Origin of the sequence: Ancylothrix sp. D3o, from assembly GCF_025370775.1 — a bacterium.
Lineage (GTDB): Bacteria > Cyanobacteriota > Cyanobacteriia > Cyanobacteriales > Oscillatoriaceae > Ancylothrix.
The window spans coordinates 1-57,671 of record NZ_JAMXEX010000002.1 but is presented as its reverse complement, the minus strand read 5'-3'; the positions used below and the strand labels follow the sequence as shown (position 1 = coordinate 57,671).

At 43.6% G+C, this 57,671-nt stretch carries 50 protein-coding genes, 1 other RNA gene and 1 pseudogene (1 of these 52 running past the window's edge); 29 read left to right on the top strand and 23 right to left on the bottom strand.

Going from position 1 to position 57,671, the window contains the following annotated elements:
- Together NG798_RS04435 and NG798_RS04430 are read left to right on the top strand one after the other, a co-directional pair.
- Positions 1-716, top strand: the 3' portion of a protein-coding gene (locus NG798_RS04435) for an AI-2E family transporter (protein ID WP_261220607.1). 322 nt of this gene lie to the left of the window's left edge; only the last 716 of its 1,038 coding nucleotides appear in the window; the start codon falls outside the window, past its left edge; it ends in the stop codon at positions 714-716.
- Between the two features lie 178 nt (positions 717-894).
- Positions 895-1,494, top strand: coding sequence for a DJ-1/PfpI family protein (locus tag NG798_RS04430; RefSeq protein WP_261220606.1), 600 nt, complete (start codon positions 895-897; stop codon positions 1,492-1,494).
- Positions 1,495-1,509: 15 nt separating this feature from the next.
- Here NG798_RS04430 and NG798_RS04425 read toward each other — a convergent pair whose 3' ends face one another.
- The 4 genes from NG798_RS04425 to NG798_RS04410 all read right to left on the bottom strand — a co-directional run bounded on the left by NG798_RS04425 (position 1,510) and on the right by NG798_RS04410 (position 6,093).
- Complete coding sequence (locus NG798_RS04425; protein WP_261220605.1) at positions 1,510-3,411, bottom strand: sodium:proton antiporter; 1,902 nt, start codon at positions 3,409-3,411, stop codon at positions 1,510-1,512.
- A 58-nt stretch (positions 3,412-3,469) separates the two neighbouring features.
- The gene (locus NG798_RS04420) at positions 3,470-4,660 is read right to left on the bottom strand and encodes a murein transglycosylase A (protein WP_261220604.1); all 1,191 of its coding nucleotides are present in this window, start codon (positions 4,658-4,660) and stop codon (positions 3,470-3,472) included.
- Positions 4,660-4,929, bottom strand: a complete 270-nt coding sequence (locus NG798_RS04415; protein WP_261220603.1) for a hypothetical protein — start codon at positions 4,927-4,929, stop codon at positions 4,660-4,662. Before NG798_RS04415 ends, NG798_RS04420 begins: the two co-directional genes overlap by 1 nt.
- Before the next feature lie 414 nt (positions 4,930-5,343).
- Entirely contained in the window at positions 5,344-6,093 is a 750-nt protein-coding gene (locus NG798_RS04410; RefSeq protein WP_261220602.1) for a Uma2 family endonuclease, read from the bottom strand.
- 212 nt (positions 6,094-6,305) lie between these two features.
- Between NG798_RS04410 and NG798_RS04405 the strand changes: the two genes are divergently transcribed.
- Entirely contained in the window at positions 6,306-6,608 is a 303-nt protein-coding gene (locus tag NG798_RS04405) for a hypothetical protein (protein WP_261220601.1), read from the top strand.
- A 751-nt stretch (positions 6,609-7,359) separates the two neighbouring features.
- Here NG798_RS04405 and NG798_RS04400 read toward each other — a convergent pair.
- Both NG798_RS04400 and NG798_RS04395 read right to left on the bottom strand, forming a co-directional pair.
- Complete coding sequence (locus NG798_RS04400) at positions 7,360-7,572, bottom strand: DUF2555 domain-containing protein (protein ID WP_261220600.1); 213 nt, start codon at positions 7,570-7,572, stop codon at positions 7,360-7,362.
- A 64-nt stretch (positions 7,573-7,636) separates the two neighbouring features.
- Entirely contained in the window at positions 7,637-8,260 is a 624-nt protein-coding gene (locus tag NG798_RS04395) for an alpha/beta hydrolase (RefSeq protein ID WP_261220599.1), read from the bottom strand.
- A gap of 360 nt (positions 8,261-8,620) precedes the next feature.
- Here NG798_RS04395 and NG798_RS04390 point away from each other — a divergent pair, with 360 nt between their 5' ends.
- On the top strand, positions 8,621-8,827 hold the full coding sequence (locus tag NG798_RS04390) for a hypothetical protein (RefSeq protein WP_261220598.1): 207 nt from the start codon (positions 8,621-8,623) through the stop codon (positions 8,825-8,827).
- Between the two features lie 93 nt (positions 8,828-8,920).
- Here the strand turns inward: NG798_RS04390 and NG798_RS04385 are convergent, their stop codons facing one another.
- Positions 8,921-9,613 (bottom strand): calcium-binding protein, encoded by a 693-nt coding sequence (locus tag NG798_RS04385; RefSeq protein ID WP_261220597.1) that lies wholly within the window; start codon positions 9,611-9,613, stop codon positions 8,921-8,923.
- 153 nt (positions 9,614-9,766) lie between these two features.
- On the opposite strand from NG798_RS04385, the gene purH reads away from it, so the two are divergent.
- The 6 genes from purH to NG798_RS04360 all read left to right on the top strand — a co-directional run bounded on the left by purH (position 9,767) and on the right by NG798_RS04360 (position 14,550).
- Positions 9,767-11,347: a bifunctional phosphoribosylaminoimidazolecarboxamide formyltransferase/IMP cyclohydrolase gene (gene purH / locus NG798_RS04380; RefSeq protein WP_261220596.1), complete on the top strand. Its 1,581-nt coding sequence runs from the start codon at positions 9,767-9,769 to the stop codon at positions 11,345-11,347.
- Between the two features lie 149 nt (positions 11,348-11,496).
- The gene (locus NG798_RS04375; RefSeq protein ID WP_261220595.1) at positions 11,497-12,390 is read left to right on the top strand and encodes a 2OG-Fe(II) oxygenase; all 894 of its coding nucleotides are present in this window, start codon (positions 11,497-11,499) and stop codon (positions 12,388-12,390) included.
- A gap of 91 nt (positions 12,391-12,481) precedes the next feature.
- Positions 12,482-12,739 carry a transposase family protein gene (locus NG798_RS04370; protein ID WP_261220594.1) on the top strand — a complete coding sequence of 86 codons (258 nt, stop codon included), beginning with the start codon at positions 12,482-12,484 and terminating at the stop codon, positions 12,737-12,739.
- 70 nt (positions 12,740-12,809) lie between these two features.
- Positions 12,810-13,007 (top strand): transposase family protein, encoded by a 198-nt coding sequence (locus NG798_RS28120; protein ID WP_375338944.1) that lies wholly within the window; start codon positions 12,810-12,812, stop codon positions 13,005-13,007.
- Positions 13,008-13,141: 134 nt separating this feature from the next.
- Complete coding sequence (locus NG798_RS04365) at positions 13,142-14,158, top strand: hypothetical protein (RefSeq protein WP_261220593.1); 1,017 nt, start codon at positions 13,142-13,144, stop codon at positions 14,156-14,158.
- On the top strand, positions 14,155-14,550 hold the full coding sequence (locus NG798_RS04360; RefSeq protein WP_261220592.1) for a mCpol domain-containing protein: 396 nt from the start codon (positions 14,155-14,157) through the stop codon (positions 14,548-14,550). The genes NG798_RS04365 and NG798_RS04360 overlap by 4 nt, the downstream gene beginning before the upstream one ends.
- A gap of 35 nt (positions 14,551-14,585) precedes the next feature.
- Here NG798_RS04360 and NG798_RS28115 read toward each other — a convergent pair.
- Positions 14,586-14,711, bottom strand: a pseudogene (locus tag NG798_RS28115) (IS5/IS1182 family transposase); the annotation flags it as partial.
- 208 nt (positions 14,712-14,919) lie between these two features.
- The gene (locus tag NG798_RS04350) at positions 14,920-16,374 is read right to left on the bottom strand and encodes an N-acetylmuramoyl-L-alanine amidase (RefSeq protein ID WP_261220590.1); all 1,455 of its coding nucleotides are present in this window, start codon (positions 16,372-16,374) and stop codon (positions 14,920-14,922) included.
- 394 nt (positions 16,375-16,768) lie between these two features.
- Between NG798_RS04350 and NG798_RS04345 the strand changes: the two genes are divergently transcribed.
- The 7 genes from NG798_RS04345 (at position 16,769) to NG798_RS04315 (ending at position 23,521) form a co-directional block, all read left to right on the top strand.
- Positions 16,769-16,924, top strand: a complete 156-nt coding sequence (locus tag NG798_RS04345) for a hypothetical protein (RefSeq protein ID WP_261220589.1) — start codon at positions 16,769-16,771, stop codon at positions 16,922-16,924.
- Positions 16,925-16,984: 60 nt separating this feature from the next.
- Positions 16,985-18,664 carry a chaperonin GroEL gene (groL, locus tag NG798_RS04340; RefSeq protein ID WP_261220588.1) on the top strand — a complete coding sequence of 560 codons (1,680 nt, stop codon included), beginning with the start codon at positions 16,985-16,987 and terminating at the stop codon, positions 18,662-18,664.
- A gap of 188 nt (positions 18,665-18,852) precedes the next feature.
- On the top strand, positions 18,853-20,025 hold the full coding sequence (gene corA, locus NG798_RS04335; protein WP_261220587.1) for a magnesium/cobalt transporter CorA: 1,173 nt from the start codon (positions 18,853-18,855) through the stop codon (positions 20,023-20,025).
- 286 nt (positions 20,026-20,311) lie between these two features.
- The gene (locus NG798_RS04330; RefSeq protein WP_261220586.1) at positions 20,312-20,968 is read left to right on the top strand and encodes a hypothetical protein; all 657 of its coding nucleotides are present in this window, start codon (positions 20,312-20,314) and stop codon (positions 20,966-20,968) included.
- An 83-nt stretch (positions 20,969-21,051) separates the two neighbouring features.
- Positions 21,052-21,483: RNase P RNA component class A (gene rnpB, locus NG798_RS04325), an RNA gene on the top strand.
- 109 nt (positions 21,484-21,592) lie between these two features.
- Positions 21,593-22,306 carry a ribonuclease III gene (gene rnc, locus NG798_RS04320; RefSeq protein ID WP_261221515.1) on the top strand — a complete coding sequence of 238 codons (714 nt, stop codon included), beginning with the start codon at positions 21,593-21,595 and terminating at the stop codon, positions 22,304-22,306.
- Between the two features lie 165 nt (positions 22,307-22,471).
- On the top strand, positions 22,472-23,521 hold the full coding sequence (locus tag NG798_RS04315; protein WP_261220585.1) for a Gfo/Idh/MocA family protein: 1,050 nt from the start codon (positions 22,472-22,474) through the stop codon (positions 23,519-23,521).
- A 34-nt stretch (positions 23,522-23,555) separates the two neighbouring features.
- Here the strand turns inward: NG798_RS04315 and NG798_RS04310 are convergent, their stop codons facing one another.
- Complete coding sequence (locus NG798_RS04310; RefSeq protein WP_261220584.1) at positions 23,556-25,655, bottom strand: ATP-binding protein; 2,100 nt, start codon at positions 25,653-25,655, stop codon at positions 23,556-23,558.
- A gap of 300 nt (positions 25,656-25,955) precedes the next feature.
- Here NG798_RS04310 and NG798_RS04305 point away from each other — a divergent pair, with 300 nt between their 5' ends.
- From NG798_RS04305 to NG798_RS04295, 3 genes are all read left to right on the top strand, one after another.
- The gene (locus NG798_RS04305) at positions 25,956-26,642 is read left to right on the top strand and encodes a RibD family protein (protein WP_261220583.1); all 687 of its coding nucleotides are present in this window, start codon (positions 25,956-25,958) and stop codon (positions 26,640-26,642) included.
- Positions 26,643-26,679: 37 nt separating this feature from the next.
- Positions 26,680-27,873, top strand: coding sequence for a GNAT family N-acetyltransferase (locus tag NG798_RS04300; protein ID WP_261220582.1), 1,194 nt, complete (start codon positions 26,680-26,682; stop codon positions 27,871-27,873).
- A gap of 621 nt (positions 27,874-28,494) precedes the next feature.
- The gene (locus tag NG798_RS04295; protein WP_261220581.1) at positions 28,495-31,761 is read left to right on the top strand and encodes a Calx-beta domain-containing protein; all 3,267 of its coding nucleotides are present in this window, start codon (positions 28,495-28,497) and stop codon (positions 31,759-31,761) included.
- Between the two features lie 85 nt (positions 31,762-31,846).
- Here NG798_RS04295 and NG798_RS04290 read toward each other — a convergent pair whose 3' ends face one another.
- Together NG798_RS04290 and NG798_RS04285 are read right to left on the bottom strand one after the other, a co-directional pair.
- The gene (locus NG798_RS04290) at positions 31,847-32,725 is read right to left on the bottom strand and encodes an Hpt domain-containing protein (RefSeq protein ID WP_261220580.1); all 879 of its coding nucleotides are present in this window, start codon (positions 32,723-32,725) and stop codon (positions 31,847-31,849) included.
- Positions 32,726-32,801: 76 nt separating this feature from the next.
- On the bottom strand, positions 32,802-33,335 hold the full coding sequence (locus tag NG798_RS04285) for a hypothetical protein (protein WP_261220579.1): 534 nt from the start codon (positions 33,333-33,335) through the stop codon (positions 32,802-32,804).
- 260 nt (positions 33,336-33,595) lie between these two features.
- On the opposite strand from NG798_RS04285, the gene rpsD reads away from it, so the two are divergent.
- A complete protein-coding gene (gene rpsD, locus NG798_RS04280) occupies positions 33,596-34,204 on the top strand; it encodes a 30S ribosomal protein S4 (RefSeq protein WP_261220578.1) in 609 nt (202 codons plus the stop codon).
- A gap of 187 nt (positions 34,205-34,391) precedes the next feature.
- Here rpsD and moaA read toward each other — a convergent pair whose 3' ends face one another.
- Positions 34,392-35,381: a GTP 3',8-cyclase MoaA gene (gene moaA, locus NG798_RS04275; RefSeq protein WP_261220577.1), complete on the bottom strand. Its 990-nt coding sequence runs from the start codon at positions 35,379-35,381 to the stop codon at positions 34,392-34,394.
- A gap of 674 nt (positions 35,382-36,055) precedes the next feature.
- Here moaA and NG798_RS04270 point away from each other — a divergent pair.
- The gene (locus NG798_RS04270; RefSeq protein ID WP_261220576.1) at positions 36,056-38,725 is read left to right on the top strand and encodes a bifunctional diguanylate cyclase/phosphodiesterase; all 2,670 of its coding nucleotides are present in this window, start codon (positions 36,056-36,058) and stop codon (positions 38,723-38,725) included.
- A gap of 201 nt (positions 38,726-38,926) precedes the next feature.
- Here the strand turns inward: NG798_RS04270 and atpC are convergent, their stop codons facing one another.
- From atpC to NG798_RS04245, 5 genes are all read right to left on the bottom strand, one after another.
- Complete coding sequence (atpC, locus tag NG798_RS04265; RefSeq protein WP_261220575.1) at positions 38,927-39,334, bottom strand: ATP synthase F1 subunit epsilon; 408 nt, start codon at positions 39,332-39,334, stop codon at positions 38,927-38,929.
- Positions 39,335-39,413: 79 nt separating this feature from the next.
- Positions 39,414-40,868 (bottom strand): F0F1 ATP synthase subunit beta, encoded by a 1,455-nt coding sequence (gene atpD, locus NG798_RS04260; protein WP_261220574.1) that lies wholly within the window; start codon positions 40,866-40,868, stop codon positions 39,414-39,416.
- A 241-nt stretch (positions 40,869-41,109) separates the two neighbouring features.
- Positions 41,110-42,048: an ADP-ribosylglycohydrolase family protein gene (locus NG798_RS04255; RefSeq protein ID WP_261220573.1), complete on the bottom strand. Its 939-nt coding sequence runs from the start codon at positions 42,046-42,048 to the stop codon at positions 41,110-41,112.
- A 20-nt stretch (positions 42,049-42,068) separates the two neighbouring features.
- Positions 42,069-43,688, bottom strand: coding sequence for a CHAT domain-containing protein (locus NG798_RS04250; protein ID WP_261220572.1), 1,620 nt, complete (start codon positions 43,686-43,688; stop codon positions 42,069-42,071).
- A 9-nt stretch (positions 43,689-43,697) separates the two neighbouring features.
- Complete coding sequence (locus NG798_RS04245) at positions 43,698-44,813, bottom strand: hypothetical protein (protein ID WP_261220571.1); 1,116 nt, start codon at positions 44,811-44,813, stop codon at positions 43,698-43,700.
- A 351-nt stretch (positions 44,814-45,164) separates the two neighbouring features.
- On the opposite strand from NG798_RS04245, the gene NG798_RS04240 reads away from it, so the two are divergent.
- Entirely contained in the window at positions 45,165-45,458 is a 294-nt protein-coding gene (locus NG798_RS04240) for a hypothetical protein (RefSeq protein WP_261220570.1), read from the top strand.
- Here NG798_RS04240 and NG798_RS04235 read toward each other — a convergent pair.
- Positions 45,410-46,159 (bottom strand): glycoside hydrolase family protein, encoded by a 750-nt coding sequence (locus NG798_RS04235; RefSeq protein ID WP_261220568.1) that lies wholly within the window; start codon positions 46,157-46,159, stop codon positions 45,410-45,412. The genes NG798_RS04240 and NG798_RS04235 overlap by 49 nt on opposite strands.
- Before the next feature lie 184 nt (positions 46,160-46,343).
- Positions 46,344-47,003 carry an SDR family oxidoreductase gene (locus NG798_RS04230; protein ID WP_261220567.1) on the bottom strand — a complete coding sequence of 220 codons (660 nt, stop codon included), beginning with the start codon at positions 47,001-47,003 and terminating at the stop codon, positions 46,344-46,346.
- 487 nt (positions 47,004-47,490) lie between these two features.
- Here NG798_RS04230 and NG798_RS04225 point away from each other — a divergent pair, with 487 nt between their 5' ends.
- The gene (locus tag NG798_RS04225) at positions 47,491-48,189 is read left to right on the top strand and encodes a DUF1997 domain-containing protein (protein ID WP_261220566.1); all 699 of its coding nucleotides are present in this window, start codon (positions 47,491-47,493) and stop codon (positions 48,187-48,189) included.
- Positions 48,190-48,359: 170 nt separating this feature from the next.
- On the opposite strand, the gene NG798_RS04220 is transcribed toward NG798_RS04225, so the two are convergent.
- Complete coding sequence (locus tag NG798_RS04220) at positions 48,360-48,833, bottom strand: DUF4079 domain-containing protein (protein ID WP_261220565.1); 474 nt, start codon at positions 48,831-48,833, stop codon at positions 48,360-48,362.
- A 211-nt stretch (positions 48,834-49,044) separates the two neighbouring features.
- On the opposite strand from NG798_RS04220, the gene NG798_RS04215 reads away from it, so the two are divergent.
- Together NG798_RS04215 and NG798_RS04210 are read left to right on the top strand one after the other, a co-directional pair.
- On the top strand, positions 49,045-50,442 hold the full coding sequence (locus NG798_RS04215) for an ankyrin repeat domain-containing protein (RefSeq protein WP_263012883.1): 1,398 nt from the start codon (positions 49,045-49,047) through the stop codon (positions 50,440-50,442).
- Positions 50,443-51,052: 610 nt separating this feature from the next.
- Positions 51,053-52,105 (top strand): agenet domain-containing protein, encoded by a 1,053-nt coding sequence (locus NG798_RS04210; RefSeq protein ID WP_261220564.1) that lies wholly within the window; start codon positions 51,053-51,055, stop codon positions 52,103-52,105.
- Between the two features lie 97 nt (positions 52,106-52,202).
- On the opposite strand, the gene NG798_RS04205 is transcribed toward NG798_RS04210, so the two are convergent.
- Positions 52,203-52,682, bottom strand: coding sequence for a tellurite resistance TerB family protein (locus NG798_RS04205; RefSeq protein ID WP_261220563.1), 480 nt, complete (start codon positions 52,680-52,682; stop codon positions 52,203-52,205).
- A 267-nt stretch (positions 52,683-52,949) separates the two neighbouring features.
- Between NG798_RS04205 and NG798_RS04200 the strand changes: the two genes are divergently transcribed.
- Positions 52,950-54,248: an O-acetylhomoserine aminocarboxypropyltransferase/cysteine synthase family protein gene (locus NG798_RS04200; protein WP_261220562.1), complete on the top strand. Its 1,299-nt coding sequence runs from the start codon at positions 52,950-52,952 to the stop codon at positions 54,246-54,248.
- Positions 54,249-54,427: 179 nt separating this feature from the next.
- Complete coding sequence (gene metX / locus NG798_RS04195; RefSeq protein WP_261220561.1) at positions 54,428-55,543, top strand: homoserine O-acetyltransferase; 1,116 nt, start codon at positions 54,428-54,430, stop codon at positions 55,541-55,543.
- Between the two features lie 414 nt (positions 55,544-55,957).
- Here the strand turns inward: metX and NG798_RS04190 are convergent, their stop codons facing one another.
- Complete coding sequence (locus NG798_RS04190; protein ID WP_261220560.1) at positions 55,958-56,770, bottom strand: hypothetical protein; 813 nt, start codon at positions 56,768-56,770, stop codon at positions 55,958-55,960.
- A gap of 253 nt (positions 56,771-57,023) precedes the next feature.
- On the opposite strand from NG798_RS04190, the gene NG798_RS04185 reads away from it, so the two are divergent.
- A complete protein-coding gene (locus tag NG798_RS04185; RefSeq protein WP_261220559.1) occupies positions 57,024-57,416 on the top strand; it encodes a hypothetical protein in 393 nt (130 codons plus the stop codon).
- Positions 57,417-57,671: the final 255 nt, after the last annotated feature.

Sequence of the window (57,671 nt, the reverse complement as noted above, 5' to 3'; positions counted from 1 at the left end):
TTATCAACGCCCTTACGCCCCTTTCCGAACGAGTAGAAACATTTTTGAAAGCAAGAAACCTGAATGTAAACTTACGAGCACTTGAAGGGCAACTCCGCAACCAAACTTTAAACGGCGTCGTTGCCAGCCTGGGAGTTTTGCAAATTTTCTTCGCCAACGTTCTCAACTTTATCTTAATTATGGTCGTGTCTTTTTTCATGTTAATGGATGGAAAAAGACTTTGGAAACTGCTTTTAAAAATCATTCCTCGCCACCTTCACCTCCGGCTTAATCGAATTGTTGAACAAAACTTTTTAGGCTTTTTCCAAGGCCAATTAATCCTAATGCTATTTCTAATTTGTTCAACTTTCATCGTCTTTCTATTACTCGATGTAAAATTTCCCTTAGCCTTAGCAGCAATTGTGGGAGTATTTGACTTAATTCCCGGCATTGGAGCCACTTTAGGCATTTTTTTAGTGGCATTTATTGTCTTGGCACAAAATGTCTGGCTGGCCTTAAAAGTTTTAGTAGCCTGTATCGTCTTACAGCAAATACAAGACAATATTATCTATCCCCGAATTATGCAAAATTCCCTTAATTTGCATCCTGTTATTGTCTTTTTAGCATTATTAATTGGGGCAAAAGCCGCCGGAGTTTTAGGAATTTTTATCGCAATTCCCCTGGCCGGTGTATTTGTAGATTGGTTTGACATAGACGAAATGAAAGGCGAAGCATAACTAAGGCAAACCCAACAAACCAACTTTCTTTAAGAAAACGGGTTTTTAATGTCCCATACCCTCAGACAAAACCTAAAATTTTTCCTAAAAAAAACAGCCTGTAGAGAGATGCCCTTAAAATAGAAAACACCGGCCAAAAGCCGTAGCCAATAAACAACTTAACTCTCCCGCAAAAAACATGACAGGCAAAAAAATCTTAATGCTCGCCGGCGACTTCGTAGAAGACTACGAAATCATGGTACCCTTCCAAGCATTACTAATGGTAGGACATCAAGTAGATGTTGTTTGCCCAAATAAAAAAGCCGGTGAAAAAATCCGCACCGCCGTCCACGACTTTGAAGGCGACCAAACCTACAGCGAAAAACCTGGTCACAACTTCACCCTTAACGCCACCTTTGAAGACATCAACCCCAACAACTATGACGCCTTAATCATCCCCGGAGGACGTGCCCCCGAATATATCCGACTCAACAATCAAGTATTAGAAATAACCCGACATTTTGCCCAGACAAATAAACCAATTGCCGCCATTTGTCACGGACTATTAGTATTATCCGCAGCCGGCGTATTAGAAGGAAAACGCTGTACAGCTTATCCCGCTTGCAGCCCAGACGTATTGATGGCAGGGGGAAAATATTGTGAAATTCCCCCCGATCAAGCCATCGTAGACGGTAACTTAGTCACAGCCCCCGCATGGCCGGCCCATCCCCGCTGGTTAGCAGAATTTCTTAACATTTTAGGGACAAAAATTCAACACGCCCAAATGGCAGTAGTCTAAAAAAAAATCATTGTTTTAATCACCTTCACCAACCCCCGCCGGCATAGGAATTTCCTCAACTGCCGGCAACTTTTCTAACGTCAGCCGCAAATAATTTGACCCCGACAAACGCTTCAATAACTTCGGCTTAGGATCATGCAGCAAATAAATAATCTTATCCCCCGCCAGCCATCCCTCACAAGCCGGCATCACCTGCAACATTCCCTCACGTTCTCGCAGCAAAGGCACCAACTCACCCGAACGAATCAACGCCTGTAAATGCGCCTCCTGAAACTCAAATCCTGCTTGTTTTAAAAGCGTTTCTCCTAACTTCACCTCCCCATCATTAATAAATTCATTCCAAACCTTACAAGACACATCAGGCATAAAAGCCTGTTGAATTTGACGCGAATTTCCTCCAGAATTTCCCCCACACTCCCCCGGAAAAACCGCCAACACTCGCGGCGGCTGAAACTCCTCCAAAACCCGCTGCGCCAACACAAAATTTACTTCGCCATTACTCGTCATCGCTAAAAAAGTTCCCATCGAAGCAATCCCCGCCTCTTCCAAAACTTTCGTATCCAAAGCACTACTTAAAAAAACCGGCAAATCTTCCGCCTCAGCCTCCTTACAAGCCTCTGGATTCGTATCAATTAAAACCACTCGTTCATCCCGTTCTTTAAACACTCGCGCAATCAACCGCGAAAGCGGATTTGACCCCACAATCACCGCCCCAGTTGCCTTTGTAGAAGTAACTCCCAGCAACTTTGCCACCAAACCCGCCGTTAAACCTTGCACAAACACCGTAATAATAATCGTCAAAAACACCAAAGCCTTAATCGAATCTCCACCATTAATTCCTTTTTGCGTTAACAAAATTGCAAACAAAGAAGCCACCGAAGCCGAAACAATACCCCTCGGTGCAATCCAACAAACAAACAACTTTTGTCGCCAATTTAACTCACTATTAATCGTGCAACTCCAAACATTAATCGGACGCACTACAAACATCAAAGCCAAAACCGTTAGGACACTTCCCCAACCCAACGCCACCAAACTTGCCAGCGATAAATCAGCCGCCAACAAAATAAATAAAACCGACACCGCTAAAATCGTCAATTGCCCCTTAAACCTGAGCAATAATCTTTCTTGTGGCAGCGATGCAGAACGCAACACTAAACCCGCCACCACCGTTGCCATTAAACCGGCCTCACTGCGGATTTCTTGCGCCAAACCAAACAAACCCCACAACCCGGCTAAAACCACTAAATTTTTTAATTCTTCCGAAAGAAACTGCGCTTTTTTGAGGAAGAAACCCAATCCCCAACCACCGGCAGCCCCAATCAATCCCCCTACGCCTAATCGCAGCGTCAAACCCGTAATTAATTTCAGCGGATCGGCATCACCATTTAAAATAATATCCAACACCAAAACCGCTAAAATTGCCCCCACCGGATCAATTAAAACGCCTTCCCCTTCGAGTAAAGTTGCAACTTGTTTTTCAACCTGAACTTGCTTTAATAAAGGGCCGATCACAGTTGGGCCGGTGACTACAACAAGTGAGGCATATAAAAAAGCAATTGGCCAGGGAAATTCACTCAGCCAATGGGCAGCCATTCCCCCACCAATCAGCGTAATTAACGTGCCAATGGTAACTAAATTGCGTAAGCTACTGGAAACTTCCCCCAAGTCTCGCCATTCTAAATTCAGCCCCCCTTCAAATAAAATTAAAGCTACAGAAAGGGAAACCATGACTTCTAAACCATTACCCAACAATTGCGGGTGAAGAATTCCTAAGCCATCTGAACCAAAAACTATCCCAAACAGCAGCAAAAAAACAATGCTGGGAACTTTGAGATAACTGGCGATTACTTGCGCTGCAATTCCTGCCAAAACAGTCAGCACCATTAACAGCGTGATATCAAACGTTGTATCCATAAGCCTTGAGTAGAGTGGGCAATGCCCACCGGCATCTTTTGGGGGGCCAAAACCCACCCTACTTTAATAGGAGGTAGTATAACCGGCCCCTTGAACCGGTCACACCTGCTCTAGCAGATGCCTGTGGGCCAATTCCTTGATAGTAATCTACTCGATCTGGCCCTTTAATCGCACTTCCAGCATCCTGATCGAGTACATAGCGTGTCACTAAACGTTGCTCAACTTGTCCATATTCGTTGATAATTGGCAATTTTGTATGAATTAATGCCAACCCCCCCGCCGGCATTAAAGCTTTATCGGTGGCGATGCTTCGTTCGCTTGTCACCGGCAATTGTAACGCGCCAGTCGGTCTTGGGCTTGCCTTTTCGCTAAAAAAAATAAACCGATTATTACGCGGTAAATAATTACTTAATTCCCCTGGATTGGAGCGAAAATAATTTGTTAAAACCGGAATATTTAAGCCATCAAGGCGTAATTTTCCATCTTTTGCCAATTCCCGGCTAATACTCGTAAACGGGTAATCTGTTGCACCGGCAAACCCCACCGCCATTCTGGTGCCATCAGTTAATTGCAAATAAGCAGACCCTTGAATGTGGACAAAAAACGCCTCCAAACGATCCCGCAGCCATACCAATTCTAAACCGCTTAACCGGCCTCCTGTCCCGTCTGTTCCTTCGAGGGCAGCGCGTGTGGGGTGAGGTTTTGGCCAGTTGCCGAAGTCGGGAGGCCGGCGGTAAAGCGGATAGCGGTATAAATCATTCGGAGTCCGGCTGGCAGCAAAAAACGGAGTGTAATAGCCGGTAACGAAAACTGTGTTATTTCCTGCCGGTTGATATAAGGTAAATTCTCTTTGGACAGCGGCTTGCAGTTCTTGGGGCGAATTTAACTCCTGCAACAATTCACGAAATCGTAGCAAACTTTGCTGGATTTTTTGGCGGGTAATTCCGCTTGGATACTGCTGGTAAGCTTTAGCGGCGGCGGGAGTTTGTAAATACTGCAAACTGTAATCAATGGCTTCTAGTAAAGCTTGTCGGTCTGCCGGTGTGGTATCATTTCCCCACAGTTGGTCATCAAAGCCTAAAGTTTCGGCTGGTTCTAAATTTTGGGCTAAAAAATTTTGGGCTAAAAAATTTTGGGCTAAAAAATTTTGGGCAATCACTGGCTGTGTGGGAATAGCAGATAAAGCTACCCAACCAGAAGGCGGTATCACCAACGCCATCCCCCCTATTGCCAAAGCCAGCTTGAGCATTATTCGTCGTAGCTTCTGTCTACGCTGGAAGTGTACACAGCTTGCACCCGAATCGCTAAAATGCTGGACGGGCGCACGACCATATATTCATTTTGAATATGTTTAATCGGTACGTTGATAAAATCATTCGATGCCGACTTTGGTACTATTTCGCTGCTATACCACTTCTGGAAGTCTTGGATCGTTGGAAACTGCACTTCTTCGCGGTGTCCTCCCTGCATCATCAGGTGAACGGAAAAATAATTTGGGACTTTGGGTGCTCTAGGCATATCGTCTCGCTATTCTCACGACATCGGTCTCTTTTTTGAGCGGGGTTATTGTTGGGTGTTTGGCTCTTTTGTCTTGAAAACAGCACCCGAAGGGCCGGTTTATCAAGGTTTTCTTTTGCTGACTTAATTTTTGGTCAACCCGCCCGTACAATCTAGGATACCAGAACTGCGATCTGAGAAGGGGATTTTTGATCAAGGCGAGGACACAGAGGTGTACGCAAAGGCACACAGAGGTTTTTGGGTTTAAGGGCTGTGGGTTTTTAGAATGTTTGGTTTGTAGTTTAGGCAGTTGAGAAAATGTTTAATTAGTTGGGGTTTTTGATAGAATAAATATCTCCAAAAAAGCGTGGTAACGGTTGGCTGGATGCCGGCTTCACATTTTTTTGGAGATATCTTATTTAAGTTTGGCTTTTACTACTCTTCGGGTTCAATTCCAGCCGCACGCAGTTGGGCTGCTAATCTTTCTGCGCGTTGGCTTTGGGCTTCGGCGCGTTGGCGTTCAGCTTCGGCGCGTTGGCGTTCGGCTTCAACTAATTCTGAACCCCACAAGAGTAAATTTCCTTGTTCATCCCACCAACGTAACCAATAACCTTGGCGGTTTTCTCGGATTCCCTGCCATACGCCTAAAAAAAGCTGCATTTCGGGTATCCAAAAGCGCCCTTCGTCATTGGCTGGCTGTAGTTGATAGCGTTTGTTTTCTCCTAAATTATAGAGTTCTAAAGTGCCGGTTTCTAGTTCAAAAATACCGTAATTCGGTATTTGCAAAATCTGTTCGTAAAAAAAGAATTTTCCGGGCGGATAGGTTTCTTTGATCGAATATTCTCCGCCTTCGGTATCAGACAAAAATTCTAGTACCAGGGCCGGTATTTCTCCTTGCAGTCGCGGTGTATAACTGCGGACTACTTCAGATCGGGCAACGCTAATCTGAGAAATATATGCCCAGTCGGGAGCTTTGACGACAATTTTGCCATTGAATGTCGCACAAATGCCGTAGTTAGTGGGAGTGAGGGCAGTTTCGGAAAGTTTTCCAGCCAACTGCAAGCTTTCGGTTAATGCAGCCGCGAGAGCGGGTTGATTTATATTATCCACAGGATCATCAGGAAGCACAAAATCATCGGGTAACTTTTCCCAAGTGATTGTGTATGTAGGGGAGGTTGTTAACATGATGAAGGGTGCCGGTGAATTTTCACTGGATTATTTTATCATATTTTTTTTGAATGTAGCATACGTTTTAAATGGTAATTTTTGGCGGGGGTGTTTGCTCTGGGCTGAGATAAATAAAATATTAAACTTTATTTGTAAAGGTAAAATTATGAATTATCATAAAAAATGAACAACGACTTAAAAACTGCCTTAATGTCTTAGAGGATAAAAGCATGACCCGCAGCCTAATTCTTCGCCTCAGAACCAGAGACAACTTACTCGAATTATTAACAGCAGGAGTGAGTGGTGAATGGAAAATTGAGCAGGGGAAAGAAAACGAAATCAAAAAGGTACAAATTTTTAACTGGGATGGTTCATTGATGCTAGAAGCATCAATTGATGCCTCTAAAACCACGAGAATTGAAAATAGCAGACTAATTGTAGGTTTGTCTGATGCAGATGCAAAAATTATTAAATGCACTCCTCCCTTAAAATGGAGTAGCCAAAATCCAGTTAATTATATTAATGAAACTTAAAGACAGCACCTTTAAAAGCAACCACACTCGACAAGAAACAGAACAAGACCCTCAAACAAAGCCAGAAAAACTACAGTACCCTCTGTAGACTCTGTATGATCAAATATCATCATGTCGAGACAAATACTCTAAAAATTCTAAACACAACAACACCCAAGACTTTACCGGCTAAGTGATTTCCTCCCTTTTGTTATTCTACTTAGAGTTGCACTGACTTGCTTTTTCACTCAACTCGCACACAATAATGTCAGTTGCAGAACTCCCTTTTAACCACTTGAGGAAATATTAGGGTTTTGCTTGGGTGTTGTCGTTCGATCTACGAGACAGATGTAGCTTTAACAGCGCTTTGTACCTCTCAACTTAACTTTAACTTGGCTGTTTTATCTGCCAGGGAAGCTTTCCTCGCTTCATCTATTAATATATCACCGGTTTTTCTTAGCAACCATTTTTGATAAAAAACTTTACTTTTTTTGGGGATTTTACTTCACAAGCTACCGGCTCATCTTTGAAACCTCTCTTATTTCGACGCTTGATTAATGTAAACTAATGTAAAGAAAATTCATGCTTCAGATAGATAGTTTGCTGTCTAAGGCCAAGAATCTAAAATATTTTTTTGAGAGAAATATTGCTGAGAAAGCTTTCTCCCGCTGAGATCCTCCCCACAGTGGGGGAGGGTTTTTCACCTTTCCTTAAAACGGAAGGCAGTTAGCGGGTTAGGTTGTTCAGATGTCTGAGCAAAAATCGGCAAACGCTAAGCCTCATCGTAGGCTTCCATATCCAGCAGGTGCAGATAAGTTTCCACAAGTTCGGGACGCTGAAAAGCAATAGCACGAAGCAAGTGCCAATCATTTAATCCCTCAAAGGCATCCTTATACTCATCCTGCTCTAAACGTACCGCCAGTTGCTCCACATCTGCCGGCGTCAGCTTTGAGATATCCCGTAAAGAAATGCTTGAAGTTACCATCGCTCAACCCTCGTTTTTGTCGCCCCTTGTAGGAGTTTCCACTCCGTTTTATATCGTAAGCTTTTTAGCTTAACTCAGCCATGACTTGCATCACAAAATTTCGGAGCACAGGTAAAACCGGCATCGGAATTTCGTGTCCCATATCAAACTCCTCATACTCTACCTTAACTCCCAACACCGATAAAATATTTCGTGCTTGGTGGGCTGCTCTAACCGGCACCACCGTATCTTGTCTGCCATGAATAATTAAAGTAGGCGGTAATGGTTTCGCTGTTGCTTCCGGTTCTGCGTGTAAATACCCACTCAAACAAATTAAACCGGCAAGCGGCAAACCCAGCCCCACATCCAGCGTCATCGCGCCACCTTGAGAAAAGCCACACAAAAAAGTTTTTGAGAGGGGAATAGCGGTGCTATCGGGCAAAGTTTGTAACCATTGAGTTAACATTTGCCGGCTTTCTGACAAACCCTGATAATCGGATCGTTCCAAACTATACCAAGCTTTCCCTCCTTGGACGCTGTAATGAGGAAACGGCGCATCCACACAAAGAAACCGGAATTCTGGCATCTTAACATAGGGTACTAACGACGCCAAATCGTTCGCATTTGCACCCCAACCATGCAAAACAACCATTAAGCCGGTAGGTGAGTTACCAGTTTGCGGGGGAATATCAATGAATTGCAAAGACAAAACTTTGTCTCCTTAAAAATAATTCTCTGTCAATCTTAAAGCTTAAAGGGCAAGAGCAAACTCTGCCAAACAGCGGATTTAAGGGAAGATGTCAGCCAAACTTAAAACTTTAGAACGTTGGTTAATTTAACAAATGTTCGCTTATTATCTCTGTTTTCATAGCCGTTGCCAATTCAGGAATATTTATTAAGGAGGGCTCAGGTAGAGTCGCTAAAATCTCTCCTTAGTCATAAATTTGTTTAAGCAATCTGGGGTTTTACAACTTATGATTTGCAAACCAAAGAGAAATATTTCTAGGGGGCTGAGTAGTTGGATGTCTTTAACTTGCTGTGAGGCTTTTGAAGTGGGGGTTGCAGTGCTATGATGCCGGTGGGAATCAAGGGAATATGGACATTTGGCAAGTTTTTCAATTCTCTCAAAAACTCCTCTATCCAGCTATTAGAAAAATGGACAATTACTAAATCCTATGATGCCGTCAGTATTGATTTTGGCAATATTGGCGACATCATGGGATTTAGCAATATCAATAACTGTGTTTCCGTGTCTTTGTGGTATTTGGATAATTAGCTGTCGCCTAGTTTACTCCTGCTGCTAATTATGCTGTTTTACTAAAAATGCCGAGTTTTTAAAATAAACAGGGTTTTAACAACATAATCCTCCCTAAATAAACACAAAATCCTCAATCCCCATTTGATTAGCAATTGCCGAATTCAGCGTTGCCAAAACTTCACGAGGATCATTAAAAGAAATGCGAACACTTGTCCCAAATTGATTGATAAAAAGCTGACCAAAACTCAGACCACCGCTGATAACAATGATATCGTCGCCATCGCGAAAATCAGTAATAAAATCACCGCCTTTCCCTACGCCCACTACAAAAGAATCATTGCCTTTACCGCCGGTTAAAAAATCATTTCCCAAGTCTCCAGACAGCCAATCATTCCCCTCATCGCCAAACAAATCATCATTGTCTTTTCCCCCTGCCAAGGTATCATTGCCGTCGCCACCATAAAGACTATCATTGCCTAAATTGCCAAACAATAAATCAATACCGGCCCCTCCCAAAAGCGTATCATTATTTCTACCACCGGCCAATACATCATCGCCCGCCTCGCCAATCAAAGTATCAAAATCACTGTTACCAAACAGCCAATCATTACCATCTAAACCATTAATAATATCATTTCCCTCATAGGCATAAATCGAATCATTGCCTAGGGTACCGTTGAAGTTCTCATTATCAGGACTCCCCAGAATAAGCTGGCCGCCAAAATCTAAATTATTTGTTAAAGTGTCATTGGCCATTAATTCATCACTGGGGCGAATTTTATCCTGTTTGTTCAAATCACTCATCTCTTTAATTTCTCCTCACTCACGGGCGAGCGCATCCCCAATAGGACACAAAAAAGCAAAGTAAATATTACATTTTACACAAACCAACGCAAGCTTGTTTTATTCTTATAAAGCAAGCAAAAATAACTGAATTGTAAAAAGGATCTCTAAACGATGGCACGTCTAGCACTGCTGAGTACATCTAACAAAACCGGCCTCATCGACCTAGCCCGCAGTTTGGTAGAGGAATTTCAATTCGATCTTATCAGCAGTGGCGGTACGGCACACGCACTCAAAGAGGCCGGCTTGCCTGTTACCAAAGTTTCTGATTACACCGGCTTCCCCGAAATCCTAGGCGGACGAGTCAAAACCCTCCACCCCCGCATACATGGAGGCATTCTAGCGCGCCGCGACTTGCCCCAAGATGAGGCAGATTTGCAAAACCACCATATCCGCCTGATAGATTTAGTGGTGGTCAATCTATACCCCTTTGAGGAAACCATTGCTCAACCCAATGTTACCCTCCTCGATGCCATTGAGCAAATTGATATCGGTGGCCCTGCTATGCTGCGCGCTTCGGCCAAAAATCACCATCACCTGACCGTTTTGTGCGAACCGGCCCAATATGAGCAGTATTTACACGAATTGCGTCAAAATGATGGCGACGCATCCTTGACATTTCGCCAAAAATGTGCTATATCTGCCTTCCGCCATACCGCAGATTACGACCGAGCCATCTCTACCTATTTAGCATCACAACAAACACCTTCAGCAACTCCGACAGCCAGCGAAGAAGCCTCAGAATTGCCGCATAGTTTAACAATTTCAGGGCTGCAAATTCAGCCCTTACGCTATGGCGAAAACCCGCACCAACCGGCAGGCTGGTATCACACCGGCCACACAGCAACCGGCTGGGCAGCAGCAACAAAAATGCAAGGCAAAGAATTAAGTTATAACAACTTAGTTGATTTAGAAGCAGCCCGAAGAATTATTGCCGAATTTGTGGGCGAAGAAAATCAAGCGGCTGCCGCAATTTTGAAACACACAAATCCTTGTGGCGTGGCTTTGGGAGAGAGTTTAGAAGAAGCTTATACAAAAGCTTTTAATGCCGATTCTGTATCAGCTTTTGGGGGGATTGTTGCCCTCAACCGGCCCATTGATAGCGCAACGGCAACGGCACTGACGCAAACATTTTTAGAATGTGTAGTAGCGCCAGACTGTGATGAAGAAGCAGAGAAAATTCTCAAGAGTAAATCAAAAGTTCGGGTGTTATTATTGCCCGACTTAGAAACCGGCCCTGCACAAACCATAAAATCAATTGCCGGGGGTTTTTTGGTGCAAGGTTCTGATGATGCGGTAGAAAATCCCGAAGCGTGGCAAGTAGTTACAGAAAAACAACCAACTGCGGATCAACTTGAAGAGTTATTATTTGCATGGAAAGTGTGTAAGCACGTTAAATCAAATGCAATTGTCATAACAAACAACCGCACGACTTTAGGAGTGGGTGCCGGTCAAATGAATCGCGTCGGATCTGCAAAAATTGCTTTAGAACAAGCCTCAGAAGAGGCTGCCGGTGCTGTTTTAGCTAGTGATGGCTTTTTTCCCTTTGATGATACGGTAAAAACGGCGGCTGCTGCCGGTATTGTTGCTATCGTTCAGCCAGGGGGAAGTTTGCGAGATAACGACTCAATTAAAGCTGCCAATGAATTAGGTATTGTCATGGTTTTGACAGGCGTGCGTCATTTCTTGCATTAATTGCTGATTTTGCCGCCCCTTTAGAAACCGGGTTTTTTACAAAAAAACTAGCTGATGAAAAACCCGGTTTCTCGACTCTTGTACCTAAGTTATATTTACCTCGTTGCGGCGGCGATACTTACCCATAACAAACCATTTATTTGTAAGTTATGCAAACTGAACTGGAATCAAAAGAAGTCAAAGTTAAACTGTTGCTGCTGGGAGGCCATGAATACACAATTTGGCTGAAATCAGATGCGGTATTGCTGGAAAGTTTGTTAAAAGTTTTGGTGGCGCGTTCACAAAATCAACAAACGACTACTTTATTTCAAATTCCCCTTGAAGAAAGCCGGTCTGCTTTGTGTTTCCCTAGTGAGCATTTGGTAGGAGTGATTACAGAACCGGCCATTTTTGTTCAGCAAAAAGCACCGCTAACTCCAAAAATTGAGCCGGTGCCACATTCTCGTCCCGTTTCAGAAGTTTTACCCTCTTATTTTCTGCAATTTGATAACTTTTTAAAAGAGGAAGAATTGGGACGGTTGTTAAAATTTGTCGGCGAAAAACAAGCGGATTTTACAACAACAACAACCTCAACCGGCGCCGCAGATTATCGAAAATCTTGGGTGCTGCATCAGTTTCCAGAATTTGCGGAATTGATGATTGAAGGGGTGCGACAAGTAGTGCCAGATGTTTTGAGTAAATTTTCGATTCCAAATTTTGAAATTTCTCAAGTTGAAGCGCAACTTACCGCTCACAATGATGGAAATTATTACAAAGTTCACAATGACAATGGCAGCGCTGAAACGGCCACTCGAACTCTGACTTATGTGTATTATTTTTATCGGCAACCCAAAGCTTTTAGTGGGGGAGAATTGGTGATTTATGACAGTAAAATTCAGAATAATTATTATGTCAAAGCCGACTCTTATAAAACGGTAGATCCCCGCAATAATAGTGTGGTGTTTTTCTTGAGCCGGTATATGCACGAAGTTTTGCCGGTGCGTTGTCCGTCGCAGGAATTTTTAGATAGCCGGTTTACGATTAATGGTTGGGTGCGCCGGTAGTTAGATTAGACCTATGAGCGAAAGTGTGTGTTAAAATAAAATGTTTAAACAATAAAATCAAAAAAGTATGGGCTACGAAACTATCAAAAACTTGAAGCCAGAAGAGTTTAAACGCTTTTGTGGAGTAAGAGCAGAAACTTTTGAGCAAAGGGTGAAAGTATTAGAAGAACACGAAAGATCTAAAAAAAAAAGTGGGCGACCTTCTAAATTTAATTTAGAAAACCAGGTTTTAATGACCCTAGAATATTTGAGAGAATACCGTACTCCGTTTCATATAGGGCAAAGCTGGGGATTAAATGAATCCAATGTTTATCGAATAATCACCAAACTAGAAAAAAATTTAATTTAATCTGAATTATTTAGATTGCCTGGAAAAAAAGCTTTATTAAATCAAGAGTTAGACTGGGAAGTAGTAGTTGATGTCACAGAAACATCCATTGAACGTCCAAAAAAAACAAAAAAAGTTTTACAGCGGTAAGAAAAAGAAGCATACATTAAAATCTCAAATAGTAGGCGACCAAAGAAATAAATTAGTTGTCTGCACTGCTGTAGATAAAGGGAAAAAACATGATTTTAAAATCTTCAAAAAAACAAAAATCAGGATAAATAAAATATAATGAGACCAATATAGGGGGTGGTATCCAGCACATTTGACGTTAAATACACAGTTAGCCACCTTTACGTTGCCTGTTGTGGTACAGTTGAGAGATGATTAGCAGAGCCAACATAAATTGAGCAAAGAGCGCACAGTATGTCTGTTTTATACACTTGCGGAAACCCAAACCTTAATACAGTTAAGCTTGTAGCACTTGCTATAAAAACTTTGGCTGAACAAAATCAAAGTAATCCAATATCAAAGGTTGTTCTTTTTTCTTCGCCTGAGACTCTTATAGATAACCTTTTTACTGAACAAGTTAATCTGTATAAAGCATTTTTAGGCAATCAAATAAGAATAGAACAAGTACCCTTAAGCAACGATGGCATTGGGAGGGCGGAACACTTTACTGCTGTTTTCAAAGAAGATTCTATTAAATATGTAGATTTAACTAATGGACAAAAGTCTGTAACTGCTCAACTTTATCTTACGGCAAGTTTGTTGAGGCTAAAAAATATTTACTACATCTCCCTACTATGTCCCCCAAAAGAAATACCCGATGAACCAGTTTGGGGACAACATTATGAATATGTTCAATTGCCTCCGTTTACAGGCATTGCTGATATTTCTCGGTTAAGTTATTTCGACTTAATATTTTATCTTGAAGAGATTGAAAAAATATTTGCTGGGGTTCCTGAAGACTCCTTCCTTAAGAGAATAAGCAATGATTTAAAAAAAAGTATATTCTCTTTTTTCCAAGGCGACAATTTTCGTAGTGCAGTAGTGGATGCAACAACCTCAAGTGAAGTTTTTATAAATGATCTTTTGGATTTTTTAATAAGCTATCGGCCAGCACAAAGATTCTCTAGTGACTTTGGTATTGATCTGGAGAGACAAAGAGACCCTCTAGGCGCAATTACTTTCTTCTTCATAAAGTATTCTCAAATAAGTAGTAAAAACCGAGATTATGTTGATAAAAATTTAGAGTCCATATTGACAGTTCCTGGTTTATTGACACCTTTGAGAACATATAGAAATATTTCGGCTCATGCAGGTATTTCGCCTCATAAATTTGAAGTTAATGAGGTTCGACTTTGTATTAACCTAGCTTTAGAAAGCTTTAGGTGTGCAAGAGCTAGTCAAGAATTTTGGAGTAAGCTTTTAAGACGATGACTTTAGAATCATTTTTTGTGGCAATTGATGGAGATTTAGTAGGTCGAAAGATAGAAAAGCTGATCATATCTAATAAACTGGATGAGTTAGTTGAATATAGTCATTCTATCAATAATTCAGTCGAGAATATCGGTTTGATCGCTGATAGCATTGGAGGAAAAACTTATTTGCAAGGCGGGGATAGTCTTCTAGTTGAAGTAAAAAGTTACCAATCTTTTATTGAAAAATTTATGGCAATTCATTCAGGGTTGGCTGTTACGTTTTCCGTAGGCATTGGTAAAAATGTTATTGAAGCTTACTTAGCTCTTAAATTTGCTAAATCAGCAGGCCGTGGATTAATCATTTTACTTGAGGTTATAAATGGGGAATTTGAGTTTAGGCATATTCCTTAAATCTAAAGTAGACCTATGAGCGAAAGTCCTCTTTATTAAGAAATTTCAAGCAAACAAAGTTCATAATTATAAATACCTGCTATCAAATTTAAACGCAATAAAAATCTTTTTCTTCTATTCTTTTTAGATTTTTCGTGTTCTTCTAATACTTTCACCCTTTGCTCAAAAGTTTCTGCTCTTACTCCACAAAAGCGTTTAAACTCTTCTGGCTTCAAGTTTTTGATAGTTTCGTAGCCCATACTTTTTTGATTTTATTGTTTAAACATTTTATTTTAACACACACTTTCGCTCATAGGTCTATTGACAACTAGGGAGATCACAAAGAGACTGGGGCCGGCACGGGGGCACGGCCCCTACATGGGGGTGTTTTTACCTTTGCTGCAAATACTGCACAATTCCCCGTGAAATTGCCTGAGCAAGTTGTGCGCGGTGGGTTGGATTTGCTAAATTTTGACTATCTTCTCTACCTGTAACAAATCCAACTTCCACCAAAACTGCCGGCATTGAGGTTCTTTTAATAACATAAAATCCTGCTTGTCTGACTCCGCGATTTTTAATATCCACACTTTGCAAAATGCTATTGTGAATACTGCGAGCCAAACCTAAACCACTGCTGTAATAATAAGTTTCTAAACCATTAACATCAGGCCGGTTCATATTAATAGCATTGGCATGAATACTCACAAACAAAGTCGCATCTAGCCGTTCTGCTAATTGTACTCGCGGTGCAAGGTCAATTTCGCGGTCATCATTTCTGGTTAAAATTGCTTGAATTCCTTGTTGTTCCAGAGAGCTTGCTACCTGCCGAGAAATATCTAAAACAATCTCTTTTTCTTGAATTCCACCCCACCCAACTGCACCTGGATCTCTTCCACCATGACCCGGATCAACTACAATGACAATGCGATTATTTGGACGTGGTAAAGGTGCCGGAGGATTACTAATTTCTGGCGGCCTTACAGGGGGATTTACAGGAGGAACTACACCCACCGGCCCCCTGCCGAAATCGGGTTTTAAAATCGCACCACCGGCCACTATTTGCGCTCTCCAATTGGGTGTATCTGTTTCTGTCTCTAATGTAACTCGCACCATTGGCGGCGAGCTTTCTAATTGTCTAACGCTGATATTTTTAACGCCATTCACATTGCTGGGAAAATCATTTTCCATATCCGGGGATAAGGTAGTAGCGCGTAGATCAATAGTTGTTGAAGAACCATCCGCAGCGCGTTTAATATCAAGTATGGGGTTTCTTCCAGAAGTGCGAAAAATAATTTCTTCCGGGGTAACTTCGATATTTTCTAAGGAAGTCACGGCTCTAGTATTTTCTGTTGGAAGTGGTAGGGGAACCGGAGGACGGGAAGCTTGATTAGTTCGTTGTGGTGTGGGAATTTCTACTACCCATTGTTGAGGGGTAATACCTTGAAATCTTACTTCTTGGGGATCGAGGGTATAACCATTTTCTAATTCCAGAACCATCCGCGTTGTTGTTGAGTTAAATTGCCCGACTCGTACAGATTTTATCCCTCTTCCCACCATCTGCTCCATTTTCGGACGCCCCAATGTTACACCCGGTAAATCAATCACAAGACGAGCAGGATTATAAACCATTTGTGCTTTGGGTTGAACACGCCCATTTGTTGTAAAGAAAAGCCGGTTTTGATTGGCATCAAAGCGCCATGATTGAAGTTTGGCTGCATCTGCCGGTGCTGTTAGTAAAAAAACCCCTAATAAACTGGGGAGTAATAATCCTAGTTGCAAACTTTTTGCCCATAAAGGTTTGCGAACTGTCGAGAGGGGTAAATGAGCGATGTCATTTTTTTTCATAATTTGACAGTGGTGGAGGAGCAAGGAATTTCAGGAATGTCGAAAGCGCTCAGATTTAATCACCAGTCTTTGCGCTGAGCAATTAAAATCGCTGAACCCAGATACAGATTCCTACTTCCCAGATCCGGAAAAGATTTCTCCAGGGGTGGAGTTAACAAAATTTATTGGCGATGGTGGCAGGGGGTGAGGGTGGGCTGGCGGGCGAAAAAAAGGCGGTTTATTAAAAAACCGAGTTTCTAAATATTTATAAAAATTATTAATTTGAATGCCCAGAAAGCTTGGCCAAAACGGGAACTTTTTTAAGGAGGTCTATTTGCTTAATTTTTACCAACCGCCCCCTTTCAGCAAGTCGGGTAAATATTTAATCTTTTGCTTTATTTTTTATGCTCAGGCTATGCCAAATAAGTTTGAATTAAAACAAGAACCCACCCAAAACTTTGAGCCGGTGGGGGAAGAAAATTTTTTGATAATTTCCAGCTTTTTTTTAGCCCCACGCTTTTTACCAGTTCCCCAACCCCCAAGCCTTGGTTCGGAGTTCACGACTATATGATTTAGCACTCGGCGCCTTAGAGTGCTAAATTGACTAATTGGAGAGGTAAAAAAAACCAATATGGCCAAAATCATAGCATTTAATGAAGAATCACGGCGGGCGCTAGAACGCGGACTAAACGCTCTGGCGGACGCAGTAAAAGTAACCTTGGGGCCAAAAGGCCGCAACGTCTTGTTAGAGCAAAAATACGGGGCGCCGCAAATCGTCAACGACGGGATTACCATAGCCAAAGAAATTGAGCTTGAAGATCCCCTCGAAAACACCGGCGCTCGCCTGATCCGAGAAGTCGCCCAGCAAACCAATGAAACCGCCGGAGATGGCACCACCACCGCCACCGTGCTCGCCCAAGCTATCGTCCGCGAAGGCTTAAAAAACGTTGCCGCCGGCACAAACCCCGTTGCATTGCGAATTGGCATTGAAAAAGCCATCGCCTATTTAGTTGAAGAAATTAAAGCCGTTGCTAAACCAGTTGAAGGCAGCGCTATTGAACAAGTTGCCACCATTTCCGCCGGCAATGACCCGGAAATCGGTAAAATGCTGGCCGAAGCAATGGAAAAAGTGACTAAAGATGGTGTGATTACCGTTGAGGAATCAAAATCCCTCGCTACTGAAGTTGAAGTCACCGAAGGGATGCAACTGGATCGAGGCTATATTTCCCCTTATTTCATCACCGATCAAGAACGCATGATCGTTGAATACGAAAATGTGCGGATTTTGATTGCTGATAAAAAAATTAGCCAGATTCAAGAATTGGTGCCGGTATTAGAAAAAATTGCCCGCGCCGGCCAGCCTCTTTTAATTATTGCCGAAGATTTAGAAGGCGAAGCTTTGGCAACTTTGGTGGTAAATAAAGCCAGAGGTGTTTTAAGTGTGGCTGCGATTAAAGCCCCTGGTTTTGGCGAACGTCGCAGAGCCATGTTGCAAGATATTGCAGTGCTCACTAATGGGCAAATGATCTCAGAAGAAGTAGGTCTGAGCCTGGATACAGTTACGATTGATATGTTGGGTGTGGCTCGCAAAGTCACCATCACCAAAGACACGACAATCATTGTCGCCAACCCCGACGACCGTAACAAATCCGATGTCCAAAAACGCATTGCTCAATTGCGGAAAGAGTTGGAAAAAACCGACTCGGATTATGATAAAGAAAAACTGCAAGAACGCATTGCTAAATTGGCCGGCGGTGTGGCAGTAATTAAGGTCGGTGCGGCAACAGAAACCGAACTCAAAGATCGCAAATTGCGAATTGAAGATGCTCTGAATGCAACAAAAGCAGCCGTTGAAGAAGGTATCGTTCCTGGTGGCGGTACGACTTTAATTCATTTGGCGAAAAAAGTGCTGGAATTCTCAGCCAATTTAAATGGTGAAGAAAAACTTGGTGCTCATATTCTTGCCAAAGCATTAGAAGCTCCTTTGCGTCAAATTGCAGATAATGCCGGTGAGGAAGGTTCTGTTGTTGTTGAGCGCGTCCGCGAAACTGATTTCAGCTTTGGTTATAATGCTGCAACTGGCGAGTTTGAAGACTTGATAGCTGCGGGTATTATTGATCCGGCTAAGGTTGTTCGTTCTGCTTTACAAAATGCCGGATCTATTGCCGGTTTGATTTTAACCACTGAAGCCCTGGTGGTGGAAAAACCCCAACCTAAATCTGCTGGTGGTGCCCCTGACATGGGTGGTATGGGCGGTATGGGCGGTATGGGCGGTATGGGCGGCATGGGCGGTATGGGCGGCATGATGTAATCTAACTCTGCCCACTAAGTCAATAACACCGGTGTTATAACAAATGCCGGTGTTATAACAAATGCCGGTGGGGAAAGCATCTGCCTACTGCTTAACCGGCACTTAACTTAAAAGAGATTGCCGAATACCGAGAGGTCGAGCGAAAATTGCTTAAGATTGGCAAAGAATGCTGACGCAGGTATCCCCGCATGACAGAACACCGTTTATCCCCCACCCCGGTTGAGATAGAAGCCCCAGAGAAAGAAGAAGAGGATGATTACTTTGAGTATTATTACGATGAACCGGGCGCACTCCCCGGTACCCTCGATCTCGAAGAAAATGCCCCACCGCCGAATATTGTATTGATTGACTATAACGACAATAAAGCTGTACGTTTACAAATTAATGAACCGCAATTATGCGCGAAGTACCTCAATACCGATTCTGTTTCTTGGGTTGATGTTTTAGGTTTGGGCAACGAAGAAACATGGCGGCAGCTAAGTGATGTGTTTGGGTTACATCCTCTGGCTTTAGAAGATGTTGTTAACGTTCCTCAAAGGCCAAAAGTCGAAGATTATGAAGACCAACTTGTACTAATTGCTCTGATGGTTATGCCGAGAGAAAAAACATCAGGGTTTTGGATTGAGCAAGTTGGGTTTGTTTTAGGTAAAAATTATTTGCTCTCGGTTCAAGAAGAACCCGAAAGTGATTGTTTTGGGCCGGTGAGAGAGCGTATCCGCACCAATAAAGGTATTATCCGCAAACAAGGCGCTGATTATTTAGCTTATACGCTTCTGGATGCGATTATCGATGGCTATTTTCCCGTTCTCGAAGAATATGGTGAGCGCATCGATGAACTAGAAACCGAAGTGGTGATGAATCCCACTCGCAAAACCCTTGAAAAAATCTATCAAATTCGCCGGGAGTTATTAGCTTTGCGTCGGGCTATTTGGCCTCAACGTGATGCTATAAATTCTTTAATTCGAGATGGCAGTCAGTTGATTAGTCCTTCTGTAAGGATTTATATGCGTGACTGTTATGATCACACTGTACAAGTTATGGATATGGTAGAAACTTATCGAGAATTGACTTCGGGTTTAATGGATGTTTATCTTTCTAGCGTTAGCAATCGCATGAATGAAATTATGAAGTTTCTCACGGTGATGTCTTCTATTTTTATCCCTCTGACTTTTATTGCCGGCGTTTATGGGATGAATTTTAATACCGACAAATCACCGGTGAATATGCCTGAGCTAAATTGGTATTGGGGTTATCCGCTTTGCTTAGCCTCAATGGTGATGATTGCTTGCGGTTTGGTTTTCTTTTTCTGGCGGCGGGGATGGTTTGAAAATTTTTCTACCATTAAAGAAGAATCAAAATAGATTTTTACGTTTTTGTTTGTGGGGGTTGTGTTCTGTTTTTCTACAATACAACTCCTACGATTTTTGAGATTTGAAAAAGTCTTTTATTTAAATGATTTAAGGCTGGAGTTAAACTTATAATTTTTGATTGATTTGAGTTTGGAAGAAGCTTTTAGGTAAGGGTTTTGAGGCTGGGGCTAAATTCATTTGGGGGCCGGCTAGCCATAAAATATTTAGTATTAGCGTAGATTTGGGTTGGGCTTGGGTTGTTTATGTATTGTCGAAAAAAGTCTGAGGGGTTCTCGAAATGTCTGATCCTGATAAACTTATTTTAACGATATATGTCATTGTTGTGACTTGGATATTATACCAGTCTATTAACTCTTTGGGTGAACAAATTTATGTAAAATTTGACCGCGATAGTTATAACCAACAACTGCAAGAGCAAAACTTACAAAATTTAATAGAAATTAAGTTTAATCTCAAACCCCGCTATGAAATCAACCAATTTCGGGAAATTGAAATTGAAATCAAAAATAACTTTCCTGATCAAGATGTTTATATAGATTGGGAAAGCAGTTGTTTAATCGATGTGGATAGGCGTTCTCAGCGATTGGTGCGGCTTTCTCCTGGTATGAAAGTTGATATTTTTGTGCCGCAAGTCAAAAGTTTAATTGCGCCTGGGAGAATAATTGCGGAAAAATTTACTGCCGAAAAAGCTTTGAAACGAGATACTACAACTGATAGCTTTGAGGCGACTTTGCCGTTGGTTCCTTCAGCGCGACTTAAATCACAGCCGGTCAACCGGCCCGCAGCCGCCGCAACGCTTGTATTACGCTTAGCCTTACAAGTATCTGCTCCCTTAAAAGGGGCCGGTGTTAAGCAGTTTTATGTTTTATCTTGCCCTTTAAATGTGACACGGCTTGACTGGATGGCTGCATTACCTTGGATGTCAAAAAAATAATTATTAGTCAAACAGTCCAACACTCAAACAGTTATTGGTTATTTGCCATTTAAGGGCAAAGCAATGATAAACTAACACAAGAGAGAGTGAGCGAGGTGGTTGCAGATGGGTGAATTTCACCTGTTTGAGGAAAGTCCGGGCTTCCGAAAGACCAAACTTGCTGGGTAACTCCCAGTGCGGGCGACCGTGAGGATAGTGCCACAGAAAGATACCGCCAATCAATTTTAGATTTTAAATTTTCGATGGTGATTGAATCTAAAATTTAAACTTTAAAATTTAAGATTGATTGGTAAGGGTGCAAAGGTGCGGTAAGAGCGCACCAGCAACGTCGAGAGGCGTTGGCTCGGTAAACCCCGGTTGGAAGCAAGGTCGGAGGGGCAATGGTTGGTCTTTTTCCGGCTCCGTTTTAATGTACCGCTTGAGGCGTCTGGTAACAGCCGCCCTAGATAGATAACCGCCCTCATGGCTGTAATACAGTTATGAGAACAGAACCCGGCTTATGTCTGACTCTCTTTTTATTTTTTTTGATAACGTCTTGGCCTGCGATATTTTGTTTTTTGGCACGATGGAAAGAGTTATGCTGAAAAAGCAAACATTGTGACACCAAAACTTGTTTCTCAGTTAATGACTCTAAGTTACCCTCCCCGCCAAAAGCAGCTTCAGTCTTTGGTAGAAAAGCTCGGTCTTTCCTCAAAGGAGCCTGTCAAATGGGATCTTTTAGATTTAGCTCTGACTCACCCCACAGCCTCTCCAACGGAAAATTACGATCAGTTAGAGTTTGTTGGTGATGCGGTTGTTCGTTTAGCTGCGGCTCAGTTGTTATATGAAATTTACCCCGACTCGCGGGTGGGTGAGTTTGCAGCGATTCGTTCGATGTTGGTTAGTGACCGCGTTTTGGCGCAAATTGCTGATAGTTACGGTTTGGGCCGCTATTTGCTCGTCTCTCCCAGTGCGGCTAATGATAAGGCCGGTGAAGAAACTCGTCTGGCTGATGCTTTGGAGGCTTTGCTGGCGGCGCTTTTTTTGAGTACCAATAATTTACAATTGGTTCGCCCTTGGCTCGACTCTCACTTTAAGCTGTTTGCCGATCAAATTAAAAATGATCCGGCTCGTCAAAATTATAAGGCGGCTTTGCAAGAATGGACTCAAGGCCGTCATAAGGCTTTGCCTGTTTATCACGTCCGCGAAGTGCGTCAATTTCACGATGATGCAGAACGTTTTTCCGCTGAGGTTTTCCTTCAAGGTCGCTTACTTGGTCAGGGTAAGGGCCGATCTATTAAGGCTGCTGAACAAGCTGCTGCTCGTGAGGCTTTTTTCTCGGTGCAAGAAGCCGAGTAATGTCTGATATCTTTTTATTAAAAGATAGTTCTTCCTTATCAATTTTAGCTTATCACAACAAATTGGCATTTGTCAAGCTAAACTCTCTCTTTAATGCGGGATATTTTGATATTTTTGATGGCATCTAGGGACAAAGCAGATTGTAATTTTTTCTCTTCAATTTTTATGACTAATTCTAAAGAACCGGCCATCAACATTGCCATTGTCGGGATAGGACGCTGGGGAATTCATTTAGTGCGGAACTTTCTTCACCATCCCCAAGCAAAAATCCTTGCCTTAGTAGACCGGCACCCCGAACTCTTACGCGCCGCCAAAGAGAAATTTCAACTCAAAGAAAACATCATTTTAGCAACTGATTGGGAAGAGATCCGCAACTTACCCAACCTAGAAGCCGTTGTCATAGCCACCCCCGCCTCCACCCATTATCCCTTGATCAGCGATGCCTTACTACAGGGATATCATGTGTTAGCCGAAAAACCGCTGACTTTATATCCCGAAGAAGCACAAAAACTCTGCGAACTTGCAGACAAACAAAACCGCTGCTTAATAGTAGATCATACTTATTTATTTCATCCCGCTGTTAATGTTGGCAAGCAAATCATCCAAAATCAAAATTTAGGACAACTTCGCTATGGTAGTGCAGCCAGAACGCATTTAGGGCCGGTGCGCCAAGACGTAGATGTATTGTGGGATTTAGCCCCCCATGATATTTGCATATTTAACCATTGGCTAGGAGAAAATCCCCACTTTGTAGAAGCCACCGGCAGCCTTTTTTTAAAAAACAAAACTTCCCCAAAAACCGCCGATTTAGTCTGGGCAAAACTAATCTATCCCAGCGGCTTTATCGCCACAATACACCTCTGTTGGTGCAACCCCGATAAACAGAGACGACTGAGCATTATCGGAAGCCAAGGCAGCTTAATTTTTGACGAAATGTTAACAGAAACACCCCTAACTTTATCCACAACAACTCAGCCAATAGACAGCGCCAATTTAGCAACATCTGGTCTAAATATCCAAAACATTAAACCCGAAAATAAAGAACCCTTAGCAGAAGTTTGCAACCACTTTATAGACTGCATCCAAAACAACAACCCAAGCCAAATATCCTCTGGCTGGATAGGTCTTAAAATCGTCCAAATTCTCACCGCCCTAACTCAATCGCTGCACCAAAAAGGAAAAACAATTTGCCTAGAACCCTGGGAAAAAAGCTAATCAGGAGGCCGGTAATTGCTAATACGTTTTTCCCCTATTTTCTGATTCCTAATTCCTCATTTGACAAAGAATTCAAGGGCTTAAGATCAACCAAAGGCAACTTAATTTCAACCGTCGTGCCATGACCAGGCCCATCACTATATAGAGAAATTTTACCCTTCATCAACTCAATTAAATTGCGAGAAATAGCTAAACCCAAACCTGTACCGCCATAACGACGAGTGCGGGTACCATCCACCATCACAAACGGCTGAAAAAGTCGGTGTTGCTGAGTTTGGTCTACACCAATACCAGTATCCTGAATTTTAACGACTACATTGGACTCGTGGATTTGACTGGGTTGCTGGGCCGGTTCAATTTGCGTGGAAACCTTAATACTCCCAGCATCGGTAAACTTAATAGCATTTCCGACGACATTTAAAAATACCTGCTTTAGCTTTGCCGGATCAGCCTCCACCGTCACGGCTTCCGAACAAAGCTGCCAAACCAACTCTAAATTTTTTTGTTGAATTTGACTTTGTTGTAAATAAATCGCCTCTTGCAAAACCTTATTTAAATCAACCGGCTCCATAACAACCGTCAAAGTACCGGCCTCAATTTTGGCAATATCGAGAACATCATTAATAATATCGAGCAAATGAATTGCCGCATCATCAGCCCGTTGTAAAAACTCGGTTTCCTCCTCCTCATCATCACAGCAGCCATCGCGCACCAAACGAATACAACCAATAATGGCATTTAGAGGCGTTCTCAACTCGTGAGAAGTATTAGCCAAAAACTCATTTTTCAACTCCGAAGCCACTTTAGCTTCCTTCCAAGCCGTCTCCAACTCGTCAGCCCAAGCCAGCAAGCGCTCCACCATACTATCAAGCGCCTCAGCAAGCTGATTAAACTCTCTGATTTTGAAATTATGGGGTATGCGTTCAAACGTTCCCCGCGCTTGTACCGCCATCGCATAAAAGCCCAACTTTTCCAAAGGACGGGCCAAATCCCTTGACAGATAAAGCGTTGCCAACAAATTCGCGCCTAGCAAGCCCAAAATTAACGTTACCAAAACGTGCTGAATTTCCTCAAGACCGGCCAGAGCATTATCTAAACGAGTCACCGCCAAAATCACCCAGCGCTGGCTTTGGGTATTGCTAAGAGGAATAGAAAGCGAGGTATAACCGGCCAGCAATTCCACACCTTTGCGCTCAAACCCAAATAAATGCCCAAAATCGGTTTTCCCAGACAGCGCCGTAGTCATAATGCTACGCAAGCGATCAGCATCTTCTTCTTCGGTAATATTGCGTCCGACACGATAAGCAGTTGGGTGATTAAGAATAGTACCATCTTCCCGAATCACCACCGTATAACCATAAAGAGAGCGGGGCTTATCACTTTCTGGGGCTAACAAAGCCGACTGAATTTTCAGCGCATAGCGTAACTCACCGGTTTGGGCATCATAAACCGGCGCACTCAACACCAAACTCAGTTTACTTTCGCCGCTAACATTAGTTTGCGAATCGTTAAGCGAGGACTTCTCTGGCAAAACCGCTGTCACTTTCACATGAGAGGCTGGCGTATCAAAATTGCTGAATTTGGTCGGCCACACAGAAGCGCCAAAAACCCCTATCGACTTCTCCCCACAAGTGCTGACTACCGCCTTGCCAGTCACCGGATTGGCCAATTGAATGCACTGGATCGGCGTGGGTAACTGTTGGGCTAACTGCTCTAAAAATTTTTTTGACATTTCAGGCGAACCCGACTGCAAAGCAGTGGTTTGGGTAGCCGTCAGCAATCCTGTTTGCAAACCTTTAATCGAGTCTTGAATTCTCTCTGCCTTTCGCTGAGCGCTTTCTGAGAGGTTTTGACGGGCTGTTTCCAATAGACCCGAACGGGCCTTGCGGTAGGTCACATACTCTCCCAACAGCAACACCGGCACACTCAATAACAGAATGCGCGACAGCAAAATGCGGCGAAAAGACGTTTGACCAAGCTGGGGCCAAAATATTTTTTTCAATAAACCGGATAGATTAGGCATCCATCCACCATAATTCAAGGGTTCAGGGAAAAAGTCTAAGGGCTGCTGGTAAAGTAGCAAGGCGTGAGCCAGAGGGCATTTACGCTTTGGTTGCTTCTCAATATCTAACATCCCATCCCAATTATAGGGGCTAGTGAGAGCAGCATTCCACTATGGAGCTATGACAATGACGTTCTCTAAATTTTTTGAGTTTGGCTTGTTGGGCACTGTTGCGGGTTTCAATATAAAAAAAACCCCCAGGTGAACTATAGATCCAGAGGACAGCCGCCCCCAGAAAGCAAGTTGTTTTGCGGGGATCGGTTAATTTGTGGACAAATTTGCTCTATAATTGCATTAGTTAAAACCCTAATACATTTCATAGACTTTGTTTAAGAGGCTTTAAACTTTACAATTTCAACTCAATAATTTGATATGAAGCGACCTTCGACAATTGTGGTTTTAGCCATCAGTGCTGATGGAAAAATTTCTGACTCTAGGCGGTCTCCTGTTTTATTTGGCTCTCCTGTTGATAAGGCTCATTTAGAAAAGCAAATCGCTGCGGTGGATGGGATTTTGGTGGGTTCTGGCACGCTTATGGCCGGCGGTTCGGCAATGACAGTGACGGACTCGCAACTGTTGCAAGAACGGCACAGCGCCGGTTTGCCTCCTCAGCCTGTGCAAATTATCTGCTCACGCACCGGCAATATCAACCCCGACTTAAAATTTTTCCGTCAGTCGATACCTCGCTGGTTAGTGTCAACGGCAAAAGGTGAAAGTATCTGGAAAAATCAACCCGGTTTTGAAAAAATCATAGCTGTTGAGAACGCAGAGCAAGATATCGATTTAACCAAAGCTTTGCAACAAATCTACCTCAATGGCATCTCTCGTTTGGCTGTTTTAGGCGGGGGACAGTTAATTGCCTCGCTTATGGCTCAAAATTTAATAGATGAATTTTGGTTAACGGTTTGCCCGTTGATTATTGGTGGGGCCAATTCCCCGACGCCGGTGGATGGAAAGGGCTTTTTCACAGAAATGGCCCCACGATTAGAACTTCTCGAAGTTAAACCTATCGCCGACGAGGTTTTTTTACACTACCGGCTGCACAGCAAAGGCTATTAGTTTACCCTATAGTGGAACACTCAGCCCCCTTTAAAAAATGGTGCACCCGCTTAAAGCCGGCTATTCTGTCGCCTGGACAAGCAAAATCTCAGAAATTCCTCAAGCCGAGTGGGACTCCTTGGCCTTGCCCCTGGCTACCCCCTTTTTAGAATGGGAGTGGCTCAACAATATGGAAACCTCCGGCTCAGCCATTGCGCGGGCCGGTTGGCTGCCAAACCATTTAACCGTCTGGCATAATCAGCAACTTGTGGCCGCTGCTCCGCTTTATCTCAAATCTCACAGCTATGGTGAATTTGTCTTTGACCATCAGTGGGCCGATCTAGCAGGCCGGCTCGGAATCCAATATTATCCAAAATTGCTGGGAATGTCTCCCTTTACCCCAGCCGAAGGCTACCGATTTTTAATCGCTCCCCATTTAGATGAAGATGAAATTACCGGCTTAATGGTCAATGCTATTGATCATTTTTGCGAACGCAATAAAATTTCTGGAGCACACTTTCTGTATGTCGATCCGCAATGGCGAAAAGTCATTGAACGTCAAGGTTTTACAACTTGGTTGCACCACAGTTATATTTGGGAAAATAACGGTTTTCAAACCTTTGATGATTATTTAGCAAATTTCAACGCCAACCAACGCCGCAATATCAAACGCGAACGCAAAGCCGTTGAAAAAGCTTCCCTGCGCCTCGTCACCCTCACCGGCGATGAAATCCCCCATCCTTTGTTTTCTCGAATGTATCATTTTTATGAAAATACTTGCGATAAATTTGGCTGGTGGGGCAGCAAATACTTAACAAAACGATTTTTTGAACAACTTCATCACAATTATAAACACAGGGTACTTTTTGTTTGTGCCTATAGCGAATTAGATGAAAGGATGCCGGTGGGAATGTCATTTTGTCTTACCAAAGGAGACCGCCTTTACGGACGTTATTGGGGTAGCTCTCAAGAAATAGACTGCCTGCATTTTGATGCTTGTTATTACACCCCCATTGAATGGGCAATAAACAACGGCATTCAAATTTTCGATCCAGGTGCAGGAGGCCGGCACAAAAAACGACGAGGTTTCCCCGCTAAGGCTAACCATAGCGTTCACCGCTTTTATAACCCCCGTCTCAGCCAAATTTTGCGCTCTTACATCAACGAGGTAAACGAAATGGAACAGCGGGAAATTGAAGCCATCAATCAAGACCTGCCTTTTAGCGAAGCGCCGCCTACAATTTCCCTTTAGGAACTTTGCGGTTTTAAACTTCGTCGTTGAATTCTTATCCCAAAAAAAGACTCGTTGTTTTTTCAAAAAAACCCCGCTTTCAACGAGGTTAAGTAGCCAGAAAATTATCAATCCTAAAATGCAGGCGGCGTGGGTAAAAAGTCCTGTAATTAAACTTAAAAAATTTAAGAAAAACCCACGCCAAGGCGCTTGAACGGCCCTACAAGGGCCAGAAACCGTCGTATCGGTATCCCCAAGAGACTTAAAAAATTTTTTACAAAACATGATCGGTTTTTACGGAAGGTAGGGTATCCTTTCAGGTATCATAGAAACTTTCACAGACCACAGACAACTGCGGACTCTTTGCAAATGTCAGTGGAACTAAAAAGTAAAGCCTAGAGCAAACAACAATTACTTAAGGAGGGGGTTAAGCATTATAATACTTTCTCACCAAAACATATATTCGTTCAGACAAAAATCTGACAACTGACAACTCACAACCCGAATAGGGTTTTGCTTAATAGAAAAAAATTCAAGATTCAACGTAGGGGCTAGTTTAACAAGACTGTAGTCAAAAGTCTTTAGACAATTGACTATTCACACCACTTAATCAGGTTTAGTGCGTTTAGGAGCATTAAAAAAATGGCAGTAATTAGACTTACATCAGGTAGTGGACTCGTCGATCTTTCCGGTGGTGATTATGTTATTGGAACCCCTGAAAGTGACTTTGTAATTGGTTCCCCAGGAGACGACACCATCGAAGGGCTTGGTGGTGATGACATAATCAACGGCAATGGGGCGAATGACTCGTTGTTGGGAGGAGACGGCAACGACAACCTTCAAGGCAACATCGGCAACGAAATAATCTTTGGCAACAGCGGCAACGATAACCTGTATGGTGAAATCGGCGACGATTCACTTTTTGGCGGCCAAGACAACGATAACCTGTGGGGAGACGACGGCAACGACTACGTTGTAGGCGACGAAGGCGACGACCAACTGCGCGGCAACCTCGGCAATGACATTCTTTTAGGAAAAAACGGCAACGATACACTTTTTGGCGGCCAAGACAACGACCTCCTGTATGGAAACAAAGGAAACGACCAACTTTATGACGACACAGGAGACGACACACTCTTAGGCGGAGAAGGTAACGATACCGCTGAGGGAGGAGAAAACAGCGACTACCTAAGCGGAGATAAAGGTAACGACTTCCTGGCCGGTGGAGTAGGCAGCGATACCTTAGACGGAGGAGAAGGCAATGATTCCCTGCTGGGCGATCCACAAGATGGCCCACCCGCCTTTGACCCCGGCACCGGCCAACCAGTCCCCCCCTTAGAACAGCGATTAAGAAACGCCGTAGCCCAAGATGTGATTATTGCAGGTGTTGGCGACGACACGGCTTTGGGCTGCACCGGCAACGACCAAATATTCGGCAATGAAGGCGGCGACTTACTTTTTGGCAACACCGGCACAGACAATATCAGCGGCGGCAGCGACAACGACAGTATTTATGGTGGTGCAGACACCGACCAATTATTTGGTGATCGCGGCGATGATGCCCTTGTTGGTAACACCGGCAACGACATTGCCAGCGGTGGCGTTGGCAACGATATGGTGTACGGCAACACCGGCAACGACTCCCTGATGGGCGATGAAGGCAACGACAGTATCTATGGAGGACAAGGCAACGATACCGTTGAAGGTGGGGCCGGTTTTGACCTCCTGACCGGCAATAGCGGTGCCGATGTATTTTCGATCAACGTCAACCAAGGCACAACTCAACTAGCTGAAGTTGATGTTGTTTTAGACTTTGAAACAGACAAAGACTTCGTTTACTTACAACCCGGCTTAACCTACGAAACCCTTAATATTTTCCAAGGAAGTGCCGAAAATGCCGGTGACACCGTTATTCAAGACACCATCACCGGTCAGTTTTTGCTTGTGTTGAAAAACACAACCCGCACAACCATCACGCGGACGAACTTCTTACCCGAACTGCCGGAAGTACCGGTCTCAGTAGCACCCCAACCCCAACCCAGCATCGTCAGCTTTAGCACTGCCACCTACACTGTCTCAGAACCGACGGCTGCCGGCACCACAACCACAGTAACAGTTACCGTCTCCCGCACCGGCAACAGCATAGCCCCAGCTTCAGTAACAGTGACCGCTACGCCCAACACAGCCCAGCAAGGTATAGATTACGTCGAAACCTCTCAATTGGTGGGCTGGAATGCCGGTGAAACTGGCGAGAAACAAGTTACCTTCACAATTAATAGTGATAACAACAACGCGATCACCACGCCAAAAACCTTTAACCTGCTTTTAGCCAACCCCACGAATACAACCCTGGGTGTGAACCCTACAGCCACCGTCAGCATTCAACCCTTTAGTCCGGGGACTATCGAATTTGGGGCAACGCAATACACGATCACAGAAGACGGTAGCGGCGTGCAAACCATCGTCGTCAAGCGCACCGGCGGCAGCCAAGGAGAAATTACAGCAGATATTACTTTGACTCCTTCTGCTGACCCCAATTCTGCGGCCAGCGTTAATACAACTGCCAGTGTTCCGGTGATTTTTGCCGACGGGGATACAGCAGATAAAACTGTAACCATCACATCACTGCTTAACCTCAACGCTGTTCCTTCTGGGGTAGTAAGCACCACCCTCAACATTACCAACATTCAGGGTGGGGCCACCGCAGGAGCAACGGCAACTTTGAATATTCAAGACATCGGTACTCCGACAATTAAAGTCGAAGCCACCGACCCCAGGGCTGATGAAAATCCCAACCTTGCCGCTGCCGACCAATTGGGCCAATTTACCTTTACCCGGACGGCCCCCGACATCAGCCAAGCTTTGACGATCAGTTACACCATTGATACTGCGCCTCCTGCTACCCCCACCGAAAATGCCAAGGCAGTACCCCAAACTGATTATCAACCTTTGACCGGCACTGTGACGTTTGCTGCCGGTGCGGCAACGGCGACTGTGGATGTAACGCCAATCCGTAATACGGCAGCTACCGGCAACCGAGATGTAAAGGTGAGTGTTGCTCAGGGTGGTGGTTATAATGTCGATCCGACAACAAACACGGCTACTGTAGAGGTGGTTGATGCCGATTCACAAATCGTTGAAATTACGGCCTCGGTTCCTGCCGGTAAAGAAGTGATCACAGGCCAACCAGCCCAATCGGGTCAATTTAAAGTTTCCCGCAAAGATTTGGCCGGCAACCCCGCTACGATTGGAAGTCTTACCGTTAGTTACACTGTTAGCGGTAGTGCCACTAGCGATGCTGATTACGGAGCAATACCCGTTACTGTTACCTTTGAGAACGGTCAGTTTGAGAAAGTGATAGACGTTAACGTCATTGACGATACGGTGGCTGAACCGACAAAAACAGTCCGGGTATCCTTAAATCCGGGGACTGGGGCAAATACTTACTCGATCAACCCGAATTTCAAAAACGCCTCTGTTTCTATTTTGGATAACGAAAAACCGACTTTATTGCTTTATCCAAGCAAATCGCCAGCCTTCCAAACCAGTCCTACCGACCCGACAACACCGCCGGTGCCGGGTGAATTTTTGTTGCAACGTTTTGGTGATTTGGTTCCCAGCTTAACGGTACCTTACACCTTTGGCTCTAATACAACGGCTCGACCGGGTGTAGATTTTTCGTTCCCTGATTATGTTGCCGGAACCCCAGGGGGTGTAATAACGGTTGGTAGTGGTCAAGGCGAGGTGCGCTTGCCTATCACGCCGATTATTGATGCAGCCCGACCGGCACGACCTGATGTGGATGTGATCGTTATGGGCTTAACTGATCCGGGTGCTACCGCCCCTTACAGTTTAGGAACTCCCAGCACAGGACAGCAAATGATCATCATCAATAACGCCTTGATTTAACAGAAAAACCCGGCTTCTTAAACAGGCCGGGTTTTTAGAAAAGGTTTTTGTACTTTAAACAACAAGCAAACCGCAACTACCTAGATTAGCTGCGGGAAATTAATTTCACAATTTGAGAAAGTTGCTCCCGGTTAAAGGATTTTAACAAAGCTTTGGCGGCTGCTTTAGGTTCTACCACCACCACAATTTCTTTAAATCCTGAAGGCGGCGCACCGGCTGCAAGCTGTTGTAAACCGTAAGATGCCGCAACTTTATCGCTTTGACCGGCCACGATTAAATCTGTTGCTTGCTTAAGCTCTTTGATGACAAACCGTGCTAAAGTCAAATAAGAATGCTGTGGGTAAGAAATGGCTTTTTGAGCAATTTTCACAAGCTTTTGCCAAGGTTCTATTTCTGGTGAAAGTTGGCTAAGCTCGTTACATAAATTCTGCAACTCTTGGCGGTTTGCTGCACTTTCTTTTTGTTTGAATAATTGCAGCATTTGTTTGAGGGTAGATATCGCTTTTTCGGCAAATTCTTGGGGAGATGCACCGCCCTCTTCACCAATTTGTTTTTCCAGATAATCTTGTAGTTGAATAAAAGCCGGTTCTACGCCATTAACTACTTTCATGGCGTCGTCATCACGCAAACCAAACGGCCCTTGTAAGCGTTCTAGTAACTCTTTAAGAGCATCAAATCCCTTTAAAAATAAAGACTCTATTTTGCTATCAACTCGGATTTGCTGTTGATTTTCTTTGAGGATTTTTAAACAATCTTCTAGGCGGTGGGAAATTTGCTGAATACTATTAAATCCCAACATGGCCGCACCACCTTTAACAGAATGAGCAGCCCGAAACATTTCATTTACCCTTTCCGAGTCAGTGACGGTTGCTTGCAGTTCCAAAAAACCTTTTTCCAAAGTATCAAGATGTTCTTTAGCTTCTTCGAGAAAATAAACTAAAATCTGCTGTTTGCCGGCATCCACAATTTTTTTCTCCTCTATTTTGAATCATGGAATTTGAGGGGAGAGGGCGGGCAAGGGCGCACCGCCCCTACAATCTTTAGGGGGACTTGGGGAACAGTTGCAAGTCTGGTGCTGGGGGAACGGGTATCGCTGGCGGTTGGAAGCCGTCGGGTAGCGTCCCGTAGGGAGGCATTAACTCACTTTGAGGGATAAATGAGCGGTCAAAAGGCCCAGGACGATCAGCAGCATCAATACAAGTAGCCATTGCTTGCCCCGGCAATATCTCGATTTTGCGGCTCAAACCCACCACACACTCAGAATAGCGAACCGGCAACAAACTGCGGCGGCAATTATCTAAGACAACCGGTGCTAAACCGGCATCTGAGTCTTCGCTGATATCCACTACACAGGTTGCTAAATCTTCGGGACGGCGGACGCGGACACAAGTAGAAAGCGCATCAATGGCGGTGATATCGGTTCGGTCGTGAATTTTCATAACACAACTGCCCAATTGATCAGGATGGAGAGCGCTGCCACAAGCAACGGCCACCAGTTCGGGAGCCAGCCCCACATCTATTAGTTTACCCGCACATCTTTGGTAACTATTTCTGGAAGCAGCACTGGCTGGCATGGGGTGCGTGAATGCCAACAAGCCGGCGGAGACGGGCAAAAGAGCAACCATCAACCTTAGCCAGCGATTAACTGATGCTGGTGGGCGGTCGGTTGGGCGATTTTTTGAGACAAAATTGGAAAAAATAAAGCGGTTCATTGCAGTTCGGTGACAACGGCCTTAAAATGATTTCAGCTTAACTGTTGGAAGTATGCCGGTTCAAGCTATATAATAGAAGTTCTGCCTAAAAGTTTTAGCAAAGGATAGGAAGAGGAAACTCCATGTCACGCTATAGAGGCCCACGCCTCAGAATTGTGCGCCGTCTAGGCGACTTACCCGGACTTACTCGCAAACAGGCTAAACGAGCCTACCCACCTGGCCAACACGGTCAAAACCGCAAAAAGCGGTCTGAGTATGCCATCCGTTTAGAAGAAAAGCAAAAACTCCGCTTCAATTACGGTTTGACAGAACGGCAATTGCTGCGTTACGTCCGCAAGGCTCGCCGCGTCACCGGCTCCACCGGTCAGGTTTTGCTGCAAATGCTGGAAATGCGTCTGGATAATACGGTTTTTCGGATGGGGATGGCCCCGACAATTCCAGGGGCTCGTCAATTGGTGAATCACGGTCATATCTTGGTGAACGGTCGCTCGGTCGATATTGCTAGTTATCAATGCAGACCTGGTGATGTGATTCGCGTTAAAGATAAGGAAGGTTCTCGTAAGTTGGTTGAAGCTAATCTGGCTAACCCAGGTTTAGCTCACACTCCTAGCCATTTAGAGTTTGATAAAAACAAAATGGAAGGAAAAGTCAATAGCTTGATCGAGCGCGAATGGGTGGCTCTGCAAGTCAACGAGTTGCTGGTGGTTGAATACTACTCTCGCAAAGCCTAATTGATTTTAGATATTAGATTTTAGATTTTAGATTTGGCATGGCTAAAAATCAAAAATCTAAAATCCTTTATCTATCAGACAAACTCACAAAAACCCCGTTTCTTCCTTAAATCGAGAATTGATAGCTTAAAATCCCTCGGAAACTGGGTTTTTGGCCTTTTGTTCTTTTTTCCTCATCTCAATTCATTTAACCCCCAATTTGTGACATCGTACGGGTATAGTTGCCTCCCCCTGTGCCGGTAGACCGTTGTTTAAAGTTAATTTCTGGTTTGATTTCTAACAATTGCTTGACTTTTTCTCTTAAATGTGCTAAAGGAACACCGGCCCGCAATGCGGTTTTTAAGTCGAGTTGGCCGATTTCGTTAAGCAAACAAGGCCGCAACCAACCATCAGCAGAAAGTCGCATTCGGTTACAACGGTCGCAAAAGCATTCTGACATTTGACTAATAAAACCCAAGGTACCTAAAGCCCCCGGAATTTTAAACACATCCGCAGGGCCGGCACCTAAAATTTGCGATTCTTCTAAGCCCCAGCGGTTGCGAATTGATTGGCGTAACTCTTCAGATGGTATCCAGCCGCGTTCACTAAATAACTCACCATTACCGACCGGCATAAATTCGATAAAGCGGACGTGCCAGCGCCGGTCAATTGTTAAAGCAGCCAAGTCTAAAACTTCCGCATCATTGACACCCGGAATAACCACCACATTGAGTTTTAAAGGGTCAAAACCGACACGGTGGGCAGTTTGAATGCCTTGCCAAACATCGGGCCAGCGTGACCGGCCTCGTTTGCCAATAATAAAATCGAAGGTATCAGGATCAAGAGAATCCAAACTAATATTAATTCGACGCAAACCGGCATCATAAAGGTCTTGAGCCAAAGGAGCAAGCAAAAACCCGTTTGTTGTCAAGGATAAATCGCGGGTTTCTGGCAAAAGAGAGATTTCGCGGACAAGTTGTACTAAGTTTGGACGCATCAAAGGTTCGCCGCCGGTGAGACGAAACCGCTGGAAGCCTACAGGAATAAAGACTTCTTGAATAAGTGTTAGCAGTTCCGAGTTCGAGAGCAAGTTTTGCTTGAGGATGTAATCAAGCTCTGCACCCTCTGGCATACAGTACAGACAATTAAAATTACAGCGGTCAATTAAACTGATACGGAGATAATCTACTTCAGCCATATTGATTTTAGATTTTAGATTTTAGATTTTAGCCAGTAATTTTAGATTATAATTGCAAAAATTAACTTTGAAATTTTCTATTATAAGTATTGGATTTCGATTAGGATTAATATTTTATATTCCTTTGATTTTAAAATAACATTAAAAATTTTCCAAACAAGGTGAAATTTGCCTTAATTTTCCCCTTAAGATTATAGATAAGCCAAGTTGCTAGTTAAATATTGCCGTTTGAGAAAATCCAATAAGAGGGTTAAAAAGCTTTGTTCATTATCTTTACCCGCTTTTTTTGATTTTAGCCGCGATTTCCTTTTTAAAGGGGGAGGTAGAGGAAAAAAAAGTTTTTCAAGGAGGGTTAAGGGGATATTGTAACGCGCTTGCCTCGTAAAAAGGAAAGAATAAAGAGAGAATATAAAGATTGATAGTAGCTCATGGGTATTACGATTTAATTACATAAAACTTTTGCTTTGAAAACACTGCCATCACTGAATGACACCAAAAACGGAGAAAATTTATAAAATACCAACCTTAAGATCCAAGCATTGCAAGCGAGCGGGGTGATAGTTTAGCAGCAAACCTGTGACTAAAAAAAATCATCGCTTTATCCATTGCCCTTGCCAACTAGACTAGGCAGAAGTTAGATGTAGAAGCAGCACAACTGCTGCAAAAAACCTGACTTGACAATCATAGAAGGAATGCCACCGGCCAAAGAACGGATGAACCAAGGATTGCTGATTGTCGATAACACCGGCACCATAAAATACATCAACCGTCCCCTGTGCCAGATATTGGGTTACACGCCCGAAGAACTCCTGGGACGTTTTGTGATCGAAGAAAAAACGGCTGACTGGTGGCCCACAGAAAAGCCGGTGAACCCTAAAAAATCCGATAGCGTTTGCGACAGCGGAACTCTAGCCCTAGCGACTACGGCATTAACTTTGTTAGAAACAACCGAGAACGAGTTGGATTTTCTAACTTCAAACAGCCTAACAGAAGCTTTTGAAGAAGAACAGACGATCAAACTGCGGAAAAAAACCGGAGAAATCATCGACCTGCAAATTGAGGAGACACGCTTGCTCGATGAAGACACAAGGCTGATCAGCATAGTTATTCCCGCACCGGCGCCTAGCAACTTCGCCACACCGGCACTGTTAGCCCTGAAAGCCTCAGAAGAACTGCACCGCATCACACTCGCCCACATTACAGAAGCCGTATTTGTCACCGATGATTTGGGAAACTTTACCTTTATTTGCCCGAACGTGCAAGCCTTTTTTGGTTATTCTCCCCAAGAAATCAAAGCTTTAGGCAAAATTTCTAAATTGTTAGGAGTTAATTTATTCCAGCCAAGCGAACTCGAAAAAGTAGGCGAAATTAAAAATATCGAACGCGCCATTCGAGACAAAAGCGGTAAACGGCGTTTCGTCTTAATTAACGTTAAGCGCGTCAGCATCCTTGAAGGAACAGTGCTTTATTGCTGCCATGATATCACCGAGCGCAGAAAAGCCGAAGAAGCGCTTTATCAAGAGAGAGAACGGTTCCGCTTGTTGATAGAAAGCGTCAAAGACTATGCAATTTTTACCCTAGATGCCTTGGGAATGGTAGAAAGCTGGAATGCCGGTGCGGAAAGCATAACAGGCTACGGACGCAGCGAGATAATTGGTCAGCATTATTCTTGCTTTTATAACCCAGCGGAAATTCAACAAGAAACGCCCTGGAAAGCGCTAAGAAAAGCATCGCTCGATGGCCGGCTGGAACTCGAAGGCTGGTATGTGCGCCGCGACGGTTCCCAGTTTTGGGCTGATGTAGTGATTACCGCCTTGCGAGATAAATATGGATACTTAGAAGGTTTTTCTGTAGTCACCCGCGATTTTACAGAACGTAAACGTTTCTCTGAACAACTGTGGCACGCGGCTTATCACGATGAACTGACCGGCCTGCCAAATCGTGCTTTGTTTACCCGCCTTTTGGGAGAAGCGGTAGAGCGGGCGAAACAACAACCCGATTATCAATACGCCGTTTTATTTTTAGACTTAGACCGCTTTAAACTAATCAACGATAGTCTAGGACACAGCATCGGCGACCGGCTGCTGGTGGCTTTAGCCCAACAATTGCAAACTTTTTTGAGAGATAGCGATAGTGTGGCTCGTCTGGGCGGTGATGAATTTGCTATTTTACTTGACAATATTGCCGATATAGAGTATGCAAATTCTGTGGCTGAACAAATCCACAGCTGCCTGAAGTCGCCTTTCAACCTTAATGGTTATGAAGTGTACACTACTGTGAGTATTGGCATCGCCGCCAGCAGTGTCAGAGTTGACTCGACATCGCTCTCTTTTCAAGCTGGGGAAAAAGCGATCATTCGTCTTGCTGAATTAACTTCCCTTCCCTTAGATGTTTCTGGTGCAGCGTGTCCTTACGACCGGCCAGAAGATTTGTTGCGGGATGCAGACACGGCTATGTATCGGGCGAAAAGTTTGGGTCGAGCACGGCATGAATTGTTTAATGGGGCAATGCACGCGGCGGCTGTGGGCCGTTTGGCGCTGGAAACGGAACTGCGGCGGGCTGTGGAAAAAATAGGGGCGGCTGATGAGAGAGAAAACGCTTTTTTGCTTTATTATCAGCCTATTATTTGTTTGGAAACGGGCCGGTTGACGGGTTTTGAGGCTTTGTTGCGCTGGTGTCACGCAACGCGGGGGTTTATTGCGCCGACGGAGTTTATCCCGGTTGCAGAAGATACTGGTTTGATTGTACCTTTGGGTGCTTGGGTATTGCGGGAGGCTTGCCGGCAATTGCGTTTATGGCAACAAGAATATCCACAGGCTTCGGATCTGACGGTGAATGTGAATTTATCTAGCAAACAACTGTCTGCACCCAATTTAGTTGAGTACATTGATGAACTTTTAGAGGAAACCAGTTTGAATGCGGCTTGTTTAAAGCTAGAAATTACGGAGACAATGTTGATGGAAAATTCCGTTATGGCGTTGGAGGTTTTGGAGGAGTTTAAAGCCAGAAGTATTAAGTTTGCGATTGATGATTTTGGCACCGGCTATTCTTCGTTGAGTTATTTGCATAAGTTGCCGGTGAGTACGTTGAAAATCGACCGTTCTTTTGTTTGCCGGCTTGGGACGGAAGATGAAAACTCAGAAATTGTCCAAGCGATTATTACTTTGGCGAAGAATTTGGGGGTGGATGTGGTGGCTGAGGGTATTGAAACTCCAGAGCAATTGCGGGAATTGTTGCGCTTAAAGTGCCGTTATGCTCAGGGGTATTTTTTTGCTAAACCTCTTTGTCCAGAGGGGGCTCTTGCGTTGATTACTTCTATGAGGCAGTGGGATTTGAATTTTTGAGCCGGCCTTCACATCAGGGGCATCGATTTAACGGATATTGCCTATAAAACTTTTCTCGATTTTTTGGCAAGATTATATTGACAATCACATCTAAATTATGGTATGATGAAATTGATAAGGAAGAACTATCATTTACTAAATAAGAAAAATTTAAAACCCGGTTTCCAACGAAAAACCGGGTTTTTTAGACAGCAGAAATTTCTATAGCATCCCACCGGCAGCCTGAAAGCGAGCGCGAGCCCGTTTCAGAGCTTGGGTAGCTTGAATTTGCTCTTGACGGGAAGCATTTTGAGAAGCTTCGGCGCGAGTTTGAGCAGCGTTATAGGTATTGCGAGCTTCTTCAAGGTCAATTTTATCGCCGCGTTCAGCAGCATTGACCAGGATAGTTACTTCGTTATTTTCAACTTCAGCAAAACCACCCATCAAAGCAATCGCAACCCATTCTTTATCAGGACGCACCCGCATAACACCGGTATCAAGAGCGCTTAACAAAGGCGCGTGACCTGACAAAATACCTAACTGGCCGGTGGTGGAGGGCAAAATCACTTCTTGAGCTTGAGCATCCCACACAGTCTTATCGGGAGCAACGACGCGAACCGTTAAAGTCATAAGTTTCTTGTCAGTGGTTAATTGTCTAAAGTCAAGTCATTGGTCAATTGTCCATAGACTTTTGACCAATGAGCATTAACTATTTACCGGCCTTCATTTTTTCGCCTTTGGCGATAGCTTCTTCGATATTGCCAACCATGTAGAAAGCTTGCTCTGGCAGGTCATCAAGCTGACCAGACAGAATCATTTTAAAGCCTTTGATGGTTTCTTCGAGCTTGACATATTTGCCGGGGGCGCCGGTAAAGATTTCAGCCACAAAGAAAGGCTGAGACAAGAAACGCTCAATTTTGCGGGCGCGAGCAACGGCGAGCCGGTCGTCTTCCGACAACTCATCCAAGCCCAAAATAGCGATAATGTCTTGCAATTCTTTGTAACGCTGCAAAGTGGACTGCACAGAGCGAGCGGTGTTGTAGTGATCATCGCCAACGACGCTGGGTTGCAACATCGTTGAGGTAGAGTCCAGAGGATCAACTGCTGGGTAAATGCCCTTAGAAGCCAAGTTCCGAGAAAGTACGGTTGTGGCGTCTAAGTGAGCAAACGTAGTGGCCGGTGCGGGGTCAGTTAAGTCATCCGCTGGCACATATACGGCTTGAATAGAAGTAATAGACCCTTCAGTAGTAGAAGTGATCCGCTCTTGGAGAGCGCCCATTTCCGTACCGAGAGTTGGCTGATAACCTACAGCAGAAGGCATCCGACCGAGCAGTGCAGATACTTCAGAACCGGCCTGCACGAAACGGAAGATATTATCAATAAACAACAGCACGTCTTGCTTATTGACATCGCGGAAATATTCAGCCATCGTCAAAGCGGCCAAACCTACGCGCATCCGAGCTCCGGGCGGTTCATTCATCTGACCATAAACCAGAGCCACTTTCGATTCGGAGAGGTTATTCTCGTTGATAACGCCTGACTCTTTAAATTCGTTATAAAGGTCATTCCCTTCGCGGGTGCGTTCGCCCACACCGCCAAACACGGATACGCCACCGTGTGCTTTAGCGATGTTGTTGATCAACTCTTGAATAATAACGGTTTTGCCTACACCGGCCCCACCAAACAGACCAATTTTGCCACCTCGACGGTAGGGGGCCAACAAGTCCACAACTTTGATGCCGGTTTCAAATACAGAAGGTTTAGTTTCCAGTTCCGTAAATTTCGGAGCATCGCGGTGGATAGGCAAAGTTTCGGTGTTATTCACCGGCCCTTGGTTGTCAACCGGTTCGCCGATCACGTTAAAAATGCGACCCAAAGTAGCAGTACCAACAGGAACGCTGATCGGGGAGCCTGTATCTGTAGCTTCCATGCCGCGAACCATGCCATCGGTCGTACTCATAGATACGGCCCGCACTTGGTTGTCACCTAGAAGCTGTTGGACTTCGCAGGTAACGTTAACGTCTTGGCCTGCTTCGTTTTTGCCTTGAATTTTCAGAGCGTTGTAGATTTGGGGCATTTTGCCGCCAGGGAATTTCACGTCTACAACCGGCCCAATGATTTGGGTAATGTAGCCTACGTTTGTTTTTTCTGCGGTGGTGACCATGCTCGCGCCTTTTTTGTGTTTAGCGATTTTGGAATAGTCGTTGCAGCGCTCTGGAGAGCGCGGTGTCGGCTTGTTTTACTTAGCTTTACAATTGCCACTACTCAGATTATCACGGTGTGGGATCGCGGCAAAGTTTCTTGAAGTGATTTTGCAAATCTTGTGGTGTGGCACTGGCAATCGGGACTAGCATAGGGGCTGTGCCTCATTCCAAGTTAGGGCCACTGAAGCCAAGCGCCCCTGATCAGCAATCTGCTAAAGTGGCTTCTAAACGTTTGGCTAAATCGAGAATCGCCTCTTTTTTGGCAATTTGACTTACCCATTCTGAGGGGATGCCATCATAACCATAATAAATGCCGGCTAAACCCCCCGTGACAGCAGCGGTGGTATCCGTATCCTCACCCAAATTAACGGCCTTCAAAACCGCTTCTGCATAAGATGAAGTGGTCAGCAAACACCACAAAGATGCCTCTAGGGTATGAATTACATACCCGCTGCTATGAATCTCACTTTCTGAAAATTCATCGATTTTGCCAGAAAAAACTTTTGAAAAATGCTGATTAAATTCCCTCTCAAAAGGCGGCTGGTTGTACATCTGCCTGATATTTTCTAACCCTTGCAGATACGCAGCCTTTGGTTCTAAACCTTGCAACAAACCAACCGCAACACTAATATAAATTCCGCAGGCAATTTGACTTCGGATGTGGCCGTGTGTAATCCGAGAAACTTGATGTGTGCGATTAATTAATTCTTCAAAATCTACCGTTTTGTGGTAAAATGCCATCGGCAAAATTCGCATCAAAGAACCATTACCATTATCCCTTTCTTGAGTACCACCCGCCTCTGTAGGATTAACGCCTTCTTGCAGATTAAAAATTGCTTGACTGGTGGCTCCACCAATATCAAAAACTTCGTTATATGGCGTCCAATAACCCTCATTAAACCACCGGCAGAAATTGTGAGCAATGCTTGGCAGAGAAAAACCACTACACATTGCATCAGCCAAACAAAAAGTCAGAGAACTATCATCAGACCAAGTGCCGGCAGGTTGGTTGTGAGTTCCGTAGCCGGTCATTGTTTTAACCGGATTTTTTAGGAGGTAACTGCGGCTTTTAAATTCCACCGGCACTCCCAAAGCATCCCCCACACAAACCCCCATTAAACCAGAAACAATCGCATTCATTTATTTTTCTCCTTTTCAGTTTAGTTCCAGTTGCCAATTAAAATAAAACCTGACCAAAAATAAGGATGAGAGAAATTAACATTACTTCTAGCAAGTTGATCCGGCAATGGCAAAGGTTCTTGATCTGAACCGCGTAACTGTCCTTGTTCAACTTGCACTTTTCCGCGAATCATAGCTAACTGTGCTTGTCTTAATGCTTCTGCCTTATTGGCTGTAATATTTAAGTGCTGATAAAACTCATTCATTAAAGCTAAACTTCCTGCATCTGATACATACCAAAGACTCGCCAAAGCAGATTTTACCCCGGCTTGTACTGCCAAACCGGCAAATCCTAATTCGGCTTGTTCATCTCCTAATGCTGTGCGACAAGCACTCAAAACCATTAACTCTATCGGCTGCGAAGAAGCTGAATTCCAGCCTAATTCTCCTGCGAGTTTCCGTAATTCATTCATGTTAAGTTTGCGATTCCAAAACTGAATGTAAGAATTGCTTATATCTCCGCTTTGAAATTCTCCATGTGTTGCTAAGTGAATAATTGCAAAATTTTGTTTCTTATTTTGTTCAATAAAGTTCTCAACCGTAAACTGTTCATTGATAAATTTTTCACCTTGCCAAGCTCCTCTTAATATCTCAGCTAACTCTACAGGAACGGCTGGCAAATCGTTTTGATCGGTAAAAGTTGATGCTCCCATTGCCAAAATTTTTAAATTCCTAACATCTCGATAACGGCTATCGGTTAAGCCAAAACTCGGAATTAAACTAACCCCATATTTCTCAATTAAAAACTGTTTGCCATCGTGCATTGCTGCCACTGGGGTTGAGCGCAAACCGGTATCCATTGCAAACACTAAATCATCAATTTTATTTTCTTGTAATTCGCTTTCAATTGGTGCAACAATCCACTGGTAAAGCTGTTGAGCCGGTTTTAAATAAGTTGTTTGGCGGATTTTTCGGGGATTGGTAATTTCATCGCGGAAACTATTCAGGGTCTTTTCTAACTCTTCTCGGCTGACTAAAGTTGATTTACGAATTGCTGGACTAATTTGATCTTCTTGAGCAATTGGCCCTAAGTTTCCTAAGATTTTTGATGCGATCAACTGTCCTGATGATTTAGCAGAGGTACGCGATTTAGGAAAAATTGTCAGAGTTTGTAGTTCATTTTCCAAGGCAAAAACATAATTAATTGTTGCCTTTTTTCCGGTCACTAAATAAATGTCATATAAGGCGGCGGCAATTTCATCAATGCTGGGAGTTTTGCCATAAAAATCAATCCCCAATTGACTGCTAAAATCTGAGGCTTGTGCTTCTTCAAATGCTTGGACTGCACCGCTTTCTGTTTCGCTACCTACCAGACTCTCATAGCCGGCTCGATCTACTTCACTTTCTTCGGAAACTGCTTCTTGAGATGGTTCATTTTGCTCACTTTCTTCGCTGGAATCAGGAGTTACTTCTACGCTTTCTTCTCCAAATTGTTCGCTTTCTTCTGTGGTTTCTGGAACTATTTCTATCGGATTGGGATTTGTTGCATCGGACTGATTGCCGGTTTGGGTTGGTGCGGGATTGGCGATAGCAATCACCAAAATAAGTGTTAAAGAAAAGCTCCAGAACAGTTTGCCAAATTTTCTGATAAATTTTTGCATAATTTTTGCCTATTTAAATGAAAATCCGTAACCAATTCCTAAGACAAATCTTGCCCCATCACCGGCATTATTTGTGACATCTGCTAAGGCAGGCGTAATGACTAAAGGTATTTCTGGAAAAGGTACGATTGAAACTCCTAAATTCAAATCTTGCCCTGTCCATTCTGCAATTAAATTGACCGGTTCTGCTACTCTTAAGGCTGCGCTGCCAAACACGCCAATGGTTTCTATATCGTCTTGAATTTGAGTTTCTGTCCGATATTGGCCGGTGCCAATGCCGGCAGAAAGATAAAGTTGACTAAAGGCTTGATTGGTGTTTTCTTTGAGTTTAAACATTTTACTGGTAACTGCATATAAGCTTGTACCGGCATCGCTTTCTCCCCAGACTAAGGCATTTTGCCAGCCAATTGCTACTGCCCAATTTTCAGGAAAAGAGCGGTGGAGTTTAAGACTAATTGAACCGCGATCTGCAAAGCCGTCGTTAAGATTAAAAATACTCACACCAACATCAAAACCAACGGTTTTTTGAGGATTGCCAAAACCGGCACTTAAACCAATGGCTCCATCAGATTGTTCTGTGAAGCGGGTTCTTCCTTGAAAACCGATCCCAATGCCGGCGCTTCCCCACGATTTGCCATAGCCGGATGGTGTAACAATGGTAGTGCCCGGACTGCTGACATATCGTTGCCGGTCTTGTTGGCGAGCAGAGGGCCGCAGGGGTATTTTTTCCGGTTGAAATGGCTCAATTCCGGGTGTCACCGGCACAGGCGATAAAGTTGGTGCTGAACCGCCATTTTCAGAGGGAGGTGTTTGGGCTGTATTTTGGATAATTTGAGGTGGAAAGGAAAGTAAAGAAGCAACACCACTCTGGGGAAATGGGATTTTTTTAAGAGTTTTGTTGTTTATTTGGGTGGTTTTTGGCCGGTTTGAGAGAATTTGAGCATAAGTTTTTTGGGGAAGTAAGCCGATTATTATTAAAAATCCCAGCAAGATTTTTATAACAAAAATTCCCCCCCGCTTCCCTCTACCTGGTTTCTGAGGGAGGGGGAAAATCAACAAGTGTTTTTTATTGGGGAGACGAGCTTGTGGGGAAAGGGTTAAGTGTGAGTTTGAAGGAGTGTACATTTAAAATTTGGGAGAAAGGAAAAATTAAAAACTTGTTTTTTTGGCAAGCAGAAATGCGCCCTGATTGAATGTTTGATTTGATGAGTTTAGGCTAGTGAGCGTATTTTAGCATTGGATGCAGTCTCTAGGTTTGGAATAGTTGCGGCGGCTGGATATCTGGTTTTGTGATAAGTATCACAGGTAAAATGTGATTATGATCGCTTTATAGCTCAGGTACTCATCACAGAAGTTTGAGAAAATTGTCACTTGTCTTTTTTGCTCTCGTCACTTGCATTATTCGCAAAAAACTGGATACTTAAAAGCAATAGTTCAATACAAACAAAATTTGGATCGGTGAGGCGAGCAATTTTTATGAAAACTTGGAGTATCTATTATCAGGAGTGGGCTATTTTAGCAATGGCGCTGGAGGGGGGATGGGCGATTAAGTGTGTGCCACCGGCTCGTTATACTATTTGCACTAACTGGCAAGCTTACCTGAGTTTAGAAACTGCTCTGGCCGGTGCGAAAGAATATATAGACCGAGCCATTGCCTTACGGGTGATTGGAGCAAGTCTTTTAGAATTGTGTGATGCAGGCAAACTCGATAGAAATGAGTGTCAGGGTTTGCTGCTTTCTTTAGAAATTGCGACTTGCGAAGGGCGGTAAATTTGTGAATTTTTTTTAGTGGCTTGGAGTTCTTCGAGCAACATTTCATTGTAAATTGCCGGTAAATACTCGGTCATTGAGTTATCTTCAATGCCATAACCTAAACTTGTCCAAGTACCGGAGAGGGTTCGCAGGACTTTTTCTATTTTTCCTTCTCGTAACAATTGCTGAATATTGACTCCCCAGGCTGTCGGATCGTTTAACCAAGCGTACACGACTGCATCTTGAAATTCTGGTTCAAAGCTGTAAGATTCCCAGAATAAAATTTTTGAGGGTTTGGGGTGATAATATTTTGCGGTTTCATACCAAGTTGTACTCAGCATTTGGTAGCGACCGGCTGCGGTTGTACAATTACCTTGATTGGGGCCGTTGACAATTTTTACGCAGCGGTCTGGATGCTGGCTTAAATCTTTTACATACTCACCTCCATATAAAACTGAATAAGGATATGCAACGTTTGATTCGCTCGCGGAGATGGTTCGCATCAATGCTCGAATGTAGGGATCGCCTCCCTGCATAATCAGCGGTGCAGGAGTGCCGGTGGTGTCATAAATAAGAGGCGGCCATCTTTCTTGATTCCAGTAAAACATCAAGAAGGCAACGGCAATCGCCGCAGTGGTGCCGGCAAGGATTTTGATCAGAGTTTTGCGCTTATAATTCAGCAGGCTGTTTTTTGGACGCTCAAAAAAAGGTAAAGACATAAGATTAAAAATTAAGGTGAAAAGTTTGTTTAAAGCTATTTATCGCTTGTCTAATCAGTCTGGATAATAATAGAGATATAGCGTTTTTATGAGGCCGGCGATCCAGAAAAACCCGGTAATTTAAAGAAACCGGGTTTTTAGAAGCGTTTTCTATAGTTTATTAAGCTCAGAAACGCTATGGCTTTTAAAAAACATCGGCAAACAATTGCTCGTAAGAAGGAGTTTTGCTCTCTGGGCTAGAGACAATTTCTACTATTTTATTACGGGCAGCCGGCGATAAAAGAGCTTCGACACAAACGCTTGCTACTTTGGTGCGGGGAATGCGGCCTTCAAATAAGCTATCGGCAGAAGACATTTGTACTCCCAACTCGTTATCTTCATTGGTCAGACCTCCGGGGCGGACAATGGTATAAATGAGACCACTTTTTTGTAAATATTCTTCAGCTTGTTTTTTCCACACCAAAATCAGCCAAAACAAATTAAGGGGGTGAAAAAATTGGGAAGCGCAGAGGGAAGTGACGAAGACAAAATGCTCGATGTTTTTGGCTTTGCCAGCATCGATGAGGTTTTTTGTGCCTTGGTAGTCCACTTTGTAGGGGCCGGTGGGATCAAAACTCGGTCGGGCGCCGGTGGCACATAAAATTACTGTGCTGTCTCCTAGGCTGCTGTTGAGACTGTCTGGGTTTAAGACATCGCCGACGACTAATTCGGCTTCCGGTGGTAAAATTTGCTTTGCGGTTTCGAGGTTGCGAACGAGGGCGCGGACGGGAATTTGGCGCTTTACTAATTCTTGTACAATACGCCGGCCTGTTTCGCCGGTGGCCCCTGCTACAAATGCTTTCATTGCCTATAATTTCCTGCTGGCTATTTTATTAAAAATGATAAAGAAATCTTAAAAATTATGCAGGCATTTCTGCCATAAGAGAGATTTTTTAGGGGCGGGCATCCCCCCAGCGATAGGATTTGAAGAAGTTTGTTTAGTAATTACCGTACTTTTACGCAGGCAAATTAGGGTCTGGGGTTGTTGTGGCTGACTATACTTTGATTGACAAAGGCAGGAATTGATAGAGATCACTAAAATGCTGAGAACTAAAGTACAGAATAATGGAATGAATGTGTTTATACTGTTCACACAAGCCTAGAGCTTACCTGATCGGTCAATTTCTCATCATAATTGGTCAAAAAGTCCCGCAAAAATACGGAGTGCGTTGTCAAGATAAAAACACTAAAGTAGAAAAATCAAAACTCTTTTGATAAATGTTGGGCCAAACTTATAAACAGCAAACCTCACAACATAGGGTGTTATGCAGTCGTCAATCACTGAAAATCAAATGTTTGAAGAAGATGTGGTTGTTGTAGATGAACCGGCAAACCAAACGCCATCATCCGAGAAGCCAAAGGAGGGAAGTGAGCCGATTTGGTTTACAACTCACTTCACCGGCTATATGGAAATGTATGCTGATGCCGAAACGGTGGCTAAGTATTTTGACGATCATTCAAGTTGGTTTCGCCGGTGCGCTCATCCGATGACGGCTGAACCAATTGGAACAACCGGCTATGCTTTAACTATCGGACGTTTTGGGGCTTTGGGTTATCAAGTTGAGCCAAAAGTGGGTTTAGATTTATTGCCGGCTAATAATGGTGTTTATTTGATCCAAACGATTCCGGTTCCTGATTATACTCCGCCTGGATATGAGGTAGATTTTCAAGCAGAGCAAGCGCTGGTGGAAGTTGCGACGGATTTTGCAGAAAATATACAGGCTTTCAATGGCAAAATGACGCGGGTAGAGTGGAAATTAAATTTGGCTGTGGGGGTTTGTATCCCGAAGTTTATTTTGGGGTTGCCCAGCCAAAAAATTCAAAATGCCGGTGACAGGCTGCTGTGTGAAATTGTTAAACAAGTTTCGCGCCGCTTAACAGCTAAAGTTCAAGAAGATTTTCACAGTTTTTTGGGTGAAGACAAGGTACAACTGTTTAAGAAAAATGTTGCTCTAAAGCGGAAAGTCGCCCATTGCGAACAATGTAAATAGGAAATGTGGAGAATAATAAAATATCCTAAAAAACTCGGCTTTTTTGATTTCTCACTTTGTCTAAAAACCGAGTTTTTCTGTTATGCAGCTAAGTAAAGGGGAAGTGGTGAAAAAGTGTAAGAATACCATTGCATTCATTTAATTACCCAATCCCCTATCTCCACTGCCAATTACATTTTGCTAATAATTCTTTGTACGATATCCATACCGCTGACGGCTTGCCAGCCAAACAAACCAAGCATTGCTACGTTGAGAACAATATGGCTGTAACGTGCCCAGTCAGAACCTTTTTGCATAAAGGGAGACAAACCGGCAGAAAGTGCGATCAAGCCAGTCATCCCCAAACCGGCCAACAGGTGAGGGCCAACAAATAGTTTACCGTTGTTGATATAGGTAACAGCCATACCGCCGATGCTACCCACCACCATCAACGCCATTAACAGCGAACCAATTTGATAATGCTTGACGTTAAACTTGCCTTTGACAAGTTCTTTGCGTTTGTCGCTATCTTTTGTGGTGCGGGTACGGCGAACCAACACGCCCAAGTATAGAGCGTATAGGGATGTCCCAAATAGCACCCACATGAGGATGGGGTGGAAAAATTGACTGTACACTTTAACCGACGCCGGGATTTCCAAACTCATAGGAGCGAAACAAAATTTTAAGCAACTTTATAAAAATTATCATACTTCTGGCCGGATCTACCGGCAACGGTGTAATTAGTTTGGGTGGCTGAAATTTTGACACCGGCAAGGCTAGGTTGGAGTAACATCTTCTCAAATGTACGATTTAAGGTTATTTTGTCTGTGAACTCTCATCTAAGCATAAGCTTCGTTATCGCATCTCTTTACAATCATGGCCTCTAAAAACGATAATTTGTTGATCCAGGCTGCGAAAACCGGCAAAGTTACTCTCGTACAAGCCTTAATTTCTCAAGGTATTGATGTCAATGCTACAGATCGAGAGGGTACCACTGCCTTAATGTTTGCAGCCCAATATGGCTACACAGAAATTGTGCGGTTGTTGGTGAATGGCGGTGCAAATGTCAACGTCTCCAGACAACGCTATGCGGTGACGGCATTAATGTTAGCTGCTGCTAATAAAAAACTGGATACGGTGAAAGTTTTAATTGATTTAAACGCTGATGTCAATGCCAAAAATGATGATGGCAGTACCGCTCTGATGGCTGCTTGTTTAAAAGGCGATGCAGAAATTGTGCGGGTTTTGATTGATGCCGGTGCAGAAGTTAATATTAAAGATAAAGATGGCGATACAGCCATGAAAGTTGCTCTCAATCAAGGTCATGCGAATGTTATCAAAGTTTTGCTTGAACGGGGCGCAGATGTCAACACAAAACTAGCGGGAGGCAAAACAGCTTTGATGGGGGCTTGTTTGAAAGGAAATTTGCCTTTGGTTGAGGTTTTAATTAAGGGAGGTGCGGATGTTAATGCACGAGATTCTGAGGGAGAAATGGCTTTGTTTTTAGCCGCAGATCGCCTGCAAAGTGATGTGGTGAAAAGGTTAATTTCTGCTGGGGCTGATGTGAATGGAAAAAACCCGGATGGCTGGACGGCATTAATGGCAGCAGCAGCCGGCGGTGATATGGCAAGTGTAAGGTTTTTATTAAATGCCGGTGCGGAAATTAATGCTCAAAATAATGATTTAGAAACGGCTTTATATTTGGCGGCTGTAGAAGGTCATGCGGAGGTTGTTAAATGTCTGATTGATCGTGGTGCAGATAGGTTGATAAAAAACCGGCTAGGGGATACAACTTTATTGGTTGCTGCGTTGCATAATCATAGTAAAGTTGCTGCTTGTTTGCTGGGCGGCAACCCGGAACAAGTACAAATTTTATTGAGAACGAGAAATGCGGGGGAAACGCCTTTAACTCTGGCTGCAACTGCTGGAAATTTGCATACTGTAAAGGTTTTATTAGAGGGTGGTGCTCATCCCAATACTCGCGCTGATGATAGCAAAACTTCTTTAATTCGAGCTACAGATAGAGGGCATTTTTTTGTGGTGCAAGCGTTGTTAGAAAAAGGTGCGGATGTTAATTTAGTGGATGATGTGGGGGCGACTGCTTTAATGTGGGCAGCACATCGTGGGTTTACGGAAATTGTGAAGTTGTTGTTAGACGCTGGGGCGGATGTAAATGTTAAAAATCGGGGTGGTTATACTGCTTGGATGATGGCGGATTTTAATGGGTATAAAAATGTGGCGAAGCTTTTGAAAGATGCCGGTGCGGTGCAATAAATATAGCTCATTTATCCGTTGAAGGCATTTTTACAGTTACTACCGGCCTCGGATAGGGTGTCACTATCGCCATCAGGCGTTAAAAAACCAATTGCTAGAGATAGCCTATATGCCACCACGAACACAGATTGATGGGGATTTCTTGATTACCCTGGATAATGTAGAGATGATGGCGCGGACTCGGTTGATTCCTAAGTTTAATTAGCGATTATCCGCTTCTTTTTAATTGCTCGTGGAGCAGGTAATTACGGGTTGTTTACTTATAAAAAATTTTTTAAATAATAATTATTGCTAGGTTTTTTGGGATTTATCCCTATCAGATTAATTTAGCAAAACTATTATTTTAATGGATATTTCAAGGCAGCAATTTTGTTAAGAGTTTCAAAGCTATTTTTATCGGTTTTGCTCTCTACTGCTGGCTAAGGCTTTGTTGTAGTCCAGAAATGGCTAACCTATTTTCTACAATTATCCAGCAATTACAATCTTTAAAAGGTTAAGTTCGATAGGGGGGAACCAGCAAAAGCTCCAGAATAAACTATTTATTTGCAATTGGTTAAAGGTTTGGCTTACAATAAGGAAAACTTTAGATTAAAGGCTTAGTAATAGAAAGATGCCAGACTGGAAACCGGAGAAAACTTGGCTTTATGCAGTAGGAATTTTGGAATGGGAGCAGGAAGAGGTATGGCCACCATTTCCTGATGCGGTGGAGGGCCGGTTCGATGAAAAGCTTGTAAATTTTTTTAAAGATTCTGGAGTACCCGAAGAACAAATTATTTACTTGCAAGATAGCGAAGCGACTTTTGAGGAAATAACCGGGAGTTTTCCTGAGTTTTTGGCCCAGGCCGGTGAGGATGATTTATTAATTGTCTATTTTGCCGGTCATGGTGATTGGGATTCAGAAACTGGAGAGCATTTTTTTGTCAATTATGATGCCAATGCAGAAGACCGAGATAATTACTGGTCAGTGACATCGATTTTTGATGAAATTGAGAATAATTTTAATGGGTCGAGAGTTTTATTATTGGCAGATTGTTGTTTTTCGGGGGGCTTAATTGCTGAAGTAAAAAACAGGCAAGATAGCGAGATTTCTTATGCTTGTGTGAGTTCATCTTATGCCCACAACACCTCAACCGGCGGCTGGACATTTACGGAATCATTATATAAAGGTTTGTGTGGAGACCCCACTGTAGATTTAGATGGAGACGGGATAATTACACTGTATGATTTTGCCCGATATGCGGAATTAGAAATGGCTTTTATTGAAGAACAAAAGTCAATGTTTCTCACCACCGGCGATTTTGATTCACAGATGGTATTAGCTGAGGTTTCTGATGAAATTGAACCGATAGAAGGGAAACGAGTTGAAGTTGAATATGAGGGAGATTGGTATAAAGCAAAAACCCTAGAAACAAGTGATGGGGAAGTGAAAGTTTTGTACATTGAAGATAAAAGCGAAGAATGGGTAGAACCAGAAAGGATACGTCCTTATAAACCTGAAATGTTTGCAGTCGGGGATGAAGTAGAGGCACTATCCGAAGAAGAAAGCTGGCTCTCGGCTACCGTAAAAAAAGCTTGGTATGGGCTACATTTAATCACTTATGATGATTATCCTGATTGGTGGGATGAATGGGTAGGATCGGAATATTTACGAGTCAGAAAGTAACTTATTTTTACAGTTCATAAACAAAGAGGATCGCGGCTATAAAAAAGTCAGCGCTCCTCTATTTTTAGCTATACCTTGTTGTGGTTTTCAAAACCTATTAAACATCTGTCAACTCTGCAAAAATTTCTTCCGCAACTTCATCAGAAATTTCTAAAGCTTCTTGGAGTGCTGCTAAAAATTCTTCTTCTTTTTCAGGCATATCCTCATCAACCACACACAACTCAACAGCCACAGCATAAGCGGCTTGTAGCAAAGTTTCATCTTCTCCAAAAGCATCAATGGCAGCATTAAAAACCGCACCTTTTCCATATTCTTTGGTCAGGTTGGAGACGTTAAGAAGTATTTCGCGGCATCGCTCAAGGGCTTCTTCATCTGTATAATCTTCAAAAGGAGGCGTGTTGCTAATAACGCCATATATAGATTCGATTTCATCTTGGGGAAATTCCCCATCGGCACTAACTGCCATCATGGCAATGTGCATTAAGCCTTCTTCTGGTGAGAGTTCTTCTTCAATTGTTTCTTCTGAGTAGAAGATAGCATCGTATTTACTCATGGCAATATCGTTGTTTCCATTCATTTAGGGTTGCACAAATTCTACAGGATAAAAAGGATAAATTGCTCAAAAGTGTTAAGGAAATAGTAACAATTTTTAAAAAACTGTCAAAGAGAGTTTTACAACTTTTATGTTGTACAAAAAGCTCTTTTCTAAAGAGAGGGAATGGGGTATAATAACGAAACTTCAGTTAGGGCGGAGTAGAGTGGCCCAAAAAGGCAAAAAGTTTGCCGGCCCTAATTAATTTGTCAAAGTACAACCGGCCCCTGGGGGGTAATTGAGGATTCTTGAATGTCTGAAGAACGTAATTATCATTTTGAAACGCTGCAAGTCCATGCCGGTCAACAACCGGCCCCCGGTACTAATGCTCGCGCTGTTCCTATTTATCAAACCACTTCTTACGTTTTTAATGATGCGGAACATGGAGCAAAATTGTTTGCCCTACAAGAGTTTGGGAATATTTATACGCGCTTGATGAACCCGACTACAGATGTCTTTGAACAGCGGGTTGCAGCCTTAGAAGGTGGGGTAGCGGCGCTGGCAACATCCAGCGGACAGGCAGCACAATTTATCGCAATAGGAACGATTTGTGAAGCAGGCGATAATATTGTTTCTACCAGCTTTTTATATGGCGGAACTTATAACCAATTTAAGGTAGCATTTCCGCGATTGGGAATTAATGTTAAGTTTGTTGATGGAGATGATCCAGAAAATTTCCGCAAAGCGATTGATGAGAAAACAAAAGCTTTGTATGTGGAAACAATGGGAAATCCGGGGTTTAATATTCCTGATTTTGCAGTGCTTTCGCATATTGCCCACGAGCATAATATTCCGTTAATTGTGGATAATACGTTTGGCTGTGGTGGCTATTTATGCCGGCCTCTGGAACATGGCGCGGATATTGTTGTGGAATCTGCCACCAAGTGGATTGGCGGACATGGAACTTCAATCGGTGGGGTGATTGTTGATTCCGGTAAATTTGATTGGGGTAGTGGCAAATTTCCAATTTTTACTGAACCTTCTCCGGGCTATCATGGATTGAATTTTAATGAGACATTCGGGATGAATTCTCCCTTTGGAAATATCGCGTTTATTATTCGTGCACGAGTAGAAGCGATGCGCGATTTGGGGCCGTGTATTAGTCCGTTTAATTCTTTCTTATTGCTGCAAGGTTTGGAAACTCTTTCTTTGCGCGTACAGCGTCAGACGGATAATGCTTTGGCGTTGGCTGAGTGGTTGTCGGAACATCCCAAAGTTGCCTGGGTAAATTATCCGGGTTTGAAAAATCACCCTTATCACGATAAGGCGAAAAAATATCTCAAAAATGGCTTTGGTTGTGTGCTGAATTTTGGTTTGAAAGGTGGAAGGGATGCTGCTAAGCAGTTTATTAGTAGTGTGAAACTGGCAAGCCATTTAGCTAATGTGGGTGATTCAAAAACTCTGGTAATTCACCCGAATTCTACAACGCACCAACAGTTAACAGATACCGAACAAATTTCAGCCGGTGTAACGCCTGATCTGATTCGGGTTTCTGTTGGAATTGAGCATATTGACGATATAAAGCTTGATTTTGAACAGGCTTTTGGTTGATGGTTCAAGAGGGCTGATTGTTTTAAACGCGGAGGTATTTGTAGTATCTCTGCGGCACTCAGTAGAAGCGGGTTCATCAATATTTTAGTTGATCCTATGGAGCAGGGTTAACCCGCCCCTACTGTGTTTTTTCTATTTAAGTTTGGTTTTTTGGTTGTTGAGTAGAAGGGGAGAAGTTGATGATGAGATATCAGGGGTTTGTTTCGCCGGAAACGAAGTTTTATGAGGTTCCTGAGCCGGTTTTGTTGGAGTCGGGGGAGGTTTTAAGTGGGGTGCGGGTGGCTTACCGAACGTGGGGCCGATTTACCGGGGATAATGCAATTTTGGTTTGTCATGCTTTAACCGGCAATGCGGATGTTGATAACTGGTGGGGGTCATTGTTTGGCGCTGGTAAGACGTTTGATTTAGAAAATGATTTTGTGATTTGTAGCAATATTTTAGGAAGTTGTTATGGGACAACCAGCCCGATTTCGGTGAATCCCGCAACTGGATGTCCTTATGGCCCTGATTTTCCGGCAATTACTATTCGGGATATGGTGCGCGTACAGGCGTTGCTGGTCAAGGGGTTGGGGATAGAACGGCTGAAAATGGTTATTGGCGGTTCTCTTGGCGGGATGCAGGTGCTTGAGTGGGCTGTGATGTATCCTGATGTGGTGGAAGCCATAGCCCCAATGGCAGTTTCGGGGCGACATTCCGCGTGGTGTATAGGGTTAAGTGAGGCGCAGCGTCAGGCGATATATGCAGATCCGTATTGGCGAGGAGGATATTATACAATAGAAAATCCGCCGGCGGCTGGATTGGGTGCAGCGCGGATGATGGCGATGTGTATGTACCGCACAAGAGCTAGTTTTGAGGCGCGGTTTGGGCGTAATTTGCAATCTGATAAGCCATCAGAAAACTTGTTTGCAATGCAAAGTTATTTGCATCATCACGGGGAGAAGTTGGTTGAGCGTTTTGATGCGAATTGCTATATTACTTTAACGAAGGCGATGGATACGCACGATTTGGGGCGTGGGCGGGGTGAATTTGAGGCGGTTTTGGGAAGTATAAAACAGCCGACTTTGATGGTGGCGATTGATTCGGATGTGCTTTATTTGCCGGAGGAACAATACGAACTTGGGAATTTAATTCCGAATGCTTCGTTGAAAATTTTACATTCTATTCACGGTCACGATGCGTTTTTGATGGATTTGGAGACGGTGAATGATATGTTGGTGGGTTTTCGCAAGCGTTTATTGAGTTTTGATCGGGAAAAACGGCTGGCGGAAGAGTTAATGAGAAAACGGTTTTTTTAGGTTATGTTTTGGCCCCCTTTCCCATCATCAAGTGTGGCTTTTTGCCAGAGGTGGGAGAGGGGATATCGGCAAAGTGTAGAGGGTTTAATTGAGCGTTTTTTGGGGTAGAGATTTTTTGGGGCCGGTGGAATGAAAGAGGAAGATTTGAGGATTTAAAGAAGCGGAAAAAATAGAAACTCCAACTATTTTGAAAGGGGTGTACTTTCTGTGGTTAAAAAGGTGCCGGCAAAGTAGGGTGCGTTAATAACGCTCAAGAAGCTGGTAGAGTTCTGTGCAAGTCCTAAAAATTGTGAGGGTAATTCGCGCATCGGGAACTAAGTAAGCTGTTGACGCAGCCGGTGTGACATACGCCCTTCCAATGCGGGAATGTGCTCAGAGTTTAGGCACTGGATAGTGAAATTTCCCGCTTGATTTTTATGCCTGACTCAAAAGCTGTAAAAACTCCAGCACGACTCGCTGGGGTTCTACGGTACATTCGTTAACGTCGTAATGCTGGATAATGCGGATACCCTGAGATTGGAGAATTCCATCGGTTGCCGTCTCCTGATCCTCCTCTGCCAGATCCACCGCCAGAATGCCTAATTTGCCTTCGTAACAGATGAGAAAATGAAGGTCTTGGTTTTGCTTGCCGTCGGGAGTCGTCAAACGAGCCGTAGCTTTGGGGAAAAAGAGCACGCCGGCGCGATTGAGTGCCTCGGCAATGCTCACCTCTCCTGCTGAATGAAACTGCCAACCGTTCCAAATATGAGTGAGTTTTTCAGCAGGAGAATTCGCGTTCGGGTTTACCGCCGGTTCAGCTTTTATCTTCTCTTGCTCCAACTCAGTTTTATCATCCTGTCTTTTATCCTTGTAGAAATTTGCTTGACAGGAGTCGGATTCTTTGATGTTAGCAAAGAAAAGCCTAGCTCCACTTAAGTTTGAGCCGCTGAGATTGAATCCTGTTCCCTTATTTTGCTGTAAAGTTATGTGATGCCGGCGTAAATATCGCTTCAGTACAGACTGGAGATTACTTTTTTTGACTTTTTCTCCAAAGGCTTCTGTGAGTAACTTCCAGAGTTTAGCGCCTGTGGCCTTGATATATTCATAATCGTATCCAGCGACTTGAGCAATTTCTTGATAGGAATGCCTTCCTTCCCAACATTGCCGAAATATCAACTCTTGAACGTTGTTGAGGCGCTCGTCCTCAAGAACGGTTTCCACAAGCGCCCGTGCTTCCTCAACCTTCATCTATCAAGTCCACTCCAACGTTGTTATGGTACTCTCAGCCAGGGTTAGGAGGAGGTGGCATACCTTAGCCGGTCTGCTGCAACCTCGTGACAGCAGGAGTCAGTCCGCTATCCTAGCCATCGAATTTCCGCTGATTCTACCACACCCCCAAAGATGCTACTTTTTGTAACTTTTTCTCACTGTAGGAACGAAGGCTGCGGTGTTAGAGTGGCTCAAGGCTAATAAAGCTCTGATAATTCTTGCAGACAATCCTATGAGACTAAGTTCAAGTTTTTTACAGAAATGGGTTTTGGTGGGAAATTTGCTGCTGGCATCTGCGATTGCTTTCAGCAGCGATGCTCAAGCCGAGGAGAGAATGAGACAGAGCAATAATTATCGTTCAAGTTGCAGCTTTTACGGACAGAACCAACCTCAAGCAGAATCAATTGGCTGTTCGATTTCGCAGAGTTCAAGTCAAATTGTGATTCGTTGGGATGATGGTTTTATTACCACTCTGAATAATTCAGGAAATGGTAATTGGCGCTCAATGCCATCACGCTCCAGAGCAGAAGTTAGATTTTATCAAGGTACTGGACGAGTAGCTCATGTTGAAATTTACGAAGGTCCCGGTAAGGGAAACATTATTGTCCGCCCCTCGTCGAACTAACCCTAGCTGACGTAAAGCAACGAGTTGCTCTGATAAATCGAGCTCCGCCACTTCAGTTTTATCTAAGCTACACACGCGATTTTTGCCTAACAACTCTCGCGGATGCTATTTAAATTCTTCCCCTAAAAAGAATCACACAAACAAATCCGAAAAACCCAAAACCCCGACACCGAAGTGTAGGGGTTTGTGTTTGTTAAAAGAGCCCAGGCACCGAGCTATTGTTCCAGACGGCTACCCGTCAAGTATCTTGGCCGC

Bases quoted from the DNA above. Each gene is read 5' to 3' on its own strand.
- NG798_RS04430 (WP_261220606.1), top strand. From the start codon at position 895: ATGACAGGCAAAAAAATCTTAATGCTCGCCGGCGACTTCGTAGAAGAC.
- NG798_RS04425 (WP_261220605.1), bottom strand. From the start codon at position 3,411: ATGGATACAACGTTTGATATCACGCTGTTAATGGTGCTGACTGTTTTG.
- NG798_RS04420 (WP_261220604.1), bottom strand. From the start codon at position 4,660: ATGCTCAAGCTGGCTTTGGCAATAGGGGGGATGGCGTTGGTGATACCG.
- NG798_RS04415 (WP_261220603.1), bottom strand. From the start codon at position 4,929: ATGCCTAGAGCACCCAAAGTCCCAAATTATTTTTCCGTTCACCTGATG.
- NG798_RS04410 (WP_261220602.1), bottom strand. From the start codon at position 6,093: ATGTTAACAACCTCCCCTACATACACAATCACTTGGGAAAAGTTACCC.
- NG798_RS04405 (WP_261220601.1), top strand. From the start codon at position 6,306: ATGACCCGCAGCCTAATTCTTCGCCTCAGAACCAGAGACAACTTACTC.
- NG798_RS04400 (WP_261220600.1), bottom strand. From the start codon at position 7,572: ATGGTAACTTCAAGCATTTCTTTACGGGATATCTCAAAGCTGACGCCG.
- NG798_RS04390 (WP_261220598.1), top strand. From the start codon at position 8,621: ATGATGCCGGTGGGAATCAAGGGAATATGGACATTTGGCAAGTTTTTC.
- NG798_RS04385 (WP_261220597.1), bottom strand. From the start codon at position 9,613: ATGAGTGATTTGAACAAACAGGATAAAATTCGCCCCAGTGATGAATTA.
- purH (WP_261220596.1), top strand. From the start codon at position 9,767: ATGGCACGTCTAGCACTGCTGAGTACATCTAACAAAACCGGCCTCATC.
- NG798_RS04375 (WP_261220595.1), top strand. From the start codon at position 11,497: ATGCAAACTGAACTGGAATCAAAAGAAGTCAAAGTTAAACTGTTGCTG.
- NG798_RS28120 (WP_375338944.1), top strand. From the start codon at position 12,810: ATGTCACAGAAACATCCATTGAACGTCCAAAAAAAACAAAAAAAGTTT.
- NG798_RS04365 (WP_261220593.1), top strand. From the start codon at position 13,142: ATGTCTGTTTTATACACTTGCGGAAACCCAAACCTTAATACAGTTAAG.
- NG798_RS04360 (WP_261220592.1), top strand. From the start codon at position 14,155: ATGACTTTAGAATCATTTTTTGTGGCAATTGATGGAGATTTAGTAGGT.
- NG798_RS04350 (WP_261220590.1), bottom strand. From the start codon at position 16,374: ATGAAAAAAAATGACATCGCTCATTTACCCCTCTCGACAGTTCGCAAA.
- NG798_RS04345 (WP_261220589.1), top strand. From the start codon at position 16,769: ATGCCAAATAAGTTTGAATTAAAACAAGAACCCACCCAAAACTTTGAG.
- groL (WP_261220588.1), top strand. From the start codon at position 16,985: ATGGCCAAAATCATAGCATTTAATGAAGAATCACGGCGGGCGCTAGAA.
- corA (WP_261220587.1), top strand. From the start codon at position 18,853: ATGACAGAACACCGTTTATCCCCCACCCCGGTTGAGATAGAAGCCCCA.
- NG798_RS04330 (WP_261220586.1), top strand. From the start codon at position 20,312: ATGTCTGATCCTGATAAACTTATTTTAACGATATATGTCATTGTTGTG.
- rnc (WP_261221515.1), top strand. From the start codon at position 21,593: ATGACTCTAAGTTACCCTCCCCGCCAAAAGCAGCTTCAGTCTTTGGTA.
- NG798_RS04315 (WP_261220585.1), top strand. From the start codon at position 22,472: ATGACTAATTCTAAAGAACCGGCCATCAACATTGCCATTGTCGGGATA.
- NG798_RS04310 (WP_261220584.1), bottom strand. From the start codon at position 25,655: ATGTTAGATATTGAGAAGCAACCAAAGCGTAAATGCCCTCTGGCTCAC.
- NG798_RS04305 (WP_261220583.1), top strand. From the start codon at position 25,956: ATGAAGCGACCTTCGACAATTGTGGTTTTAGCCATCAGTGCTGATGGA.
- NG798_RS04300 (WP_261220582.1), top strand. From the start codon at position 26,680: ATGGTGCACCCGCTTAAAGCCGGCTATTCTGTCGCCTGGACAAGCAAA.
- NG798_RS04295 (WP_261220581.1), top strand. From the start codon at position 28,495: ATGGCAGTAATTAGACTTACATCAGGTAGTGGACTCGTCGATCTTTCC.
- NG798_RS04285 (WP_261220579.1), bottom strand. From the start codon at position 33,335: ATGCCAGCCAGTGCTGCTTCCAGAAATAGTTACCAAAGATGTGCGGGT.
- rpsD (WP_261220578.1), top strand. From the start codon at position 33,596: ATGTCACGCTATAGAGGCCCACGCCTCAGAATTGTGCGCCGTCTAGGC.
- moaA (WP_261220577.1), bottom strand. From the start codon at position 35,381: ATGGCTGAAGTAGATTATCTCCGTATCAGTTTAATTGACCGCTGTAAT.
- atpC (WP_261220575.1), bottom strand. From the start codon at position 39,334: ATGACTTTAACGGTTCGCGTCGTTGCTCCCGATAAGACTGTGTGGGAT.
- atpD (WP_261220574.1), bottom strand. From the start codon at position 40,868: ATGGTCACCACCGCAGAAAAAACAAACGTAGGCTACATTACCCAAATC.
- NG798_RS04255 (WP_261220573.1), bottom strand. From the start codon at position 42,048: ATGAATGCGATTGTTTCTGGTTTAATGGGGGTTTGTGTGGGGGATGCT.
- NG798_RS04250 (WP_261220572.1), bottom strand. From the start codon at position 43,688: ATGCAAAAATTTATCAGAAAATTTGGCAAACTGTTCTGGAGCTTTTCT.
- NG798_RS04245 (WP_261220571.1), bottom strand. From the start codon at position 44,813: ATGTACACTCCTTCAAACTCACACTTAACCCTTTCCCCACAAGCTCGT.
- NG798_RS04240 (WP_261220570.1), top strand. From the start codon at position 45,165: ATGAAAACTTGGAGTATCTATTATCAGGAGTGGGCTATTTTAGCAATG.
- NG798_RS04235 (WP_261220568.1), bottom strand. From the start codon at position 46,159: ATGTCTTTACCTTTTTTTGAGCGTCCAAAAAACAGCCTGCTGAATTAT.
- NG798_RS04230 (WP_261220567.1), bottom strand. From the start codon at position 47,003: ATGAAAGCATTTGTAGCAGGGGCCACCGGCGAAACAGGCCGGCGTATT.
- NG798_RS04225 (WP_261220566.1), top strand. From the start codon at position 47,491: ATGTTTGAAGAAGATGTGGTTGTTGTAGATGAACCGGCAAACCAAACG.
- NG798_RS04220 (WP_261220565.1), bottom strand. From the start codon at position 48,833: ATGAGTTTGGAAATCCCGGCGTCGGTTAAAGTGTACAGTCAATTTTTC.
- NG798_RS04215 (WP_263012883.1), top strand. From the start codon at position 49,045: ATGGCCTCTAAAAACGATAATTTGTTGATCCAGGCTGCGAAAACCGGC.
- NG798_RS04210 (WP_261220564.1), top strand. From the start codon at position 51,053: ATGCCAGACTGGAAACCGGAGAAAACTTGGCTTTATGCAGTAGGAATT.
- NG798_RS04205 (WP_261220563.1), bottom strand. From the start codon at position 52,682: ATGAATGGAAACAACGATATTGCCATGAGTAAATACGATGCTATCTTC.
- NG798_RS04200 (WP_261220562.1), top strand. From the start codon at position 52,950: ATGTCTGAAGAACGTAATTATCATTTTGAAACGCTGCAAGTCCATGCC.
- metX (WP_261220561.1), top strand. From the start codon at position 54,428: ATGATGAGATATCAGGGGTTTGTTTCGCCGGAAACGAAGTTTTATGAG.
- NG798_RS04190 (WP_261220560.1), bottom strand. From the start codon at position 56,770: ATGAAGGTTGAGGAAGCACGGGCGCTTGTGGAAACCGTTCTTGAGGAC.
- NG798_RS04185 (WP_261220559.1), top strand. From the start codon at position 57,024: ATGAGACTAAGTTCAAGTTTTTTACAGAAATGGGTTTTGGTGGGAAAT.